Annotated in this window: 48 protein-coding genes and 1 CRISPR repeat array (1 of these 49 running past the window's edge); of the genes, 23 read left to right on the forward strand and 25 right to left on the reverse strand. The window is 44.6% G+C overall.

Going from position 1 to position 57,671, the window contains the following annotated elements; translation table 11 throughout:
- Window positions 1-23 precede the first annotated feature (23 nt).
- The 4 genes from HUJ19_RS03600 to HUJ19_RS03615 all read left to right on the forward strand — a co-directional run bounded on the left by HUJ19_RS03600 (window position 24) and on the right by HUJ19_RS03615 (window position 2,081).
- The gene (locus tag HUJ19_RS03600; protein ID WP_290622304.1) at window positions 24-929 is read left to right on the forward strand and encodes a transcriptional regulator GcvA; all 906 of its coding nucleotides are present in this window, start codon (window positions 24-26) and stop codon (window positions 927-929) included.
- A 122-nt stretch (window positions 930-1,051) separates the two neighbouring features.
- Window positions 1,052-1,432 carry a MerR family transcriptional regulator gene (locus HUJ19_RS03605; RefSeq protein WP_290622305.1) on the forward strand — a complete coding sequence of 127 codons (381 nt, stop codon included), beginning with the start codon at window positions 1,052-1,054 and terminating at the stop codon, window positions 1,430-1,432.
- Between the two features lie 59 nt (window positions 1,433-1,491).
- Entirely contained in the window at window positions 1,492-1,881 is a 390-nt protein-coding gene (merC, locus tag HUJ19_RS03610; RefSeq protein WP_290622306.1) for an organomercurial transporter MerC, read from the forward strand.
- A complete protein-coding gene (locus HUJ19_RS03615) occupies window positions 1,869-2,081 on the forward strand; it encodes a GDCCVxC domain-containing (seleno)protein (RefSeq protein ID WP_290622307.1) in 213 nt (70 codons plus the stop codon). The genes merC and HUJ19_RS03615 overlap by 13 nt, the downstream gene beginning before the upstream one ends.
- A gap of 115 nt (window positions 2,082-2,196) precedes the next feature.
- On the opposite strand, the gene HUJ19_RS03620 is transcribed toward HUJ19_RS03615, so the two are convergent.
- A complete protein-coding gene (locus HUJ19_RS03620; RefSeq protein WP_290622308.1) occupies window positions 2,197-3,486 on the reverse strand; it encodes a Glu/Leu/Phe/Val dehydrogenase in 1,290 nt (429 codons plus the stop codon).
- Window positions 3,487-3,646: 160 nt separating this feature from the next.
- On the opposite strand from HUJ19_RS03620, the gene HUJ19_RS03625 reads away from it, so the two are divergent.
- Window positions 3,647-4,456: an SDR family oxidoreductase gene (locus HUJ19_RS03625; RefSeq protein WP_290622309.1), complete on the forward strand. Its 810-nt coding sequence runs from the start codon at window positions 3,647-3,649 to the stop codon at window positions 4,454-4,456.
- A 23-nt stretch (window positions 4,457-4,479) separates the two neighbouring features.
- Here HUJ19_RS03625 and HUJ19_RS03630 read toward each other — a convergent pair whose 3' ends face one another.
- Together HUJ19_RS03630 and HUJ19_RS03635 are read right to left on the reverse strand one after the other, a co-directional pair.
- Window positions 4,480-6,177: a GGDEF domain-containing protein gene (locus tag HUJ19_RS03630; RefSeq protein WP_290622310.1), complete on the reverse strand. Its 1,698-nt coding sequence runs from the start codon at window positions 6,175-6,177 to the stop codon at window positions 4,480-4,482.
- Window positions 6,178-6,407: 230 nt separating this feature from the next.
- Window positions 6,408-8,141 (reverse strand): M28 family metallopeptidase, encoded by a 1,734-nt coding sequence (locus HUJ19_RS03635; protein ID WP_290622311.1) that lies wholly within the window; start codon window positions 8,139-8,141, stop codon window positions 6,408-6,410.
- 192 nt (window positions 8,142-8,333) lie between these two features.
- Here HUJ19_RS03635 and HUJ19_RS03640 point away from each other — a divergent pair, with 192 nt between their 5' ends.
- Window positions 8,334-10,757 carry a prolyl oligopeptidase family serine peptidase gene (locus tag HUJ19_RS03640; RefSeq protein WP_290622312.1) on the forward strand — a complete coding sequence of 808 codons (2,424 nt, stop codon included), beginning with the start codon at window positions 8,334-8,336 and terminating at the stop codon, window positions 10,755-10,757.
- Between the two features lie 101 nt (window positions 10,758-10,858).
- Here the strand turns inward: HUJ19_RS03640 and HUJ19_RS03645 are convergent, their stop codons facing one another.
- Window positions 10,859-11,746: a BPSS1780 family membrane protein gene (locus HUJ19_RS03645; RefSeq protein ID WP_290622313.1), complete on the reverse strand. Its 888-nt coding sequence runs from the start codon at window positions 11,744-11,746 to the stop codon at window positions 10,859-10,861.
- Window positions 11,747-11,779: 33 nt separating this feature from the next.
- Window positions 11,780-12,382 carry a malonic semialdehyde reductase gene (locus HUJ19_RS03650; RefSeq protein WP_290622314.1) on the reverse strand — a complete coding sequence of 201 codons (603 nt, stop codon included), beginning with the start codon at window positions 12,380-12,382 and terminating at the stop codon, window positions 11,780-11,782.
- Window positions 12,383-12,543: 161 nt separating this feature from the next.
- On the opposite strand from HUJ19_RS03650, the gene HUJ19_RS03655 reads away from it, so the two are divergent.
- Together HUJ19_RS03655 and HUJ19_RS03660 are read left to right on the forward strand one after the other, a co-directional pair.
- A complete protein-coding gene (locus HUJ19_RS03655; protein WP_290622315.1) occupies window positions 12,544-13,365 on the forward strand; it encodes a tetratricopeptide repeat protein in 822 nt (273 codons plus the stop codon).
- A gap of 117 nt (window positions 13,366-13,482) precedes the next feature.
- Entirely contained in the window at window positions 13,483-14,169 is a 687-nt protein-coding gene (locus HUJ19_RS03660; protein WP_290622316.1) for an SPOR domain-containing protein, read from the forward strand.
- Here HUJ19_RS03660 and HUJ19_RS03665 read toward each other — a convergent pair.
- Window positions 14,166-14,675 carry a thioredoxin family protein gene (locus HUJ19_RS03665; protein ID WP_290622317.1) on the reverse strand — a complete coding sequence of 170 codons (510 nt, stop codon included), beginning with the start codon at window positions 14,673-14,675 and terminating at the stop codon, window positions 14,166-14,168. The genes HUJ19_RS03660 and HUJ19_RS03665 overlap by 4 nt on opposite strands.
- Before the next feature lie 24 nt (window positions 14,676-14,699).
- Window positions 14,700-15,974, reverse strand: coding sequence for a peptide-methionine (R)-S-oxide reductase MsrB (msrB, locus tag HUJ19_RS03670; RefSeq protein ID WP_290622318.1), 1,275 nt, complete (start codon window positions 15,972-15,974; stop codon window positions 14,700-14,702).
- Window positions 15,975-16,011: 37 nt separating this feature from the next.
- Here msrB and HUJ19_RS03675 point away from each other — a divergent pair, with 37 nt between their 5' ends.
- Window positions 16,012-17,406 carry an MFS transporter gene (locus tag HUJ19_RS03675; RefSeq protein WP_290622319.1) on the forward strand — a complete coding sequence of 465 codons (1,395 nt, stop codon included), beginning with the start codon at window positions 16,012-16,014 and terminating at the stop codon, window positions 17,404-17,406.
- 431 nt (window positions 17,407-17,837) lie between these two features.
- Here the strand turns inward: HUJ19_RS03675 and HUJ19_RS03680 are convergent, their stop codons facing one another.
- Window positions 17,838-18,596, reverse strand: coding sequence for a TIGR04219 family outer membrane beta-barrel protein (locus tag HUJ19_RS03680; protein WP_290622320.1), 759 nt, complete (start codon window positions 18,594-18,596; stop codon window positions 17,838-17,840).
- 85 nt (window positions 18,597-18,681) lie between these two features.
- Between HUJ19_RS03680 and tcdA the strand changes: the two genes are divergently transcribed.
- The 3 genes from tcdA (at window position 18,682) to HUJ19_RS03695 (ending at window position 22,322) form a co-directional block, all read left to right on the forward strand.
- On the forward strand, window positions 18,682-19,518 hold the full coding sequence (gene tcdA / locus HUJ19_RS03685; protein ID WP_367273960.1) for a tRNA cyclic N6-threonylcarbamoyladenosine(37) synthase TcdA: 837 nt from the start codon (window positions 18,682-18,684) through the stop codon (window positions 19,516-19,518).
- A gap of 177 nt (window positions 19,519-19,695) precedes the next feature.
- Window positions 19,696-21,663 carry a prolyl oligopeptidase family serine peptidase gene (locus tag HUJ19_RS03690; RefSeq protein ID WP_290622322.1) on the forward strand — a complete coding sequence of 656 codons (1,968 nt, stop codon included), beginning with the start codon at window positions 19,696-19,698 and terminating at the stop codon, window positions 21,661-21,663.
- Between the two features lie 179 nt (window positions 21,664-21,842).
- Window positions 21,843-22,322: an Hsp20 family protein gene (locus HUJ19_RS03695; protein WP_290622323.1), complete on the forward strand. Its 480-nt coding sequence runs from the start codon at window positions 21,843-21,845 to the stop codon at window positions 22,320-22,322.
- Window positions 22,323-22,440: 118 nt separating this feature from the next.
- Here the strand turns inward: HUJ19_RS03695 and HUJ19_RS03700 are convergent, their stop codons facing one another.
- The 7 genes from HUJ19_RS03700 to HUJ19_RS03730 all read right to left on the reverse strand — a co-directional run bounded on the left by HUJ19_RS03700 (window position 22,441) and on the right by HUJ19_RS03730 (window position 29,789).
- The gene (locus HUJ19_RS03700; RefSeq protein ID WP_290622324.1) at window positions 22,441-23,670 is read right to left on the reverse strand and encodes a HupE/UreJ family protein; all 1,230 of its coding nucleotides are present in this window, start codon (window positions 23,668-23,670) and stop codon (window positions 22,441-22,443) included.
- The gene (locus HUJ19_RS03705) at window positions 23,663-24,814 is read right to left on the reverse strand and encodes a hypothetical protein (RefSeq protein WP_290622325.1); all 1,152 of its coding nucleotides are present in this window, start codon (window positions 24,812-24,814) and stop codon (window positions 23,663-23,665) included. Before HUJ19_RS03705 ends, HUJ19_RS03700 begins: the two co-directional genes overlap by 8 nt.
- 3 nt (window positions 24,815-24,817) lie before the next feature.
- Window positions 24,818-25,351, reverse strand: coding sequence for an Ig-like domain-containing protein (locus tag HUJ19_RS03710; protein WP_290622326.1), 534 nt, complete (start codon window positions 25,349-25,351; stop codon window positions 24,818-24,820).
- Window positions 25,352-25,361: 10 nt separating this feature from the next.
- Window positions 25,362-26,903 (reverse strand): DUF4331 domain-containing protein, encoded by a 1,542-nt coding sequence (locus HUJ19_RS03715; RefSeq protein ID WP_367273963.1) that lies wholly within the window; start codon window positions 26,901-26,903, stop codon window positions 25,362-25,364.
- Window positions 26,904-27,069: 166 nt separating this feature from the next.
- Entirely contained in the window at window positions 27,070-27,765 is a 696-nt protein-coding gene (locus HUJ19_RS03720) for an anti-sigma factor (protein WP_290622328.1), read from the reverse strand.
- The gene (locus HUJ19_RS03725) at window positions 27,762-28,310 is read right to left on the reverse strand and encodes a sigma-70 family RNA polymerase sigma factor (protein WP_290622329.1); all 549 of its coding nucleotides are present in this window, start codon (window positions 28,308-28,310) and stop codon (window positions 27,762-27,764) included. The genes HUJ19_RS03720 and HUJ19_RS03725 overlap by 4 nt, the downstream gene beginning before the upstream one ends.
- 228 nt (window positions 28,311-28,538) lie before the next feature.
- On the reverse strand, window positions 28,539-29,789 hold the full coding sequence (locus HUJ19_RS03730) for a Zn-dependent hydrolase (RefSeq protein WP_367273964.1): 1,251 nt from the start codon (window positions 29,787-29,789) through the stop codon (window positions 28,539-28,541).
- 144 nt (window positions 29,790-29,933) lie between these two features.
- Between HUJ19_RS03730 and HUJ19_RS03735 the strand changes: the two genes are divergently transcribed.
- The 5 genes from HUJ19_RS03735 to HUJ19_RS03755 all read left to right on the forward strand — a co-directional run bounded on the left by HUJ19_RS03735 (window position 29,934) and on the right by HUJ19_RS03755 (window position 35,974).
- Window positions 29,934-30,437: a hypothetical protein gene (locus HUJ19_RS03735; protein WP_290622330.1), complete on the forward strand. Its 504-nt coding sequence runs from the start codon at window positions 29,934-29,936 to the stop codon at window positions 30,435-30,437.
- A 3-nt stretch (window positions 30,438-30,440) separates the two neighbouring features.
- Window positions 30,441-31,862, forward strand: coding sequence for a sodium:solute symporter family protein (locus HUJ19_RS03740; protein ID WP_290622331.1), 1,422 nt, complete (start codon window positions 30,441-30,443; stop codon window positions 31,860-31,862).
- Between the two features lie 117 nt (window positions 31,863-31,979).
- A complete protein-coding gene (locus HUJ19_RS03745) occupies window positions 31,980-33,050 on the forward strand; it encodes an aspartate carbamoyltransferase (protein WP_290622332.1) in 1,071 nt (356 codons plus the stop codon).
- 130 nt (window positions 33,051-33,180) lie between these two features.
- Window positions 33,181-35,193, forward strand: a complete 2,013-nt coding sequence (asnB, locus tag HUJ19_RS03750) for an asparagine synthase (glutamine-hydrolyzing) (protein ID WP_290622333.1) — start codon at window positions 33,181-33,183, stop codon at window positions 35,191-35,193.
- Window positions 35,194-35,407: 214 nt separating this feature from the next.
- A complete protein-coding gene (locus HUJ19_RS03755; protein WP_290622334.1) occupies window positions 35,408-35,974 on the forward strand; it encodes a hypothetical protein in 567 nt (188 codons plus the stop codon).
- Window positions 35,975-36,021: 47 nt separating this feature from the next.
- Here the strand turns inward: HUJ19_RS03755 and HUJ19_RS03760 are convergent, their stop codons facing one another.
- Window positions 36,022-36,477, reverse strand: a complete 456-nt coding sequence (locus HUJ19_RS03760; protein ID WP_290622335.1) for a MarR family winged helix-turn-helix transcriptional regulator — start codon at window positions 36,475-36,477, stop codon at window positions 36,022-36,024.
- A gap of 235 nt (window positions 36,478-36,712) precedes the next feature.
- Here HUJ19_RS03760 and HUJ19_RS03765 point away from each other — a divergent pair, with 235 nt between their 5' ends.
- Together HUJ19_RS03765 and fghA are read left to right on the forward strand one after the other, a co-directional pair.
- Window positions 36,713-37,837: an S-(hydroxymethyl)glutathione dehydrogenase/class III alcohol dehydrogenase gene (locus tag HUJ19_RS03765; RefSeq protein ID WP_367273961.1), complete on the forward strand. Its 1,125-nt coding sequence runs from the start codon at window positions 36,713-36,715 to the stop codon at window positions 37,835-37,837.
- Between the two features lie 10 nt (window positions 37,838-37,847).
- Entirely contained in the window at window positions 37,848-38,684 is an 837-nt protein-coding gene (gene fghA, locus HUJ19_RS03770; RefSeq protein WP_290622336.1) for an S-formylglutathione hydrolase, read from the forward strand.
- A gap of 221 nt (window positions 38,685-38,905) precedes the next feature.
- Here the strand turns inward: fghA and HUJ19_RS03775 are convergent, their stop codons facing one another.
- The 8 genes from HUJ19_RS03775 to HUJ19_RS03810 form a co-directional block, all read right to left on the reverse strand.
- Window positions 38,906-39,484, reverse strand: a complete 579-nt coding sequence (locus HUJ19_RS03775) for a hypothetical protein (RefSeq protein WP_290622337.1) — start codon at window positions 39,482-39,484, stop codon at window positions 38,906-38,908.
- Window positions 39,481-40,536, reverse strand: coding sequence for a hypothetical protein (locus HUJ19_RS03780; protein WP_290622338.1), 1,056 nt, complete (start codon window positions 40,534-40,536; stop codon window positions 39,481-39,483). Before HUJ19_RS03780 ends, HUJ19_RS03775 begins: the two co-directional genes overlap by 4 nt.
- Before the next feature lie 170 nt (window positions 40,537-40,706).
- A CRISPR array of direct repeats spans window positions 40,707-42,458; the repeat unit is 36 nt; unit sequence GTTGCGGTTTAAGCACAATTTCCTATCTGATAAACT.
- 62 nt (window positions 42,459-42,520) lie between these two features.
- On the reverse strand, window positions 42,521-42,850 hold the full coding sequence (gene cas2, locus HUJ19_RS03785; RefSeq protein WP_290622339.1) for a CRISPR-associated endonuclease Cas2: 330 nt from the start codon (window positions 42,848-42,850) through the stop codon (window positions 42,521-42,523).
- Window positions 42,843-43,760, reverse strand: a complete 918-nt coding sequence (gene cas1, locus HUJ19_RS03790) for a type II CRISPR-associated endonuclease Cas1 (protein ID WP_290622340.1) — start codon at window positions 43,758-43,760, stop codon at window positions 42,843-42,845. The genes cas2 and cas1 overlap by 8 nt, the downstream gene beginning before the upstream one ends.
- A 2-nt stretch (window positions 43,761-43,762) precedes the next feature.
- The gene (gene cas9, locus HUJ19_RS03795) at window positions 43,763-46,921 is read right to left on the reverse strand and encodes a type II CRISPR RNA-guided endonuclease Cas9 (RefSeq protein ID WP_290622341.1); all 3,159 of its coding nucleotides are present in this window, start codon (window positions 46,919-46,921) and stop codon (window positions 43,763-43,765) included.
- Window positions 46,922-47,321: 400 nt separating this feature from the next.
- Window positions 47,322-49,604 (reverse strand): nitric-oxide reductase large subunit, encoded by a 2,283-nt coding sequence (locus HUJ19_RS03800; protein WP_290622342.1) that lies wholly within the window; start codon window positions 49,602-49,604, stop codon window positions 47,322-47,324.
- Between the two features lie 2 nt (window positions 49,605-49,606).
- On the reverse strand, window positions 49,607-50,296 hold the full coding sequence (ytfE, locus tag HUJ19_RS03805; RefSeq protein WP_290622343.1) for an iron-sulfur cluster repair protein YtfE: 690 nt from the start codon (window positions 50,294-50,296) through the stop codon (window positions 49,607-49,609).
- Entirely contained in the window at window positions 50,283-51,512 is a 1,230-nt protein-coding gene (locus HUJ19_RS03810; RefSeq protein ID WP_290622344.1) for an NnrS family protein, read from the reverse strand. Before HUJ19_RS03810 ends, ytfE begins: the two co-directional genes overlap by 14 nt.
- 235 nt (window positions 51,513-51,747) lie before the next feature.
- Here HUJ19_RS03810 and HUJ19_RS03815 point away from each other — a divergent pair, with 235 nt between their 5' ends.
- The gene (locus HUJ19_RS03815; protein WP_290622345.1) at window positions 51,748-52,182 is read left to right on the forward strand and encodes a YbaN family protein; all 435 of its coding nucleotides are present in this window, start codon (window positions 51,748-51,750) and stop codon (window positions 52,180-52,182) included.
- A 47-nt stretch (window positions 52,183-52,229) separates the two neighbouring features.
- Window positions 52,230-52,676: an Rrf2 family transcriptional regulator gene (locus HUJ19_RS03820; RefSeq protein WP_290622346.1), complete on the forward strand. Its 447-nt coding sequence runs from the start codon at window positions 52,230-52,232 to the stop codon at window positions 52,674-52,676.
- A gap of 81 nt (window positions 52,677-52,757) precedes the next feature.
- Here the strand turns inward: HUJ19_RS03820 and HUJ19_RS03825 are convergent, their stop codons facing one another.
- Window positions 52,758-53,726: a calcium/sodium antiporter gene (locus HUJ19_RS03825; protein WP_290622347.1), complete on the reverse strand. Its 969-nt coding sequence runs from the start codon at window positions 53,724-53,726 to the stop codon at window positions 52,758-52,760.
- A 282-nt stretch (window positions 53,727-54,008) separates the two neighbouring features.
- On the opposite strand from HUJ19_RS03825, the gene HUJ19_RS03830 reads away from it, so the two are divergent.
- Complete coding sequence (locus tag HUJ19_RS03830) at window positions 54,009-55,415, forward strand: sensor domain-containing diguanylate cyclase (protein WP_290622348.1); 1,407 nt, start codon at window positions 54,009-54,011, stop codon at window positions 55,413-55,415.
- A 1-nt stretch (window position 55,416) separates the two neighbouring features.
- Window positions 55,417-57,671 carry the 5' portion of an EAL domain-containing protein gene (locus HUJ19_RS03835; RefSeq protein ID WP_290622349.1) on the forward strand. It continues 322 nt past the right edge of the window, so the window shows 2,255 of its 2,577 coding nt (coding positions 1-2,255); its start codon is at window positions 55,417-55,419; its stop codon lies beyond the right edge, outside the window.

Here is a 57,671-nt window from a genome sequence, read left to right on the forward strand (position 1 = left end):
AAAAACTAATGCAAGGAGAGGCGATGTCTAGACGTTTACCACCGCTCAACAGTTTGCGTGCATTTGAAGCGGCTGCGCGACACCTGAGTTTTACCAAAGCTGCTGAAGAGTTATTTGTAACTCAGGCGGCAATTAGTCACCAAATCAAGGCCTTAGAAGACTTTTTGGGTGTGCAGTTATTTATTCGCAGAAACCGTAAGTTACTGCTAACTGACGAAGGGCAGCTCTATTGGCCGAAGATCCGCGATATTTTTGAGAAATTGGTTAATGCTACTGAGCAGGTTAAAGCTCAGGGTGCGACTGGATCCTTGACGGTTTGTGTTATTCCAACCTTTGCTACTTTATGGTTAATTCCTCGATTAGCCGAGTTTGGCGAGCTTCATCCTGAGATTGAGGTTCGTATCAAGGCATCTGATGTAGAAGTGGATTTTGTGCGAGAAGATATTGATATCGCCATTTATTACGGTAAAGGCGAATATGACGGTTTATGTTGCGATGTCCTGTTTGAAGAGCATTTGACACCGGTTTGTTCGCCAGACTTCCCGCAGAAGAAGAATTTAAAGACTCCAGAAGACTTAAAAAACGTCACATTACTGCATGATGCGAGCACAGAAGAATGGCGCACCTGGCTGAAAAGTGCAGAAGTGACAGGGGTTAACCTCGATCACGGCCCAGTGTTCAGCCACTCAGGCATGGTCTTGCAGGCAGCCCGCCACGGTCAGGGTATCGCCATGGGTCACAGCGTCTTGTCACAGATGGATATTGAAACCGGCCGCCTGATTGCCCCATTCGATATCGTGGTCGACAGTGGCTACTCATACGATCTTGTGTGCCCTGAAAACTCTTATGACCGCCCTAAAGTCGTTGCTTTCCGTGAGTGGTTACTCTCGAAGGTGAACGAAGATATGGATGATGATGTGATATTTTAACATTGCCAACTAGTACGCATTATTTAATGCCAATAGTCTTCAAACACAAAGTCCTGCAATTTGCAGGGCTTTGTGTTTATGTGATTACATAAAACCAGTATTAAACTAGTTTGGGCAAAGCTATGAGTACCATCGGTAAACTTGCAAACGAGCTGAATATTAACGTTGAAACAATACGTTATTACGAAAGACAGGGCTTAATTGAACAGCCAGTTAAACCAAAAACTGGTTATCGGGACTATACCGATGCTCATAAGAAACAACTGACATTTATTATCAACGCGAAAGCTCTGGGTTTTACACTTAACGAAATCCAAAGTTTACTTTTATTGAGTAATGATTGTGTCAAAGTAAGATCGCTGGGATTAAAAAAGCTTGCTGTGATCCGCCATAAAATCAAACGGTTACAGAAATTAGAAAAAGTCATTGTCGAGTTGACAAACTATTGCGAGCTCAATGAAGCTGTGAAACCTTGTCCTATTATTGATGCACTAAGTGATTGACTCCGTACTATACTACGGGCTGTAAACTGTCCATATCTCTTAACAAAGGTATGGTTGAAATGATTGGTAGATTTTTTGAAAAGTTTGGCTCGGCGGGTGTTTGGCTATCGGCTTTAAGCTGTCCTGCTTGTTTTCCCGCGCTTGGGGCTTTAGGGGCGGTACTTGGACTTGGTTTTCTGTCAGTATTTGAAGGCATTGCAATCAATTTCCTATTACCTATATTCGCTGGTTTAGCTCTATTAGCCAATAGTTATAACTGGTATCAGCATAAGCGAGTTTTTCGCGGAATTTTAAGCATCATAGGCCCAGTTTTAATTCTACTTACTCTTTATCCCTGGTGGCAGTATGGGTGGAGCACTTATGTTTTTTATAGCGCAATTGTTTTAATGATGATGGTGTCAATTTATGACTGGGTAAAACCGGCAGGGAGAGCAGTATGTCGAGTGTGATTCTGGAGTCGACAATTACCTGCCCTGAATGTGGTGGGAAAACTCAAGAAGTGATGCCAACCAATATGTGCCAGTGGTTTTATGAATGCCCCCACTGCAAAGCACTGCTAAAGCCATTAAAAGGGGATTGCTGTGTGTTTTGCTCATATGGCACCGTAAAGTGTCCACCGGTACAACAGGGTAGTTCTTGCTGTAAATAAGGAAGTTAAGTCAGCGTGATGGGGTATTGTGGTGAGAAAGTATGAATTAGATAGTGCCCCGGTCATTTTTGATGAATGACAGGGGCTTCAAGTAGATCTCGCTTACTTCCGGCTATTAGTCGCGGATAGAGAAATAATCCTGAGTACCGTGGGCTTCAATGGCTTCGCCTATTTTGCGCATGGCGTGTGTGTAGGCTGCATTTCTCATGCTGCGACCTTCGGACTGAGCCAGATCCCAGATTCGGTTGAAGCTTTCGGACATGATTTTTTCAAGTCTTTCGTGAACGGTGGTCAGATCCCAGGCGTATCCAGAGCGGTTCTGTACCCATTCAAAATAGGACACTGTGACACCGCCAGCGTTGGCCAGTACGTCCGGAATAACGTGAATACCTCGTTCGTGTAGTATGTCATCAACATCACTTAGGACTGGGCCGTTGGCTACTTCAACGATGTATTTTGCTTTAATGTTATCGATATTGTGGCCACCAATAACACCATCCAGCGCTGCTGGAATGAGAATATCCACATCAAGCTCCAGCAGCTCTTCATTGCTGATGGCTGTGTGTTCAACCTGTTCACATACCGAGTGAGTACAGTAAACCGCTTTAACCTGCTTGGTGGCCTGTTTTTCTTTGTAGATACTGGGCACGTCAAAGCCGTTACTGGAGAAGATGCCACCACGCGAATCGCTGATGGCAACAATCTTATAGCCCCGCTCGTGCAGTAGGCGAGCGGCATGGTATCCGCCATTACCAAAGCCTTGCACTGCTACGGTTATCTCTTCCGGCTTCCAGTTATGTTTTTTCTCAAGTTCCAGAATACACAGGTAGGCGCCACGACCAGTCGCATCATCACGGCCAACACTTCCGCCAAGACTTAAAGGCTTGCCAGTGATGACACCTGGTGCTTTTTTACGGGTGATGTATTCGTACTCATCCATCATCCAGCCCATGATGCGTTCATTGGTATAGACATCGGGAGCCGGGATATCCCGATCAGGGCTGATAACGTCAGCCATCTGGCGGACATAGGAGCGCGACAGGCGTTCAAGCTCCATGCGCGATAGCTTTTTCGGGTCAACCGTAACGCCACCTTTTCCGCCACCATAAGGCAGGCCAACCACCGCACATTTGATGGTCATCCATAAAGCCAATGCCTGAACTTCTTGTAAATTCACATCGGGGTGATAGCGAATACCGCCTTTGGTTGGGCCAAGCGCATTGTTATAACGGCAACGATAGGCAGTGAAATATTGGGTGGAACCGTCATCCATACGAACGGGCAAAGATGCGACCATGGTGCGCATGGGGTGCATAAGAGCTTCGATTACTTCATGATTGACACCGGCGCTTTCGCCGATTCGACGGACACGCGTAATCGCATCCTGATAGACCTGATCAGACATTGAAGATCCTATATTGGTTAAGTTATAGCTTAGAATTCCGTAAGTCAGGAGGTTATAGCACGTCAGAAAAGTGATGTGAAATTAGCCGCTCAAAAATCAGGAGTGGTCGGAGCTATCGTTTTTCGTTATAAAGAGTTATCAGTTTTCATTAGAGGTGGTTATGAGCAATAGCAGTAACTCTTCATTTCAGCACAAAACGGTCTGGGTAACGGGTGCTTCTTCTGGGATAGGCGAGGGACTGGCTTATGCGCTTGCCAAAAATGGTGCGCGTCTGATTTTATCGGCACGTCGTATGGATGAGCTGGAGAGAGTCAAAGCTAGTTGTGAACATTCTGATAGACATCACTGTGTTGAACTGGATCTGGCGCAGAGTGAACAGTTTGAATCGCTGGTATCGCAGGTCATTAATGAGTATGGCCCGATAGATATTCTGATCAATAATGCAGGCCTGAGCCAGCGTTCCAAAGTGTTGGAAACGGATCTGGCGGTGCATCGTCGCCTCATGGAAGTTAACTATTTTGGAACCGTGAAGCTGACTCAAAGTTTACTGCCTCATCTATTGGAGCGTAAGCAGGGTGGTGTGATTACCGTAAGCTCATTGGTTGGTAAGTTTACAACACCATTACGCTCGGCCTATGCCGCATCGAAACATGCCATCACCGCCTATATGGACAGCTTGCGGGCAGAGCTGCATGGTCTGGGCGTACAGTTCACCACTATCTATCCCGGCTTTATCAAAACCAATCTGACTTACAGGGCATTGCTGGCGGATGGCTCTGAGCAGAACAAAATGGATGATGCGCAGGAGCACGGCATGAGCCCTGAGGTCTGCGCCGAGAAGATTTTACAGGCCTGGCAAAAGGGCAAGGCCGAAGCTTTTATTGGCGGCAAGGAAACTTATGCGGTTTATATCAAACGCTTTTTTCCGAAACTGTTTGCGCGCATGGTGCGAACCGCAAAAGTCACCTGAACAGTAATACAAACAGGCCATGCTCAGATATGAATATGGCCTTTCTGTTTTACTTTGCCATGGACCAATATATCATCAGCCTGCTCGATCATTTGTAAAGCCGTGACCAGGTCGGATGCTTCCGCAACCATAGCCCCAATAGTAATACTGACCTCAATGGGTTCCTCATTCTTATCCATGACTGGTTGCGAAGTAATATTTTTATGGATTCTTTTGAGTAGTTGCGTGGCATCTTTTTTATCGGAAACTTCTGCCGCGACTATAAACTCATCTCCTCCATAACGCCCCAATAAGTCAAAGTCGCGCAAAGAAGCTCGGGTTCGACTTACGACTTCCTGTAATACCTGGTCGCCAACCAGATGATTATGCGCATCATTGATCTGCTTGAAATTATCAATATCAATCAGTGCGACTACAATTGACTGACCAGTGCGATGAATACGGTGAATTTCCTCAGCCAGCCGTTGCTCAAATGACGAACGGCGCAGGCAGTTGGTCAGATAGTCATAAGTGGCATGTCGATAATATAGCCAGTGCTTATGGATCAGAATAAAGGTGATGGCTATGAAGACGGTGATTAAGAATATCGGTGACAGTAAACCCGCGATGCCAGTTATGAATAATGGAACCAGCTGCTGGTCTATCGCGAAGTCAATGAGTACCGTAACGATATAGAGCGCCAAAACCTTGGTCATTAAACTGGCGTAGGGTAGTTTCTGTCGATTAGCCTGGTAGAAAATATAGAAGTAATAAGGCACCAGAATACAGACGCTGATCAGTTGGAGTATCAGTAACACATGATAAATCCAGTCAATCGGTAAAATAGTTACACAGATAATGCCTAGCAATAAAATAAGGCCTAGCACCCCTTTAATGAACCAGGGGATGCTTTGTTTAAAAAAACTGGAAACGAACAGGAAGAAGTTTACGGTCAAGAGAGCAAACAACAGCATATTAATGCGGAAGATACTGGTTAAGTTGATTCCGGAATCCAGCGCTGCCTGCGAGTAGGTCAGAAGGTAAACCGATTCAAACACACACAATACTGCAAACAACAAATTCTCTTTATGTTCCGGCTGAGCGAGATAGTAAAAAATTTGCACCGCTGAAATCAGCAGAATCATACCAATGAAAATCATTAGTAGCGACTCTTGGGTGGCTGTCTCTCGATAGATATTGTTTACAGTATCCAGTACAGGAGCTGCCACAACCATGCCACCGGGGCGTGCGTGGTTGTAAACTTTGATGACCAGCTCATTAGTTTGATCAAACCTGATAATACTTGAAGGAATGGCATAAAGGCGCTGGTAAAGCGTAGCTTTTTCAAAGTTAGGGGCGAACTGACCCGTTTCGCCAATCAGGTGTCCATTGATATAGGCTTTATCGGCATCGCGAATTTGCCGAATATAGACTGCCAGGGCCTGATGCTCTAACTTTTTCGAAATCGTAAACTGGGCACGGTAAAACACAAACCCATCAAGGCTGGGGAAAACATCCTCGATGGAACCTGGAGCATTTACAGTACGACAGTCAGACCGATTATTTTGCTCGGGAGAATAGCGACAGACCTGCCACTCACCTTCAAGAGTAAAAGGCGTTTGCTTGATGTTAAACGGAGTTGAGGGTGATCTTTTTGCAGAAGACAGCTCATCAGTAGCGCGCACCTGCGTTGGCAACACACTGAACAATAAAGCAAAAAGTATAAATAAAAAGCGAATCAAAAGCTCCTCCTTCATGAGCCGCAATGGTCAACAGACCCAATATTCCTTCAAACTAAAATCAGTAATAATGCTCGTTCTTTATACTTATGCAGTCACTATACCAGTTTATAGGTGCAGTGCTAGAGGTATGTGTAAGTTGAGAGAAAGGAGCAAGGAAAAGCCCTAAGCAAAAGACCTAAGAAAAAGCCCAGAGCATGTCTGGGCTTTTAGTGAGGGATATTGAATAGTGATTACTTTTTCATGCTTTCGTCACGAATGGCTTTGAATTCGGTGCCTTCGTTCCAGTTTGGATAGTCGTCACTGTTGCTAAGCAGGTAGCCTGCTTCGAAGAAAACTTTGACATCATCCAAAGCGGCTTCCCAGACCCAGTTTTCCTGGTATTCGTCACAGGCCTGGTGATAGCACTCGCCACGTTTAGCGTTGTGTTTTTCAATCAGTGCCATGTCCTGGTCTTCGCGGTATTCAGTGCCACCACCTGCGTAGATCGCTGGAACACCTAGTTTAGCTAAACTGAAATGATCGGAACGATAGTAACCGCCTCGTTCTGGGCTGGCTTCAGCGACCAGTGCACGCCCCTGACGTTCGGCAGCTTTGGCAACATAGTTTTCCATTTCGGATTTACCGAAACCGACAACTGTTAAGTCTTTAACACGCCCACTGATGTTCATGCTGTCGATGTTGAAGGCACCTACAATCTTATTCATGGGCACGGTTGGGTTGGCAGCGTAATATTTAGAACCAAGCAGGCCTTGTTCTTCGGCGGTGACCGCAATAAAGGTTACGCTGCGCTCAGGTCTTTCAGGAAGTGCCATGAAAGCTTGAGCAATGCTGATGATACCTGCAGTACCTGTCGCGTTATCTACTGCACCATTGAAGACTTGGTCGCCTTCAAGGTGTGGATTCATACCCAGGTGATCCCAGTGCGCCATGTAGACTACATGCTCATCTGGCTTACTTTTACCGGGAATGGTGGCAATCACGTTTGGTGATTCAGACTTAGAAATGGTGTTACGGACAGTGACAGATGCTGTCGCGTTAATTGGCATTGGTTTGAAGTCAGGTTTGAGTGCCGCTTCCTGCAGTTCCGCAAGATTGAGTCCAGCCTGGCTGAACAGATTTTGCGCCTGGTCATAGGTAATCCACATTTCTACATCAAGCTTTGGTTCGTCGCCAGCATCGGCCAAGTGGTACTGTGGGCCTGACCAGCTGTTGGATACCACGTTCCAGCCATAAGAAGCGGGTGCTGTGTCGTGAATAACAATAGCGCCAGCGGCTCCCTGACGAGCTGCTTCTTCGTATTTGTAGGTCCAACGACCATAATAGGTCATGGCCTTACCTTCAAAAACTTCAGGATCCTGAGTGTGGAAGCCCGGGTCATTAACCAGAATCACAGCTGTTTTGCCTTCCATATCAAGGCCTTCATAGTCATTCCAGTTATATTCTGGAGCGACAATTCCGAAGCCAACAAATACCAGCTCCGACTTGTCCAGGCTGATGGTGTCGACCAATTTGCTGCTATTGGCAACAAAGTCTTCTGGGAATTTCAGGGTGTTGTCGCCCAGTTGCAGTTCCATATTGGCATCGGCTTCGATGCTGGTTAATGGAACTTGCTGTAGATAGCTGTCACCGTTGCCTGGCTCCAGGCCCAGCTTTTTAAATTCACTGGCAAGAAACTCAACGGTTTTACGGCCACCTTCTGTTGCAGGGCTACGACCTTGGAAATCGTCGGTGGACATGAATTTTACGCGCTCTTTATATTGCTCGAGGTCAATATTGTCATAAGCGGTTAAGAAGCTGTTTTTTGGCTTGCTACTGCTTTGTGCCTGTTCGGTTTTAGGGCTATCAGAAGCGACCTGAGCTTTTGCCTGCTCAGCGACTTCGGGCTGTGCTGATTCCTGTTGCTTGTCATCGCAAGCAGTCAGAAACAAAGCAGCTAAAGATAGAGTGATTAGGGATTTTTTCATTATCTGGTCCTACTCTTCGAGCTGTTATCGGTTTAAAAGTGCGCTTCATATTACCCATGCTGTTCGATTAACTCAACTTGAAGCCGTATAGGTGCTGGTAAATTAACGCTCCGTTACACTCGAAAACTTGACTGGCTGGCGCGGCTCGGTAAGCTAGTTGCACTTGTATTTGTAGTCCAGAGAGTCATTTCAATGAAAAAAAACCTTTTGAGCCAACGGCTTATCAAGCCATTTCTTGTCAAATCAATGTTAGGTTGCGCATTAGCATTCACTGCCGCCATTCAGGCGCAACCCTTAACCCTGAATAAAGTTATGTCCGATCCGGACTGGATTGGTAATGCTCCCGAGAATGCTTACTGGCATTCAGATGGTCAGAGTATTTATTACCAGCAGAAAATTGTTGGCAATAAGGAAAAGGCCTGGTATCAGCTGGATCTGGCCAGCAAAGAAGCCAGGAAATTAAGCGACAAGGAGCTAGTTGAGCGTGATGGTGACAATGGTGTTTTAAGTCCGAACAAGTTGCTGAAAGCTTATAATCTTCAAGGCGACCTCTATGTTCGTTATATGGAAACCGGCGAGGTTCGCCAGTTAACCAAAACTCTGGCCAATGAGGGTCAGCCAATATTTATTGGTAATCAAAGTGTCGCTTATCGTGAAGGCAACAGTTTTTATAGTATTAATCTAAACGATGGCTTGATCAGTCATATCGTGGATGTTCGTCTGGAAGATGATCCTGATGAGGAAGAAGATAAAAGTTATCTGGAAGAACAACAGGCACGTTATTTTGACTATATTCGCCAACAGCAGGAGCAGCGCGAACATGACAAAAAGCGTAAGCAGCAGATTGCACAAAGCTCTGACAGAGATGCGCCGCAACCCTGGTATCTTGGAAAGGACAAAGAAATTCATACTCTGAGCCTGTCGCCGAATGGTCGTTATGTGATTGTTGGAACTTATGATTCGTCAGACGAAAAAGGTAAAGCCGACAATATGCCGCGCTTTGTGACAGAGGATGGTTACGTTAAAAATGAAGAGGTCAGGGCGTTAGTGGGTACTGATGAACCTCGTCACGAAACACTTCACCTACTTGATTTACAAACAGGAAAGCAGACCGAGCTAAGCTACCGAGGTCTACCTTATATCGAAGATGACCCACTGGCAGATATCAAACGCGATACCGCACGCAAGCTTGATAAAGACTATGAGCCACATGAGGGTATTCGCAGCGTGTCTTTGTTTGATTGGATTCCAAGCCGTGGCATTCAATGGTCTCCAGACGGTAGTAATGCGTTAATCATGTTGTATTCAGCAGATAACAAGGATCGCTGGATTGCGACTATCGACTTTGAGGATAAAGAGTTAGATAACCAGCACTACATGCGTGATAAGGCATGGGTTAACGACTGGAACTTTAATGACTTCGGCTGGATTGATAATAAAACGATTTATTACACCTCTGAAGAAACTGGATTTAGCCACCTGTATACCAAGGCTCTTAATCGAGGTGATGATGCGTTGACTCGCGGTCGCTATGTCGTGGACTCGGTAACTTTGTCGCCCGATAAGAAATACTTCTACTATCGTGCCAATAAAAAACATCCGGGCATTTTTGAGGTTTATCGAGTAGCCATTGATGGTGGTGATTCACAGCCAGTCACCAATCTGGGCGGCTTGAATGATTATGTGTTATCGCCAGATGGCTCTCAGTTGATTATTGAGCATTCGGAAGCCTTAAAACCAAAAGATTTGTATCTAACGGCAGCGACCGGTGGAGAGGTTGTTCAGTTGACCGATACGGTTTCTGATGAGTTTAAGTCAATTAACTGGACACAGCCTGAGTATGTTGAGATTCCTTCGCGTGAAGCAGATATGCCAATCCATGCGCGCCTCTATAAACCAGCTGATTTTGATGCGGAACGTGAGCAGCCATACCCCGCCGTAATTTTCATTCATGGCGCTGGTTATTTACAGAATGCCCATCAGGGTTGGTCAAACTACTTCCGTGAATTCATGTTTCACAGCTTCTTGAACCAGCAGGGCTATGTGGTGTTGGATATTGATTATCGCGGTTCAGCCAATTACGGACGCGACTGGCGTACCGCCATTTACCGCCAGATGGGCAACCCGGAAGTTGTGGACTTACAGGATGGGGCTAACTGGATGGCCAATAACGTCAATGTCGATCGCAGCAAGGTGGGTATCTATGGTGGCTCTTATGGCGGCTTCCTGACTTTCATGGCTCTGTTCACAGCTCCAGACGAGTTTGCTGCTGGTGCTTCGCTACGTCCAGTAACTGACTGGGCTCACTATAATCATCCCTATACCTCAAATATTTTGAATACTCCAGAGGTGGATCCGGTTGCTTATGAGCGTAGCTCTCCGATTGAATTTGCAGAGGGTTTGAATAAACCACTGTTGATTGCACATGGCATGGTGGACGATAACGTATTCTTCAAAGACACTGTTCGCCTGGTACAGCGTTTGATTGAACTGGAAAAGACCGAATATTTCGAAACAGCGATTTATCCGATCGAGCCGCATGGTTTTACCGAGCCATCCAGCTGGCTGGATGAATACAAACGGATTTACTTCCTGTTTGAGCGTCACTTGAAATAAAAATGTGCTGTATAAAAAGAAGGCTTCCGATTGGAAGCCTTCTTTTATGGTTCGTTGACTAGTGCAACTCGCCCCTCAATTAGGAACATTCAACTTTGAAACTATAAAGTGTTCTGCGATTTCTTAACATCACCTAAATAGATTTCACGGTAAGACATATAGCCAATACCTACCATTACGGGCATCAGCACTGCGGTTAGCAATGTGCTGAGCAATAATTCTGCAGCAACTGGTGGCAGGATAGCTGATAAAAGTGCGCCAGCTATCATTGCAATCAAACCTACAGCGATACCCAGGCCTATCAATACCAGTACCAGAACGATCATGGGTAGCAAGTTTTTGATACCACCAATAAAGCTATTTAACAGTGCTGACATTGGATTTTGTTGCTGGAACAAAATCAGGTTGGGTGCAAACCAGTTGGCCAGGGAGAGAGCAATAAAAGCCAGGAAAATCCATAGTAGATAGGGGCCAATCAGTTCAGCAAAGGCTTTCATTTCAGCTTCCATTGCAGCCTGATCTGTACCTGCCTGTAGTGTTGCCCAGTCAATCGCCGTCAGGCTTTCTGTGCCGATGGAGCTGATAAATAGATAAACCACAACTGCGCCAAGAACTGCAAATATGCCGCAATAAATTAACAACCCAAATTTACGGGCGTGGTTAAAACCCTCAAAAAACTGCAGTGGAGTAATCTCTCCTGTTTTTTGCTGAACCTTGCTTGCTCCGAGGTAGCCTCCGGCCAGAAAGAGTGGGTTCAGGATCAATATCAGCATCGCAATGGCTGCGCCCAAAAGGGGCAAAATGGTGGTGATGATGCTGTATATCAGACCAGCTAGGAACCACTTGCCAAAATGCGGGACAAAAATTTCAGATAGTGAGCGTTCAACCCAGTGATAACCGCGGCCAGGCGATACAACCTGAGCCTGGCCATTGTGTGGTTGTGGTGTCTGTTCTTCATCTACATGAATAAACTCGTCGTTCTTATCCATTGTATTTCCTTGTTATATCAGATGATTGAGTCATTATAGGATGGTATTGGCTTCATCAAAGTCCAGGCGTGGACTGCGTGGGAACAGGTTTTCCTCAGTGCCGTAGCCTAAGTTGCATAGGAAGTTTACTTTGATACTGCTATCAGCAAAGAAGGTTTCATTAACCATTTTCTGATTGAAGCCAGACATTGGACCGCAGTCCAAACCTAGTGCACGCGCAGCCAGAATGAAGTAACCACCTTGCAGTGAGCTGTTACGGAATGCTGTGGACTCAATAAATTTCTCTTTGCCGACAAACCAGCTTTTCGCATCAGTGTGCGGGAATAGTTTAGGAAGTTTTTCGTAGAATTCCATATCCATACCGATGATGGCGCAAACTGGCGCTGACATGGTTTTTTCTAGATTACCTTCGCTCAGACAAGGTTTTAATTTCTCTTTAGCTTCTTTGCTTTTTACGAAAACAACACGCATTGGACAGCAGTTTGCCGAAGTTGGCCCCATTTTCACAAGGTCATGCAATTTATGCAGAAGCTCATCGGGCACCTCTTTATCTTGCCAGGCGTTGTAGGTGCGCGCTTCTAAAAACAATGTATCTAAAGCTTGCTGAGAAAGTGGCTCGGTAATATTTCGTGACATAAAATCCTCTTGATTTGCTGTGTTTAGGGTGCATTTTACGCATAGTTTAACCATAATACAGTCCCTATCGGCTTTTCGGAGCTGTTTTGGCGCTAATTAACGTTATGTGTTTTGTTAATACTGCTGCTTTGAGCAACTGCTGTGCATTGTAAATGACCTTAATGAAAAAACTGTCAAACTCTTATCATTTCATCCTGTTCGGGCTGATGGCTTTATTGCTGACGGCATGCGGTGCATCGCCTGAAGATCTTAAGCGATGTGAGCAGCATTATCAGGCGAAAAGTTACAAGGTTGCCGAGCAGTATTGCAAAAAAGGTGCTAAGTCGGGCGATGAAACTGCGCAATACTTGTATGCCATGATGCTTTATCGTGGGCTGGGTGTTGAAGTAGATACTGACGAAGCTTCTAAGTGGATGAAGCGCTCGGCGGAACAGGGCTATCAGAAAGCGGTATTCCATAAAGCAATTTACTACCTGACTACCAAAGACAAAGATGTCAGCATGGAGCAGAAAGAAACGGCGCTACAAACCATGCAGGGCTTCGCTGAGCAGGGTGACAAAGTTGCTCAGTATTGGATGGGTAATACTTTTTATTTTGGCTATATTGATGGTCGTAAAAGCTATAATGAAGCTGTTTACTGGTATCAGCAGGCTGCTGAGCAGGGTAGCTATCAGGCGATGAATAATCTGGCCTGGCTTAAGGTCGTGAGCCAGGGCTCTGAATTATTTGATCCGGAACAGGGGCTTGAACTTTCTTTAAGGGTCATAAAAAAATATCCCGAAAACCATGGTTACCTGGATACCTTGGCAGCAGCTTATGCAGCTAACCAGCAATTCGAACAGGCTGTCGCCACCCAATTAAAAGTCATAGAGCTTGCGTCCCATGATGACTGTGAGAAGTGTGACAAGCTGGTTGATTATTATCAGGGTCGTTTACAGCTGTATCTCAATAAAAAGCCAGTAGTCAAAACTCTCGAAAACTAAATTGGGTCAGTGATTTTAGATTTCCCGAAATATACTGCTTTGAAGTTTGTGTGGTCTGGGGTAGTCTAAAGTTATTATCAATTTAATGAGTACAGCAAGGATTCTGGCGATACCATTATGACTTTTAAAGCATTTCAAACGAGGGCAGTTGTAGTTACCAGTTTGGCACTGCTGCTCCTTTCCTGTGCAACTTCTCCAAATATAACGAATAGTTCCTCTGAGGATGCTGCTGATTACTGGTATTGTGCGCCAGGTGATAATAGAAGCTGGCGTTGCGCGGAAGATAAACAGGCATTGGGGTTAAGTTACTATCGCTTCTGGAAAACGACGCTGGATCCTGTGGCGGAAGGTTTAGAAGAAGAGTTCATTGAAGAGGATATGACCGTACAGGAAGAGAGTGAGCCTGCCTCAGAAGAGCCAGCTTCCGAAGATACAGTGCTGGTAAAAGGAGCGAGTCTGAAAGAGCTTGAAGGGGCAGTGGTTGTTGAAGATGAATCAGCAATAGAAACAGTTGAGGAGGCAGTAGAGTCTGATGCCCTTCATTCAAAAGTACTTCAGTTGGCAGCCTATAATTCGCAGGAGCAGGCACAATCCTTTGCTGAATCTGTTGAGCAGACTCTGTCCGAAAAACCAAGCGTTATTCAGACCAGAGTTAAAGGGCAGCTTTATTACGTTGTGGTTTATGATCGGTTAGCATCGCAAGCAGAAGCAGAACAGTTGATGCAGCAAGTTGAGCAATCCTTTCCTGCCATCTCCCCCTGGTTAAGAAGCCGCTCCGGCTTTGAAGCATTGCGTGTTGATTAATCTTTTACAGTAGTTAAAATTTTGGCTAGGTCAGTAGCCAGATCCTGCTCGGGCTTTTCAATAATTCGTCCCAGCTCCTTACCCGCCTGATTAACCACAATGGTTGGTGTATAGAGAATGCCATTGGCTTTTGCTCTACCCTGAGGCTCCTGCTTTTTCATGTCCAAAGAAATTAATTGATAACTGATGTTGGGGTTGTTGACTGTATCCAACAAAGCGATCAACTCCGGTACTTCGCGCACGCTATCATGGCACCAGACGCCAAAGTAAACAGTTAAATGAGTTGCCTCGGAAACTGCTTTCAGCTGCTTGATAGCATCAGCGGGTTGGGCGACAGTTTTGCCGGGACTCTGGAAGTAAGGATAGGTCTTCTGAACTTCCTGATAACTGATATCACCAACAAGAATAGTCGGCTTCTGATGGGAATCAGTGAAATGAGTTTGACAACCGCTGAGTACCAGTAATGGTAAGAAACAAAAAACTGATATTAGAATGATACGTTTCATAGTGTTCTCTTAAATGAAGTTTAATTATTTATTGGTAGGCTCAAAATTAAGGCTGACCGAATTAACGCAAAACCGTTGGCCAGTCTCGGTCGGTCCATCCTCAAAAACATGCCCGAGGTGTGAGCCGCACTGCGCACAGAGAATTTCAATTCGATGCATATTATGGCTGTTATCTACTCGGTAGGCGATGGCTTTATTATTCTGGGCTCGATCGAAACTTGGCCAGCCGCAGCCGGAGTCAAACTTTCCGCTGTCATCAAACAAAACCGAGTTGCAACAGATACATCGATAAACCCCTTTTTCCTGATGCATATTGTACTGGCCGGTAAATGGCCGCTCGGTACCATGCTGTTGTGTGACATGATAAGTCAATTCATCAAAGTTCCTTGCCTTGGCTTCGGCCTGCTCTTTCAACGGTGGATAGAGAATATGGAACTGGTTCCATAAAGCCCAGTGATGGGGTGCATGGAAGCTACTTGCTTGCATCTGATCCAGCAGATAACCATTGATGGCATCAATTTCGGTAACGTGTTCTGCCATTACATCTTGATACATGGATGAGTAGTTATCGGCAGTCTGTTCAATGACATCGAAGATGATCGCTTTAAGATCTTCTGCAAACTGAAAGCCCATGCTTTGCGCAAATTGGCGGCTTTCATTGATTAAAGCCAAAAGTTGAGGCCTGTGTTCTTCTTTGAGAAGTGCACCATTTTTACAGCGATGAATGGCGGTTAATGGATTAACGACCGCATTGATCAGCAGTTTTCGCCACAGAATGGGCTGGATATTGTCAATCCACTCAAAAGCTAGAGCAGGGGTGGACTGAAGCTGACTGAACCATTCTGGAGCTGATTGATGCTCCAGCGCACCTACCACGATCTTGCCCGCGCCAGCGTAGACCAGCTTTTGAGGTGACTCCCGATAAGCGCCATGAGTATTGCTGGCAAAGAAGATATTGTGTTCCGCCACATACTGACTGGCTTCTTTTTCATGACCCATGCCATTTTGAAACAGCACTAATTGGCTTTGGTCATGCAAACGGTGCTTAATTGATTCGAGGGCGTCGCTCAGCTGCGATGCCTTAACGCAGACCAACACCAGCTCCAGCGGTGATGAGTCTTGCAGGCAGGTGGTTTGCAAATGCTTCGAGCTGACTTTTTGGTCGAGGTCGCGAAACTGCCAGTCCGGTGAGGCGTATTTATCAGAATCGCTGACAATAAGCTGGCATTCAACCGAGGCATCAGTTAGTTTATGGGCTAGCAGCTGGCCGATTGCGCCAGCGCCGAGTATAGAAATCATGCTGAAAATTCGTTAACCAAATAAAAACCATCTTATAGTGAAAAATAGCGCAATTAAACTTCAATCTTATGCAAAAGGCTTTGTTTACTTCCATCCTGAAGTGATCCGCATGTTGTTGCTCGGCTTTTCAGCTGGCTTGCCTTACTTGTTGGTGATGGGAACATTTTCCTGGTTGTTAAAAGACGCGGGAATTTCTAGAACTGATATTGGCTTTGCATCCTGGATTGGCCTGGCTTATTCAATCAAGGTGTTGTGGTCACCGCTGGTCGATAACTTAAAAATCCCACTGCTTCATAAATGGTTTGGTAAGCGCCGAAGCTGGCTATTTGTGGCGCAGGTTGGCATTACATTGTGTCTGCTGGCCATTGCCACCACCGATGCAGGAACTCACACCGCAAGAATCATCGGTTTTGCATTGGCGACCGCTTTTTTGGCAGCAACTCAGGATATTGTGGTCGATGCCTTTCGGGTAGAAAGTGTCGATGAGAAGAAGCAGGGTGCAGCTTCTGCCATGTATATCATGGGTTATCGATTAGCCATGATCGCCGCCGGTGCCGGAGCCTTGATGCTGGCCAACGAAGAAACTGGCGGTAGCTGGGAATTCAGCTATATGGTGATGGCGCTCTTGATGAGTGTCGGTCTGATTGGCTGGTTGTTGTCGCCTGAACCGCCTCATGTGGAGAAGGAAATCGGCACTTCAGAGCTGGATCACAGGGTTACCAATCGTCTGCTCAAAGCAGTGCCAAACACTCAGGAAAAATTGCGTAGTTTTATTCAGACCAGCTCAATTTCACAACATATTGTTCGTGCCATCATTTCGCCTTTCGTGGATTTCATCATCCGCTACCGTTGGTGGGGGCTTGTGGTTATTGCCTTCATCATGGCCTTTCGGGTCAGTGATCTGGTGCTGGGCGTCATGACCAATGTTTTTTATGACGACATGGGTTTCAGCAAGGACGAAGTAGCCAAAATCTCCAAAATCTATGGACTGATTATGACCATTGTAGGGGCTTTTCTTGGCGGTATAGCAGTCAACCGGGTTAATATTCTTAAGTGTCTTTTCACCGGTTCCTTGCTGGTCATGTTGACTAATTTATTGTTTGCCTATATGGCCAGTCAACCAAAAAGTAATGAGCTTTTAATTGGAGTGATCAGCATAGACAACCTTGCAGGCGGCTTTGCTCAAGGGGTCCTGATGGCTTATTTCGCCACTCTGGTCAATAAAGAGTTTACTGCTACCCAATACGCGCTTTATACGTCGTTGATGACTTTGCCGGGTAAATTCCTCGGTGGATTTAGTGGCGCTGATATTGATCGCTGGGGTTACGAATTCTTCTTTATCTATACTGCTTTTCTAGGAATTCCAGCAGTAATTCTGGTAATGGCGTTGATGTATCGGGATAAGCAGTTGAAGTTAACGGGAAAAGAGTAAGGGTTTATACTTGCTACTTAGATTGTGTCCATTATCCCCTTTGATTGAGCTGAGTAGTAGGCAAGACATAGCAATTCAAAACAGGACGTTTTGAATAGTAAAATTCGGGCAGGTGACCGAAGGAAATCCCTTTAGGGAGAAGGAACGTATTTTACGGTACCCAAGGGGGCAGACCCTGCGTTAAGTGGCTTGGCGGATACGAAGGAAGTAGAGCGAAGCGAAACCTCAATCACGGGGTGGTCTTCTTTTGGTTACTTTTCTTGACCACTCAAGAAAAGTAACTCGCTGAGTGGCGAAACGAGTTACAGCAGGAATGCTTTTTTAGCTAAAGTTGGATTCCCGCTTTCGCGGGAATGAACTAGATGGCTGGCTTTCTCTATTTGTTAAGAGAAAGCCTTATTACAGTTTTGTTATTCGGCAAACAATAACAGTTAAAAATGGAAATTCAAGCTGGCGTAGTAGCCGTCGAAAGTAAAGTCTGTTGATAAATCATCAAAGCTATCAAATTCCACTGTGAAGTTGCGGTAACCTACTTCAAAACCAAAGCCTGTTTCGCCTTCATAGCCGAAATACAAAGTGTAGTCATTGATTTTATCATCGGTAGTTTGACCTATATTCATGGTACTGCCTACATTAAAACCGGTTAATGGAAGGTCAAACTGGGCTTTACCATAAAGCATTGGTACCGTGCCTTTGAAATCGACTCTTTCATACAGCAAATCACCAATGGTAGCCTGCACAGCAACGTCAACATAACCGTCAAATTGTTTTCCGGTTAAACCTAAATCAAGGTTGACCCAGTTATCGAGAATTTCATAATAAAGCGTGTAATCAATGTGGCTAAAGTCGAAGGACGATGCCGTTGGTGTACCTTCAGGAAAGGTGGTTGAGCCAAAGGTATATGTTTGGCTTGCTTCGCCGAGGCCATTTGCTTCTAAATTATTTTGCTGAATTTTAATGTTTGGCAAAACCGGAATTGGATGCTCCAACGCGACAAAATAGCTGTTGTCGTCACTATCGTCATAGCCTAAGTCGTCGTTGAAATCGATATTTTCAGAGCCTGTGCTGACATAGCCGTCAATATCATAGTTCCATTTCTGGGCACCAGCATAGACGCCAATGACATCGGCAGAAGCCATGCTTGAAGCAGTTAAAATGGTGGTTGCCACGAATAATTTATTTAATTTCATAGTTTGCCCTCTAAACCTGGATCTTTATTAGTCCGCGCTATTCTAAGCATTTTATTACTGAAAGCCCATAGATAAGGCTATCAGTGTGTTAACTAATCGACTCATCAGTTGCTATAATCGTGACATCTTTCTTAAAGCAAACCTTCTTGTGAATAATCGATTTGGTGGAATAGCCCGACTTTACGGGCAAAAAGCATTGGAAAACTTTCAACAGTCACACGTTTGTGTCATTGGCGTTGGAGGCGTTGGCTCCTGGGTGGTTGAGTCGTTAGCGCGTTCGGGTATCGGAAAAATCACCATGATCGATCCAGATGAAGTCAGCGAGTCGAATATCAATCGTCAGCTGGTGGCGCTGGAAAACACCATCGGGCAGGGTAAAGCGGAAGTCCTCAAAGAGCGTATTGTTCAAATTAACCCGGGTTGTCAGGTCACCATCATTGAAGATTTGCTTAAGCCGGAGAATGTTCGAGACTACATTTCTACCGATTTTGACTATGTTATCGACGCCATCGATAGCGCGCGTAGTAAAGCAGCGCTGATCCGATTCTGTAAACGCAACAAGATCCGTATTGTCTGCGTCGGCGGTGCTGGGGGACAAATCGATCCAACCCAAATTACTATCGCCGATCTGACGCGAACCCATAACGATCCCTTACTTGCCAAAACTCGCTCAATTCTGCGTTATGACTATGGATTTTCCAGTAACCCTAAGCGCAAATATCAGGTTCCCTGTGTTTACTCTACAGAACAGCTATCCTATCCATTACCGGATGGCGGCATCACTCAGGCTAAGCCTGATTCAGAAAGGGCCCTGAGAATGGCCTGTGATGTAGGGATGGGATCTGCTACTCACATCACAGCCACCTTCGGCAACTTTGCGGTAGGTTTAGTGTTGCAAAAACTTGCAGAAAAGAAAAAGTAAAAATCACACTGGCAAAGAAATATCTCAGATTTCCAGTTTGGATAAATTTACCGGTGCGTTACAACAATAATCGATATAAACCTGCTTGATTTGATACAAAACCAAGCTATACAAATACATTGATTCACTTTATTGTAGGCAGGTTTTTATAATTCGAACAATGACCAGAGGAACGTCATGAAACAGATTTTTAAGCTACTATTTACTTTGGCAATTGCGCTCTTAATATCTGGCGCTGCTCAATCAAAAGTTATTCCCATCGAAGACTTTGCAAAAAAGTCTCAATTCAAAAGCGCAAAAGTGTCACCTGATGGTGAACATATTGCATTCACCTATGAAGATGGCTCAGAAGTTAAATTGGCGGTAATGAATATTGCCGACAATAAAATCCTCACATCATTTGAAGTAGGAGATGAGCGTGAGGTTGTTTATTTCCATTGGGTTAATAATGAGCGAGTGCTCATGTTGGCGGGAAATATCACCGGTTGGTTAGATGGTGCAGATAAAGACTACCGTTTAGTTGCTGGTAACATAGACGGAACCAAACGTATTCAACTATGGGATTTCCAACGTTCTGGCATTAGATATATTAGCCGTTTAAAAGATGATGATGACAAAATCTTGGTTGGTAAGTCTCATTGGACTGAAAAAGGTGGCATGAAACTGCATAGAATGGATGTTTATACTGGCCAATTACTTTATAACAGTGACTCGCCTAAGCCAGTAGGTGGCTCCGATGCAGTTATCCGCTCTATTGATGTGGATCTAAATGAAGTGCCAAGAGTTGCTGTTGAGTATGATCCTGTAAACAAAGATGATATTACCGATGACGTATCAAGACTCCATATTAAGGATTTACAGGGTAACTGGACAACCTTGAAGCTACCAGTAAAGCATGAGGGTATTCCTGTTGTAGGTGGTATTGGTTTTAACCTGACAAACGATAAATTTTACTTTGTTTCCAACCATGATCTTGACCATGAAGGCGTCACAGGCTTGTTTGAACTTGATTTAAAATCACGCAAGATTAAGTTTCTACATCGTCATCCTGATGTGGATATCAACGGTGGGTTATATGGTGCACAAGGTGAAGTTATCGGTGTCACTTATGAGCCAGGCTATCCCGAGTATTTTTACTTAAGCGATGATTCTGTTGCCAAGGAAGTAGCTTTTCATAAGTCGCTTAGAGCGAGCTTCCAAGGGCAGGATATTATTATGACTGCCTACAGCGATGATAATAAGTTAGCCATGGTGAGAACATACAGTGACAAAAGCCCTGGTGATTTCTTCCTGTTTAATCGAGAAAACAATAAAGCAAAATATATCGCCAGCTCATTGCCGCACATCAAACCAGAGTTAATGGCTTCGGTTGAGCCATTTATCATGACCGCTCGCGATGGACTGAAAATGTATGGTCAGTTAACGATTCCGAATGGTGTTAAACCCAAGAATTTGCCCATGGTAGTGTTCCCGCATGGGGGCCCTTATGGTGCGAAAGATGATTGGGGCTTTGATTGGAGAGCACAGTTATTAGCTAACCGCGGCTATTTGGTATTACAGCTGAACTACCGCGGTTCTGGTGGTTATGGTAAGGACTTTGAAGACGCAGGATCTGGTGAGTGGGGCGCAAAGATGCAGGATGATCTTACCGATGCTACTTTGTGGGCCATTGAAAAAGGCCTGGCCGATAAAGATCGTGTCTGTATTCATGGCATCAGCTATGGTGGCTACGCTTCTATGCAGGCCGTCGTTAAAGAGCCAGATTTGTACAAGTGCTCGATTCCAGAAGCTGGTCCTTATGAGATTGATTTACAATGGAAAAAAGCCGATAGTTTTAGAAACAATTACAAACTAGGAGAGAATTATAAGAAATACTCCTTTGGTTCTGAAGAGGGCGTCATCAAAGAGCGCTCCCCTGTGTATCATGTTGACAAGTTGAAAGCGGCTTTATTGATTGTGCATGGTGAGAAAGATGTTCGTGTGCCAATTGACAACGCCTACCTGCTTGAAGAAAAACTGAAGGAAGCTGGTAAAGAGTATGATACTTTCTATCGCGAAGACGGTCATGGTTTCCAGAAAGTTGAATACCGTATTGAATCTTTTGAGAAAATTCTAGATTTTCTGGAAGAGCATATTGGCGAGTAGTTCAAACAGTGAGTTAATTGATAGCCACCTTCGGGTGGCTATTTTTTTGTCTAAATATTTTCGTTTGGAATCTTGAATTAATTAGAAGCTATCCCCAAATAGGATCGTGAGCACTAAGTCTCTGAGAGATTAGAGCTCATAACATTAACAATATATTGCTTCTATTGGAGGATATGATTATGAATAGAATTGACTTAAGTCCACTATACCGTAGTAGTGTTGGTTTCGACCGTTTGGCATCCCTGCTGGATAGCTCATTACGCGGCGAACAATCTTCTAACGGTTACCCGCCTTATGACATCGAAGTTCTTGATGAAAATAAATATGCCGTAACCATCGCGGTTGCCGGTTTTGGTCGCCATGAGTTGGATATCCAGGTTGAAAAGGGTGTGCTAACGGTTCGTGGCCGTAAAGAGAAAACCGATGAAGACCGTAAGTACTTGCATCAGGGCATTGCTTATCGTGCCTTTGAGCGTAAATTTAATTTAGCTGATCATGTTGAAGTTGTATCAGCTAATTTGAATAACGGTTTATTGACCATTAACCTGAAGCAGGAAATACCTGAAGCCATGAAGCCTCGTACTATCGAGATTGACACTTCAGAGAAACCCGCTGAAAAAGTCTTAGAGCACAAGAATAAAGCAGAAGAAGCTGCTTAACTCTTATTACAAATCTTGGGCACTGTATTGGTAAGCGGTGCTAAAGACTTGCTCTCAAGACAAAACCGTTAGTCATGAAAAAGCAGTAGCCATTAGCTACTGCTTTTTTTTATTGAGTTTAGATGCGTTCAATAATCCAGTATCCACCCATTAACGTAATGAGAACTGCAAGTGTCGGCACTAACCTGTATTGCAACGTTTGGGTTTTACGCAACCGGGTCAATAGCGGATAAAGTAGAAAGATGATGGCAACCTGCCCAATTTCCACACCAAGATTAAAAGCTACTATGCTTGAAATTTTATAGGTCTGACTTAGCCCTAACTCAGACAGTGCACCTGCAAAGCCCATTCCGTGAAGTAGCCCGAACAAGAAAGTAATAATGCCAAGCTTGTTAACCCATTGAGTAATGATATTAATCGCGGTAAAAGCCACCGAGATGGCAATTCCAATCTCGGCCCACTGAGAAGGTATAGAGAGTAGATTCAGTGCGGTAAGCGTTAGTGTTATCGAGTGCGCGAGCGTGAAGCTGGTGATTAGAACAATCAGGTCTTTGAGAACTAAACTCTGTGTGGATGAGAAACGACCACGTCTGAATCTCAACCAGGCAAAGGGGAGTATCAGGGCCAGCACAAAGAGTACGTGATCCAGGCCTAACCAGATATGGATAACACCCTGATAAAGATAGAATGAAATGGTATCCAGCACGCCCGTACTGACAAATTCCAGAACAATTTTATTCTGGCTGCTGTCAATAATGAAGTAACTTTCATTATCATTGTAGCGCCAGGTCAGCAGTAATTTATGGTCGTTAAGAGCGTCAAAAAATGCGCCATACTGTAAAGATAGCCCAGATATGGTTTCGTTAGTTGTAGGACAGCTTATGGCTACAGAAATGTGTAGTAGGCGTTCACCATATAACTCAGATAGTTCAGGAGAGTCTGACCAGTCAAGGAGGCAGGCTATGATAGGGTAGCTTTCAATTGTTGAAAAATTTCCTTCACTAACTGTATTGCCAGAGCGTTGCCAGAAGGTAATATGGTTTGTTAGATAGGCCTGAATAATTGGCATGCTATCTATAACTTCTTGCCATTTAAGTCTTCCGTCATTATCAGGATCAATGGACAGTGCCTGTTGAAGATCTTGTAAGGAGACTGCAATGTAGCCAAGATATTGATTATCACCATTGGGTTCGAGTTTTGCGTGAGCGGTACTAAACTGATGGGCGTGGCTGATTGATGAATAAAAAAGCGCCGAACATGTCAATACTAATATGAGTATCAAAGACAATGGCTTAAAAAACAGCTGCTCGAAAAACAGTCGCTCGCTGGGAGGGTTAATTTTATTCATTTACGCCCCCTGAGCTGTCCATAGATTGAGCCCTAATCAATAACTCTTTGTCCGATGGTTCCTTTACTTTTTCCCAGTTCTGCTCTGCCCAGTAAAGTGCTTGCTCGGCATCAGGCGAAACATATATAAAATAATAAGCTATGTCTGCAGCATGAAGTTGATCATTTCGTTTCATTCTTAATTCGATCTTTTCTTTCGCTAATTCCTGATAATGACTATCAAGTTCAAGCCATTTCTCAGCTCTGGCGAGACGAACAATCAGACCATCCTCCAGTTTGTTATTACCATCATCAAATTGCTTCAGGAGCTTATAGGATTGTTGAAAGTTGCCATTTTTCATGGCCATGTCAGCCCATTGATACCACTGGCTGACCGGTGCGATATCTAATTTAAATGCAAAATGCTGCTCGGCACTGCTTGTTTCTTTTAAAATTCTGGCAATGCTTCCTGCGACCTGGTGATACCAAATAAGAACGTCATCAGAACTTCGTTCATACTGCTTTCTAAAGTTAATTAATAGCTGATAGGATTTTTCTGGCTGACCGGATAAGGCCTCAGTTTCAATAAGGCACAGTTGGGCAAAGAGTGGTAAACCATGTGACAATAACTCACTACAAGATTGCCGGGCAGCATCATAATGTCCTTCTATATGATGAATGCGTGATTTAATTAATACTGCTTGTGCATAGAGCTTATTGCTTTTCGGTATTTTTTGTAATTCCTCCAGAGCCTCTTTGAAGCGATGCTTTTTTTGTAGCAGCTGAGCATTTATCAGCTTCAGCTTTATTTGATCATTTTCAGTAAATTTTTGAGCTTTGATTTTAAATTGCCGAGTCCAGTGATGTGCAAGTAATTGAGCTTGTTGTTCGAGATAACTCTGGCCAGGACGGCTTGACTGTGACAGTAGGCTTTGTAGCTGAGCATATGCGTCTTTCCAGGTTGTATTAACTTGATTATTTGGATTCTGTGCGCTTTCTGAAACAACAGGTGAAGTAGATTCATATTCTAAAACCACCTCTTCTTTTTTAGTGGGAACCCAAGTCTTGTTCTGTCCATAAACTGAGTTTGAGGTTAAAAGTACTGGCAGGGCAAAAAGCCCTGTCAGTACTGCGCTTAGCGAGGTTTTATGAACTAAGACCTTCATTGATCACTGTTCTCCTTCAATGATTAAGTCTTGATAGTAGTCAGTACTGTTAACATCAAAAATGAACTCTCGACCATTAACACCAGTTGGCTCATCCGTTTCAGACTTGGAATATGAAGCTCGGCTATAGGAGCCGAACATCTCCTGTTTGACATTAATAGTAATATCAACCACAGCTGGGTCCGATGTGGCACTGCCATCGCTGACAACAAAGCTGAACTGATCGGTTCCGGTGTAACCGTTATCAGGAGTGTAGCTAAAACTACCATCAGTATTGACAGTCAAGACACCGTATGTGACATCCTCTGAAACACTGAATGTCAAAGCATCACCATCGGCATCAGTGCCTTCCAGTTGACCGGTTACTGTAGTATCAGTCTCGGTGATTACACTTTGACTAACGGCTTCCGGTTTTGTATTAACTGGTGGCTCAAAGATTGAAGATGGCCCGTCATCACCACAGGCGCTCAATAAAAGAACACTCAGGATTAAAAAACCTATTAACGGCATGGGCGACATATATTTTGCAGTATTCATGAGTTCCTCCTTAGTTTGGTGAGCCAGCTAATGGCGTACGCAAGTAAGGAAACTGCTCATCAATATCTGCCGCTGATAAAGGTGCGCCATCAGTAAATGGTGCGGTACCGACATTAGCATCTTCTGGTTGGCATAGTCCCAGGTTTGTTGGTGTGCCGCCTACCGGAATATCGTGACATAAACGGCCCATGACTACTCGCAGTGCAATATCGACTACGTCATCACCAGGGCGTCGTCCATTAGGGAATCCCGCCAGGTCATCACCAATAACACCTAGAGGAGATTGATTGGCAGCTGGTGTTGCTGGAATAGCTGTATTCAAACGAAGCATTTCTGAAGGAGTCACAGTTGCCTGTTGATTGACACCTGCAAAGCCAGTTAAGAAGGCAGCGACCAGATCATTACGCGGAAAGTTAGTTGGAGCAATCGTTTCAAAGTTAGTCCCTAACGTCGCATTAACTGCATCACGGAATAATAGATCCAGTAGTGCCGGGAAGCTTGGATGAGTTACATAATCAGCAAACTGAATATCCGTTGTTGGCGCTGCTGTAGAGAAGGTGTCTTTATCAGGCAGACCAATCACAACTTCGTTGACCAGTGGAGCACTTAAGCGTGAAACTTGCACCATTGCACCGCCATTAACTTCTGGCTTATCGAATGTAGCATTTGGGTTTTGGATGCGAGCTTGCGGTAAACTTGCTGTAGTCCATGCTCCAATCACGCCATTACCGTCGCCTACGAGGCAGCTGGCTGGTAATTCTAATGCCAGAGTTGTGACATTCTTATCTCTTAAATCATCGTTAGCGACATCCTGAGTAATACCACCGGGGAAACCACCACCATCACCAGCACCAGGTTCACTATCTCCCTCGACAGGAACATAGTTCACCAGGTCAAAACTTTCGCCAAGGTTCACTGCGAAGGGATCTTTGCGCTGTCCAACAAACACTCGGCCGGGCTGGGCGCAGTTTGGCAAAGCAACGTTGTAAACATACTGATCCGCATAAGTTTGATAATCGGCAGCAGAAGAGAAGGTTTTATCGCCAATGTAGTCCCAGGGTTTAGTGAAGGTTGAGCTGCCCATATCATTGCTTAGTGCAGTACGACTCCCAGAGCGAACGGGACCTTCAATCTGAGTCAGGCTATAGCTTTCGATAAAATTTAAAGCCGAGTTATCACCAGCAACAATTCCTCCAGCATTCTTTAGGGGAATGGCAACTTGTCTCTGGTTACCGTCAGGCCCGATGGTCAGTTTGATGCCTTCACCATTAGCTGCCAACGTATTGCTAAATTTGAATTGATAGGTGAGGTCTTCTATCGCATCGCCATCGCTGTCGATATGAATGTTGTAAGCAGCAGCCGGGTCCATCGCAAAGTAGTTTGGGCCGCCGTAAGCATCCTGCAAAGGAATATAGTTGGCAAGGATGGTTACGTATCCAGTTCGATCGGTTTCATAGCTGTTGAACAGATAAAAGTCCGTGGAGTCAACCGTTGGATAACGTGTGATATTTGGAGCTTCACGGTGGCTGGATGCCTCCGCAGCTTGGTACATGAGTGTGCTGGCTAGCGTGAAGCAAACAGCACTGGTTATTAATTGTCTTTTCATAACGAGTTACCTACCTTTTTGTGTATGTAACTCGTATACGGGTGAAAGATTTAATTGGATGCAAAAAAAATATAAAAATTTACATCCAATTGATTAAATTAACTTTTTAGTTCTATCCACTAATCTCAATCCACTGTGCAGTCAGAATAACCGGGCCAGTGGGGGCTCCGGTCGTTGAACCATTCTCAGGCTCAATACTGACCGCCAGTCCTGACTGGACTAAGCCCTTGAGCTGCGCAGGAATGGATAAGACCTTACTGCCTGATTCTGGTAATAGTCCCAGAGAAGTAGGAGCCTGGCCATTGGCTGGTAGCATCCACAATTCAAAGTCCTGATCAGCCTGAATGTTTGGAAGCCCTTTAACCGTAACTGATAATCTATTATCAATTTTTTGGACGACCCAGGCTGGCTGGTTAGGTTCAACTTGAAGAATTGCCAAAGCTTCGGGAGTTTGTGTAGTGGTAATGGGTTGTACCGTCCACAAGTAGGCAACAAGCAGTAAGCTTGCAGCGGTGGCTAACCAGCCTGATATTGTCCACCACGAGACTGCCCACCATGGGGATGATTTGGATTTGCTGTTCCAACCAAGTCTTGCAGTGATGTTTTGCCATACATGCTGATCAGGATCTATGGGCGCAAGCTCCTCAGCCATTGGGTTCAGAATCTGTTCCCAGTGCCATACGGCCTGCTGAAGGTGGCTATGCCTGACCATCAGTTTTTTAAAGCGTCGACGTGCGAGTGGGCTCATAGTCCCTATCACATAGTGTTTGGCTAATTCGTTTGAGAGGTCTTCGTTGTGATATCTCATGACTTAAGACACCTTTTCAGAGCCTCAAGACCGCGTCTGATCCAGCTCTTGATTGAGCCGAGAGGTGCGCTTAAATGACGAGTGATTTCCTGATGAGTGTAACCATACAGAAAAGCTAGCTGAATGGTGTGTCTTTGCTCACCCTGTAAAAGTCGCATGCACTCATCAAGCTTTTGATTTGAAGCACTCATGTCCAGATCAAGCTGGGGATTGATATCGGCCGGTTCAGGCAGCTTGTGCTGATGCTTGCGCTTAACCTGAGAATGGCGCAGTTGATCAATGCATTGATTGCGTAGAATGCTGATCAACCAGGTCATCACACTACCGCGCTCCGAGTGGTACACTTCTGGGTTGTGCCAAACTTTGATATAAACTTCTTGCAAAACTTCTTCCGCCAAATCTTTACGCCCGAGCAACTTGGTTGCTATGGCCAGTAACTTTCCCGAGGAGTGCTCGTACAAACTTTGGAAAGCTTGCCGACTACCCATCGATATATCATTCAACCAGGCAAGTTGTTGCTGGTCATCGGAGTGTTGCTCAGACATGTCTACCCCACTTGTTTGAGTAACATTACTGTTACGTCTATGTCAGTTTTTTGGATGCAGTTCTACTTTTATTAAACTGAACCTACTCTCAGTTGCGTGAATTTTTTGTGCAAATTTTGGACTGACCAGTTACAGACGTCACAGTTAAGGTCATAAAAATGAAGGGGAGTGTCTCAGGCAACGAACGGGTATAGCGCCAGTCGGCTACCTGAGAATCATGCAAGAAGTTTATTGATCAATAGAAACCTTGTCCTGAGCAATTTCCAACAGAGTGGCGAGCAACAAATTAGAACCTTGCTCCACATCCTGCCAATGCGACCACTCATCAGGTGCGTGACTGACGCCGCCAACGCTGGGGATAAAAATCAGCCCGGTTGGAGTAATGTCAGTAAAGAATTGAATATCATGGCCAGCGCCACTGGGCATTCGCATATAGCTGTAGCCCAACTCTTTTGCTTGCTGCTCGATCAGATCGACTAACTTAGGACTAAAAAATTTAGGTTCCAGCCAGCTCATCTGCTCATATTCAAAGCGCAATTTATGCTTGCGTGCAATGGAGGAAAGAACCTTGCCGCAGCTGTTGGCAATTTGCTGCATAACTTCTTCATTCATGTCACGCCCAACCAGGGTGAAGTGTGCTTCGCCTGGAATGGTGTGAGCATAACCGGGTTTTAAGTCAACTCGCCCAATGGTCAGTCGGCTTTTGTCGGTGCCTTCTTCATCAATGATACGGCTGATTTCATGAGCAAAATCCGCAACGCCCATGAAAGCATCACTTCGCATATCCATCGGTGCAGTACCAGCATGATCCGCTTTACCTTTGAGTTTGACCAGCCATTTGAAAACACCGGAGATTCCATCAACGACACCAATAGTTTTCTGTTGCTTCTCCAGCACCGGACCCTGCTCAATATGCAGTTCCAGGACAGCTTTCAGGCTGGCAGGATCGCGGCGACAATGCAGCGCATCATGAATATCCAGGCCACATTTTTGCATGGCATCCTTGAGATACTCACCTTTCGGGTCGCGAGCGCTTTCCAGCCATTGAAAATTTAGATTACCACTTAGGGCCTGAGCACCAAGCATACCGCCAAAACGACCTTCTTCTTCACTGGTGCCAATGATTTCAATCGGATGCTTGGGTTCGATGTTATTCTCACGAAGTACACGAATACACTCTAGCCCAGCCATAACACCGAGTGTGCCATCGAACATACCACCAGCTGGAACCGAGTCTAAGTGTGAAGCGATAATGATAGCCGGTTTATCGGGATTACCGAGTCGACCACAGACATTGCCGACACCATCCATATGGGTTTTCAGACCATTGGCCTCAAACTGTTGCATGACCCATCTGCGAGCCTGCATATCGATATCGGTCAGGCCTTGGCGGTAAATCCCTTTGTCTTTTGGATTAAAGCCAAAGTTGGCCAGTTCGTATAAATCTTTTTCGATTCGTTCAATATTTACGGAATAAATAAGCCATCCTCCTTTTGAGTTATTGCTTATACCCTAGCAAATTACTATAGGTTATTCTAAGTGATTAATCTTTAGTCAGCTAATTTGATTTGAATACAAAGCTTTGCTAAAGTGGCTTGTCTTTGCAAAGACAGCATAAATTTTATGACCTTACACGTGATTGCGGTCATTTTTTCCATTGCAACATTCAGTAGCGCAGCAAAATCTTCAGATTGCGAAGGGGGGGACTGCGAGTTTGAACTAACGCCACATGAGCAAAGTTCGAACGCTGGTTACTTTAGTGTCGAATGGAATAGTTTGACTACAAATCAAAGTGAAGACGAGCAGGTCTTACTCGACTCTGCTTATGAAGCTCCCAAATATCTTCAATTGGCTACCAATGAAGGCTTCTCGCCTGAGTTGCAGCTATTGGATATCGGCTATCAGGACAAGATTCACCTGACCGGTTACGATGATGGGACCTATTTCCTCCGTCTGCTGGATGAACAGCAGAACGTCTTAAGTAATGTAGCCAGTGTAACCGTCGCCCACCATTCCTATAAACGCGTGTGGTTAGTGTTTGGAATTGGCGCTGTTATGTTTGTCATTCTCATTGGTTACATGATTTCTAGAGCTTTTCGATCGAAAGAAACCTCAACAGAAGACTAAATCATGGACTTTAATCCTATTTCTTTAACGATGGCGGCAAGCCTGTTGGTGGCTTTTGGCGTGATCTGGATCTTCTTCGGCTGGTGGTTAGGCCGTAAAAACAAGGATCTGGATGACTTCATGCTGGCCGGACGTAAAGTGGGCTTTGCCTTTGCTTCAGCAACGGCAATGGCTACCTGGATCACCAGTAACACGACTTTGGTTGCTCCTCAGTTAACTTATCAGTTTGGCATCTGGGGTATGGTCGGTTACTCAATGGCCGCGCTGGGACTTGTACTGTTTGCGCCAATGGCTAAGCGCATTAAAGAGCTAATGCCGCAAGGCTATACCTGCGGTGACTTTATTCGTGTGCGTTATGGTAAGGCTGCCTGGATCATTTTCCTCATCGTATCTTTTTGCTACGCACTTGGCTGGCTGGTGAGTCTTGGCATGGCCGGTGGTGTTCTACTATCTACTTTAAGCGGACTCAGTTATCACCTGGGCATGACGGCGATATTAATTATCTGTGTGGGCTATACCTTGCTCGGTGGACTCAGAGCGGTGATTGCCACCGACTATGTGCAGACCCTAATCATCATTGTTGGTGTTTTAATCATTGGTTTTGTCTGCTACCAAACGGTAGGACTTGATACGGTTTACGAGTCGGCGAAAGCAGAACATCCACAACTTCTTAATTTATTATTCCCAGCGGCGATTATGTTTCTGTTTAACAATATCTTTTTTGGTATTGGAGAAATTTTCCATTCCAACGTCTGGTGGTCGCGCGCTCTGGCCTTTCGCCAAGGGATCGGTAAGAGGGCTTATCTTTTAGCTGGTCTGTTATGGTTACCGATCCCTATCGTAACCGGTTTTATCGCGCTGGCGGCTCCGGCTCTAGGTATTTATCCAGCGGAAGCGGATATGGTTGGGCCAATGGTTGCCGCGAAATTGCTCGGCTCAGTCGGTGCCATTTTTGTTTTCGTGGTGGTCTTTTCAGCATTGGCATCGAGTCTGGACTCGCTATTGGCAGCGACCAGTGACTTGATCACTAAAGATATCTACAAAGGTTTTATCGACAAAGAAGCGGATAATAAAAAGCTCGAAAAAATCAGCCGTCACGTTATTTTGATGCTTGGTTTTGCAACATGGCTCATCTGCTTGCCAAGAGTCGGTACTTTAGGCGAAGTGTTGAACCTGGCCGGTGCATTTGTTGCCAGTGCAATATGGCCTATTGTATTAGGACTTTATCAGCAAAGGTTGTCAGGAATTTATGCTGGCGCAGCGATGGCGTTAGGCACAATTTGTGGACTGATTGGGTATTTCGAAATCGGTTTCTATGTTGGTGCATTAATCAGTTGCTGTGTGTCATTTATTGTTTGTATGCTAGGACTGATGCTCAAAGACGATCAGTTTGACTGGAACCGATTAGCGAATATGGAGAAGTAATATGCTAATGTCTTTTGATGCGCTCCAATTTTTAATTCTCGCGGCGATGGCAGTGACCTGCCTGTCGCCAATCATCCTCATAGTGTTGCTCGTAAGAGACTGGTTAAAGGACCAATTATGGTAGACCAATTGAAAGATGAAGATCTGGTATTTTCCAGAGTAAAACCTGATGTATTCGGTGATGCTCATCCCAAAGCATTATTGAAAACGATCCAAGAAGATGGCGATGCGCTGGTAAAGTTAGCGAATCAGCACATCATTAGTTGCGATCAATTTGACCGTCAGACGATATTGCAGTTATTCCGTCTGGCCAGTAAGTATGAAAGTAACCCCAAGCGTTACAATACGCCTTTGCAGGGAAAGATTTTGATCAGTGCCTTTTATGAGCCGAGCACGCGCACGCGTTTGTCTTTTGAAAGCGCATGGCATCGCCTCGGTGGCGACATCATGTCGATTACTGATCGTTCAACGACAGGAATCGCCAAAGGCGAATCGTTGGCAGACATTGGTGAAATGTTTAACAACTATGGCGACTGTGTGGTCTTGCGTGAGTCGAACGAAGACTCGGTTAAGGAAATGACATCGACGCTACGGATTCCAATCATCAATGCCGGTAATGGAACTGATGAACATCCGACTCAGGCAATGGCGGATCTGTATACTATTTTTAAATGGCGTCCCGAGTTATTAAAGGACAACCCTAAAAAAATTCGTGTAGGCGTGGTTGGTTTGCCCAGCTATATGCGTACCGTTCGCAGCTTGCTAAAAATCTTTGCACACTTCCCTGAGATCTTTGAGGAAGTTGTCATTGTTCATGATAAGACTGACGATGATATTTTCACCGAAGGGCAAAGAGAACAACTGGAAAAAGCAGGGTTAAAACTTCGCCTGACCAATCGACTCAATAAAGAGCTTCCTGAGTTGGATGTAGTTTATATTAACGCGATTGCCTGGGTCGGCGATGACTTTGAATCGCATGGTGATAAGTTTGTCCTGAATGCTAATTCACCTTTAAAAGAGGACGCCATTATTTTGCATCCGCTGGCGCGAGGTGATGAGCTATCCACTGATTTAGATGAAACTCCTCACAACTGGTACTTTTCACAGGCGCGTGGTGCGGTATTTTTACGCATGGCCCTGCTAACCTGCATGGTGGAAAGAACCGAAATGGTGATGGATGTTATATAGTTTACAAATAGGTAATAAATAGTCTCTGGCCACAACTTCAATGTTGAGTAAATTAAGGTTGTCCCACCAGAGGAAGCGTTTAAACCTGATTTCAAAATTTTATAGATAAGATTCCAAGGAGAATTTTTATATGTGCGGTATTGCCGGTGTAATTCATCGTGACAAAGATCGAACCATTGATGCACAAACGCTCGTCAACATGGCGGCCATTCAATATCACCGAGGGCCTGATAACTTCGGTTATTACAACCCCGAAGGTGTTGGCGTTGGCATGAGCCATGCGCGGCTGACCATTATCGATCTGGATGAAGAACGCGGGCGACAGCCACTTGTCAGTGATGACCAGCGTTACATGATGGTACATAACGGCGAGTTTTATGACTTCCAGCGCATTCGTGCTGATATGACGGCGCAAGGCGCTCGGTATCAGACCAAAAGTGACTCCGAAATTGTGCTGCAAATGTACCCGCACTATGGCATTGAAAAAACCGTTGAAAACCTGCGCGGTGAGTTCGCCTTTTCTATCTATGATCGTGAAGAAGAAACCATGTATCTGGTACGCGATCGTTTTGGCATCAAACCCTTGTACTGGACTGAAACTGAGCATGGCGTTGTCTTCGGTTCGGAACTCAAAGTGTTGTTCGCGCATCCTGAAGTCAAACGCGAAATTGATTCAGAAGGTTTATATCATCAGCTGATTCAGGTGATGATTCCTGGTTCAACAGCATTTAAGGGCGTTAATCAGGTTCCGCCGGGACACTGGATTAAAATCCAACGCCGAAATGGAAAGTTGGAAATTTCTGAGCACAAATACTGGGACATCGACTTCCCACAGGCTGAAGCGCATCTGAATGTGAAAGATGAGCAGGAATACATCGATGGTGTTCGCGAAAATCTTCTTGAGGCAGTTCAACATCGTCTCAATGCCGACGTTCCCGTTGGCGCCTATCTTTCAGGTGGTATCGACTCCTGTTCGATTCTTGGCTTGTCTGCATCAGTGCGTCAGGATCCGGTTAAAGCTTTCACTATTGGCTTTGATGATGCCGATTATGATGAAACACCGATTGCCCGCGAAATGGCGGAGATGACAGGTGCAGAACAAATCATTCTGCCGTTATCGGCTGAACATCTTTATGACCATTTCGAACGCACCATCTGGCACACAGAAAGAACCATCTACAACACGCTGGGAGTTGCTAAATTATTAATGAGTCAGAAAGTTCGTGAGCAGGGCTATAAAGTGGTTTTAACCGGCGAGGGTAGTGATGAGCTATTTGCTGGCTATCCTGCATTCCGTAACGACATGTTCCTGTATGGATTAGATGACTTGCCAGAAAACCTGCGCAAAGAGATGCAATCAACCCTGGCCGAATCAAACAAACTGTTTAAGGGCGCCATGCTGCCGCGTGAAGCATTCCGCTCCGATGCAATTGATGCCAAAGTAGGTTTCACACCAACCTGTATCCAAAACTGGATGGGCTGTGATGGTTTCGCGCGTCAGTTAATGAGTAAAGACCATCAAGCTAATATCAGTGATTATGATCCGGGGACAGCAATGGCCGAGCAATTTGATGAAACTCAACTGGAAGGGCGTCACCCTCTGGACAAGGCACAGTATGTCTGGATTAAAACCATGCTCGAGGGTCAGATTCTAACCTGGGGCGGTGACCGCGTGGATATGGCTAACTCAATGGAAGCTCGTCCACCATTCCTTGATCATCACCTTGCGGCATACGCGGTGAATATTCCGCCACAGATGCGTATTAAAGGCCCAGTTGAGAAATATGTGCTAAAAGAAGCGATGAAAGGCTTGTTGCCTGAAACGCTATACAAACGTCAGAAGTTCGCCTTCATGGCACCACCAGCGCATACCGATAAAAAGAAATGGAATGCACTGATGGAGCTAATGGAAGAGTTTGCCAGCGAAGAAAAAGTGGCTCAAGCTGGCCTGATTGATTATGGTGCATTGCAGGATATGATTAAGAAAAATGATGACCCAACTGTACCGCGCGAAGATAAAGTACAAATGGACGCCATCCTCAACCACGTTCTAGGTGTACAGTTACTGCATCACCACTTCATCGAAAATGACGTGCCTAAAATGGCCGCCGCAAAAGCCCATGAGCTGGGCTGGGTTGCTTAAAAACGCAAAGTAACTGGAAAATGTAAAAACGGTAGCTATTGAGCTGCCGTTTTTATATTGGTAATGAAATTTTTAAATGTGATCCAAATATTCAACAAAAATTATAGTTAAATAGAAATATCTGATAACCTTATTCAGAAATTTGTAGGCATCCAGTATTTGAGTATGGGTTAGGACAATTTTAAGCAATTGATTCAATAGGCAAAATAATATTATGTTGGATGAAGAAGAATTATTAAAACTAGATAAGGCGGCTCAGCTAATACTCGCTGGGGAAAGAAGAGAAGCTTGTGAAATTTTGGAGGCGCTAACTTATCGTAATGATCCTAGAGTATATAGGATGCTAGGTAGAACTTACTTGCTAAGTAATGACTCATCAAACAATATACAAAATCCGGAGTTAGGATTCGAGTATTTACATAAGGCAATAGCTCTTGGTGACTTGTATTCTTCATTGTATGTGGGAAGAGCTTTGTTTCATGGGGATTTGGTACATAAAGACTATGAGCTAGCGTTCAAATATTTAAACAATTTAAAAAACTCTAACATAGGTGAGGGGCACCTTTACTTAGCTGCTTGTTACATAAAAGGATTGGGAGTTGAAAAGTCAGATAATGATGCGGAGCGTCATTTACGTTTAGTTATTGCTAACATGGATAATAACACGAAGGATACATTGAGTATCATAAAGCGAAATAATCTGGTCAAATATTATTTGAGTCTTATAAAAGTTTATTTAACAAGAAATAAATATGGTGAAAAGAGATTTAGACGGAGTTAAGAACTTAATGGACGTAGTGTAAATAGACTGCTATTCAGGAAATGCAACTACTGCTCTACATTCGTCTGTTGATCAATTTCCTGTGCATTCATCATGCTTGCGACTCTTTGAAAGGCGGCCAGTAGTTGAGTTTGTTCCCAGTCTTCCAGTCGATTAAATCGTTCAATGAAATAATCCTGCATCGGTGGTGGTGCCGATTCTAATAATGCCTGTCCTTTTTCAGTCAGAGATAAATTAAAGCGGCGCTTGTCGGTTTGGCTTCTTATGCGTGTGACCAGTTCGCGATCCTGCATTCGATCGATGATGCTGGTAATAGTGCCCTGACTTAAATTCAGTGTCTCTGCCAGCTCTTTGGGCGAGATGCCATTGGTGCGGCTGATTTGTTTGAGGATCAGAAGTTGCGGGCCTGTTACGCCAGCTTTCTTGGCAAGCTCTTTGGAATAGAGATCATTGGAGCGAATGATTTTACGCAGGGAGACGAGCAGGTCTTCGTATTTTTCCATAGAGTTTTTATCGGATTGTGCTGACTTAGAATAATGTCAACTGTAACCAAATCTGGCCATAAATTCCATGCCATTGCCTACGAGGCATCAATTACGACAGAAGATTCACGCCATGCTGTTAGAGTAGCTCTTGATCAATAGTTGTTATGTATCACGTCAAATCAAAGCTTCGATTGCAATTATTGGGTACTGTTGTAAGGTTTGTTAATCGAAGTGATTCATCAAGGAAACTGTTATGTCGAACCAAGTGATTAAGTGTAAAGCCGCTGTGGCCTGGGAAGCAGGTAAGCCGCTGTCTATTGAAGAAGTTGAAGTTCAGCCGCCACAGAAAGGCGAGGTGCGGGTCAAAATTGTGGCAACTGGCGTATGCCATACCGATGCCTTTACTTTGTCAGGTGATGACCCTGAAGGTGTATTCCCAAGTATTCTGGGGCATGAAGGCGGTGGCATTGTTGAGTCGGTCGGTGAAGGCGTGACCAGCGTTAAGCCGGGCGATCATGTGATTCCGTTGTACACCCCTGAATGTGGCGAGTGTAAGTTCTGCTTGTCTGGCAAAACCAATCTGTGCCAGAAAATTCGCGAAACTCAGGGCAAAGGTTTGATGCCGGATGGCACCACGCGTTTTTCAATTAACGGCAAGCCCATTTATCATTACATGGGCACATCGACTTTCTCCGAGTACACGGTTCTGCCAGAAATTTCGCTGGCCAAAGTCAATCCGAAAGCGCCGCTTGAAGAAGTCTGCCTGTTGGGTTGTGGCGTGACCACTGGCATGGGCGCAGTGATGAATACCGCTAAAGTCGAAGAGGGCGCGACAGTTGCTATTTTTGGTTTGGGCGGCATTGGTCTGTCGGCAGTGATTGGTTCGGTGATGGCTAAGGCCAGCCGCATTATTGCGATTGATATTAATGAGTCAAAATTTGAACTGGCCAGAAAGCTCGGCGCTACCGATTGCGTTAATCCAAAAGATTATGACAAGCCGATTCAGGAAGTGATTGTCGAGATGACGGATGGTGGCGTAGATTATTCCTTTGAGTGTATCGGTAATGTCAATGTGATGCGCTCGGCGCTGGAGTGTTGCCATAAAGGCTGGGGCGAGTCGGTCATCATCGGTGTCGCGGGTGCTGGTCAGGAGATCTGTACTCGACCATTTCAGCTAGTGACTGGACGGGTATGGAAAGGTACTGCCTTTGGTGGTGTCAAAGGTCGCTCAGAATTACCGGATTACGTTGAGCGTTATCTGGCAGGTGAATTTAAGCTGGATGACTTTATTACTCATACTATGCCGCTTGAAGATATTAATAAAGCTTTTGACCTGATGCACGAAGGCAAAAGTATTCGTAGCGTAATTCACTACTAAGGGAGTAGTTATGAGTATTAATGAATTATCAGCAAGTAAAAGTTTCGGTGGTTGGCATAAGCAATTCAGCCACTCTTCAAAGGTGCTCAACTGCGATATGCGTTTTGCGGTGTATTTGCCGCCTCAAGCTGAGCTGGGTAAAAAGCTGCCAGTGTTGTACTGGTTGTCGGGGCTGACCTGCACCGATGAAAACTTTATGCAGAAAGCTGGTGCGCATCGTGTAGCAGCTGAACTGGGTATTATCATTGTAGCTCCGGACACTAGTCCGCGAGGCGATGATGTGGCGGATGATGATGGTTATGACCTCGGTAAAGGTGCGGGCTTTTATGTCAACGCCACGCAGGAACCGTGGAAAAAGCATTACCAGATGTATGATTACATCGTGAAAGAATTGCCCGCTCTTATTCAGGACAATTTTTCCGTCAGTGAAAAAGCGGCCATCAGCGGTCATTCCATGGGCGGACATGGCGCATTGATGATTGCCTTGCGTAATCCGGATATGTTTGTATCAGTATCGGCGTTCAGTCCGATAGTGAATCCGATGAATTGTCCCTGGGGACAAAAAGCCTTTACTGCCTATTTAGGTGATGACAAAGAGGAGTGGCAACAATACGATAGCTGTTACCTTTTGCAGCAAGCCGAACAGCAAACTCCTATGCTGGTATCACAAGGCGAAGCGGATCAGTTTTTAGTGGAGCAACTTAAAACAGAAACTCTGGAAGCGATTGTCGAAGAAAAGTCCGCTCCGGTGACTATCGAAAGACATGATGGTTATGACCATAGCTATTACTTTATCGCCAGCTTTATTGAGCAGCACTTAAGGTTTCATGCCAAGCATTTGGCTTAACCATTTTTTCTAAATATTAAGCAAAAAAAAGAGGTGCTAATTGGCACCTCAAGTTTTGTGAAGAGTGTTGTTATTGATTTAACATCTATGCGCCTTCTTCAATCGGCTTACCAACAGGCGAAGCGCCATCCAACAATTCTTGTGTAGGGGCGAGTGGCGCTCGTCCGATTGAATGTCGGATGACGCCATGTATGACTTATCCGAACTACGTGTGAATACTATCAATACCCGCTAATCGCTTTAAGCTCATCGACTTTTTGTTGGACATCTTTAGCGGTCAAGCGAACCCCAGCCGCTTCCTGCTCATCAAACCAGGCCAGTATTTCATTAATATTCTGACGAGGAGTAGCTATGCAGTGATCGGGATTTTTAACGTACACAGGGGGGCTGGCGATATTACTGCCTGAATAGAAAAAGCAGTAGTGGTAGCTATGTCTATCCAGCTGGTTATTAAGAACCGGCCATACAGCAAGGCTGGATATTATGCCCAGCAAAATAATGGTTGAAAGGACTTTCGAGGTTTTATTCACTTTTTGGAAAGTTAATTTTTTTAATATCCTTAAAACTATCAGATAAATTAGACAAAAAGCTGCTAAGGCAGCACTGATAAGGAAAAGCCCCATTTTTGTTGCTTTAACGTAATAGCTGTTTGCATTAATCCTTTCGAATATGCCAAGTGATAATTCATAGCTGTTTATGAGAGCGTATAACGCACAACCCAATATTACCGTCCCACTTATTACGCCTAAGATTACTTCCTTAATGGTGAGTTCTTCTAATAAAGCATTATCTTTATTCATCGATATATATTTCTCGTATCTGGAATATTAAATAATCTATGCAAAAAACCTTCAGGGTCTCGTTGGGAAAGAGATATAGAATTTGATGTGCTTTTTGAAAGTTGCTTAATATTATCAGTTAGCTTTTCAAGGGCATAATCAATGCTCGGAGCAACAACTACTTTTGAAATCAACGTAAATGTATTGAGTTGTGTTACTTTGATTTTCAAGTGTTTCTCCATAGACTTAAGAGTCTCAACAAAATACTTTGTTAGTTTCTCGCCAAATAAGTTTGAGAGCCCGTAAGATATTAACCCACAAACTGCAAATACTGCTAATAATGGTCCTATAGCTAAACCTGTAACCGCTATGCCAGTGAGCGTAAGGCCTGTCCAAATTATTCCTGCTCCTGCAGCTGCAATAACTACATCTGCAGCCAGGCCACCCACAAAATGATGCCAGGTAAGCTCATCCCTCATCAACTGATCCATACCATGAAACCAGACTGAAAAGATAACGGTTACGATGCCGCCGCCGCGAATAGCATTGCCAGCGCCAGCTTTGCCTAAGCCCATGCTAACAACTTTAGGGTTATTGGCTAAATAGCGTGTTCCGGTCAGGTGAGTTCTTAAGGCAGGGTTGCCCTTCAATATGATATAGCTTGCACCAGCATAATTCTGAATACGAAACTTGCTAAACAAGTTACCGCCTCGTTTCATTTCGGCTGCAAGAACGACTAAGGCCTTAGCATCAACAAAGGAGGGTATAAAGCCACCCGCACTCTTGATCATGGTTCGATTCTCTTCCCACTCCAGCTTTGCGGTTTCTGTTATCAGTCCTTTTTTGACTAACTGCTGCAAGGCCAGTTGAATCGTATCGTCTTCCGAATAACCTTTTCGCTGATAATACTTTTTCATAAAATCCCAGAACTCATCAGGGCTCATAACAACCAGTGTATGACTGTTCTTTTTTAATAAAGCGTCAAGAGGAAGGGGGGAATCATTAGACTGTTGTTTATTACGGTTTAGGTAGGCTTTAATTCTGGCGTTTTGTTGAATTTCGAATCCTGTCATTGCTCTTTCCTTGGTTTCCTTTGCAAGCGGGCAATATTACTGGATGTCGCAGTTTCAATTCAATGAACCAGTCGAGAGGTTATAGCTTTAGGTTATATTGATGGAATGATGCTTAGTAGGCTGGGATGAGTTTACGAATCCCAGCAATCAAATTTTTCCTTTAAGAAACTCGGGGGGGGGGGGGACAATTTCCTATCTGATAAACTGCGAGGGCTGCGACATCACCATTCACGCCGGTTGCGGTTTAAGCACAATTTCCTATCTGATAAACTGAGTCGGCAACGGAAGCGCCTATCACTTCGGTTGCGGTTTAAGCACAATTTCCTATCTGATAAACTTCTATAGGTCAAACTGTTACCAAGTGGCGTGTTGCGGTTTAAGCACAATTTCCTATCTGATAAACTGGAAGTGTATTTCCTAAAGCTATGGCTAAAGTTGCGGTTTAAGCACAATTTCCTATCTGATAAACTTCACCTATTCAGCACGCGCCAAACGATCTTGTTGCGGTTTAAGCACAATTTCCTATCTGATAAACTATTTCCTGCCTGTTGGTGTGATGATTTTGTGTTGCGGTTTAAGCACAATTTCCTATCTGATAAACTGAAGTTAAAAGGAGTGGGTATGCGTAACAAGTTGCGGTTTAAGCACAATTTCCTATCTGATAAACTCATTCAAACCGAAATATGGTGTAGTGATACGTTGCGGTTTAAGCACAATTTCCTATCTGATAAACTAACAGCGTTTCGAGATAGTTCGTAATACTTGTTGCGGTTTAAGCACAATTTCCTATCTGATAAACTCTCAGCCCCTTTCTTAAAGCCGGAGTAATAGTTGCGGTTTAAGCACAATTTCCTATCTGATAAACTATGAAAACACCGTAACCGTTGCTGAGTATTGTTGCGGTTTAAGCACAATTTCCTATCTGATAAACTTTTTGCGTAGGTTGATATTTCTCCAGCTAGGTTGCGGTTTAAGCACAATTTCCTATCTGATAAACTAGTTATTATCTGGTATGATGATGACAAAGGGTTGCGGTTTAAGCACAATTTCCTATCTGATAAACTGTGTGTCCCATAGCATACCTCCACGTTTAAGTTGCGGTTTAAGCACAATTTCCTATCTGATAAACTCGAAAGCGCAACATAAGGCAATCCATGAGCGTTGCGGTTTAAGCACAATTTCCTATCTGATAAACTGACAGGCGCTTATTCATGCCCGAACCGGCAGTTGCGGTTTAAGCACAATTTCCTATCTGATAAACTTGAAACAGTTAGTAAAACTAAGCGCATCAGGTTGCGGTTTAAGCACAATTTCCTATCTGATAAACTAGCAGGCTTCCGGCATTGCCGACGAGGACAGTTGCGGTTTAAGCACAATTTCCTATCTGATAAACTTTTTGAAACCAAAATTGGAAGGGAGCAGATGTTGCGGTTTAAGCACAATTTCCTATCTGATAAACTCCATCCTCTGCACGAATAACAATAGGCTTTGTTGCGGTTTAAGCACAATTTCCTATCTGATAAACTGTATGCTTTGTTCATAAAGCGTCCTTCGTTGTTGCGGTTTAAGCACAATTTCCTATCTGATAAACTTACCTCGATGTTATAAAGTTGATGTCGAAAGTTGCGGTTTAAGCACAATTTCCTATCTGATAAACTACTGACCACGCGAAAGAGCGGATGCTCCAAGTTGCGGTTTAAGCACAATTTCCTATCTGATAAACTTCAGGCAATGCGAACCCTAACTAACGAAATGTTGCGGTTTAAGCACAATTTCCTATCTGATAAACTTGATTGACTTTCTCATGGTAGTAACCTTTTGTTGCGGTTTAAGCACAATTTCCTATCTGATAAACTGCGTGGTTATGAAATGCCATTAAGCATCTTGTTGCGGTTTAAGCACAATTTCCTATCTGATAAACTCTATGAGTCGATAAGCCCCTGATTTCAGGGGCTTTTTCGTTATTGGAGCGGCTGTAAAGTGGTTAAAAGAGGGCAAGCTGATCAGGGATTTCGGCATTTTCTACTAGGGTTCTATCGTGAAAATACAGAATATCACTGAATTGTTTGTCGGTGAAAAAGAGAATGCTAACCTTGCCATTGGCGGGTAAAGCCTCTTTTATTCTCTTAACAATCGGTATACTTCGTTCTTTTTCGCCAATAAACCGGAAGTAAACTGAAAACTGGGACATTTCAAAACCTTCATCCAGCAAAAAGTTACGAAACTGTGTCGCAGACCGTCTTTCTGCTTTTTCCGTTACCGGTAGATCGAACATTACCATGAGCCACATAAGTCTAAATTTACTCTTATCCATTGAGAATCGCTTGCAGGTTTAACAGGCTTGGGTTGGGGTATTGCAACATGACTTTCTTGTCTTCGTAGCTTTTGTTGAGTGAGCGCACGAGTAATTGAATATGGTTTAGCAAGGAGCTAGTGAAATCATTAGATTCCAACTCAACAGACAATATAGACACCAGCCGTGATTTTATTTCAGGAGTGAGTTCATCTACACCTTCCTGTAAATGTAGCTTCCAAACCAGTAGATCAATAAAGGGGCGGAAGGGCTCCATCAGGTCATCGACCAGTCGAAAAGGATTATTCTTATTGCGGTGAAATAGTCCGATGGCTGGATGGAGGCCGCCAGCAACAACCGCTCTTGCTGTAGCTGACCGTAAAACAATATAGCCATAATTGAGTAAATTGTTAGGTGCTGGACCATTGCGATAGCGCTTGAAATTTTCACCGAGGAGTATAGGCCAATAACGCTTTGCTGCCTGTCCTTCTAGATTCTCTTTGTCGCCTGAGCTGACTTTTTTGCTGAGCTGGTAAAAAGCGCCTGCGGGTAAACTTAATGCTTCTAGCGTTTGTCCCTGACGATAAATTTTCTGGCTTACCAGCGATTTCCACAGTTGTTTCTTGAGGGGGAGGCTGACATCCAGCTGATTATCAATTTTTGCGGATTGGTTGTAATGGCCATCTAGGGGCCAAAGTACAGAAACAGGGATGAAGGCTTGATTGCATACTACCAGAGGAATGTTTCTCTTGGAGAGTTCCATTAAAAGGCTTTGACTGTATATCAGGCCGTGTGCGGAGCCAATAATACTGTTGATATCGTCTATGGGGACCTTCCCGATTAGATCCCCTGACTCCTTGATTTCGATAAAGCCTCTGTGGATAGAGAGGTAGCGATTATCTTGACTGATTTCTAACATCCTTGTGGACATAACTACTCCTTTTTAATCTTATGAGCTTTCCGAGCATGACCGGGGTCTTTTACCTTGCCTAGCGGGTCTACGAATACTTTACGTGCATTTTTCTCTTGTAGCTGCTTTGCTGATGCGGCCCAGCTAGATTTGTCTTTTTCTTCTTTAGCGATTAAGTGACTTCTTAGATAAACTAGGCCATTTGTAATTTTTTTAACTCGCCTTATTTCAGTATTATCTTTGTTGTCAAAAGCAACCATATCATTGATCTGTAATCGCATAATGCGCCAGGCAGTCGGATTATCTTTGCGCCACTGAGGGGTAAAGTCAGACTGGTGTGCATCAAACATGGATATAATCTCTGATTGCCACTTGCCTGCCTTTTTACCTTTGTCGGTACACCAGATATCGGCACAATAATTGCTACCGCCTTGAACGTATCGGTAGGGTTTCCCAGTTTTGTCTTTGATGGGAATCATTACATCATCGGACTTTTCAATATGTACTCGAACCCGGCGAATATTATGTTGCTTTGCATATTGAGCTAAAAAGTCCTGCCATTGCTTTTTAGTGGGCTTGGTCGCTAACTGCTCCAATAAATCTTCCCTAATGCTGGTGTTAGCTATTTCCAATATTTTTTTCTCTTTGTCTTCAATATTTAGGAAAGGCTTGCGTGTAGCATAAATGCCAGTGTTCTTTTTGGTGCCATCACAGATGCGCCCATAATAGGTTTCTTCATGCAAAGAGCCTATCGTGGTAGAGCCGTTTGGCTTACCGTGATCTGGTTTATAGGAGATGACGATATCATCAACCAGCTCCTGAATTTTTGAGCGCTCGAAACCTTCAAATGGGTATTCGAGTTTTTCTAAGAGTTTGTCAGTGTCATGAGCACGCTTTGATGCTTTGGATACTTTGTTGAGCGTGTTGCGGCTGGTACAGGCAACTACTAAGGCATCAATGGCATGATGCCTATGATCAGAACGATCTTTTGAGTCATCATCGCTGATCAGGCTGTTTAAGCCCCAATGATGCCTAAGCATTGATGTTAGCTGACCAGTTACAGCAACCACCTTGTCCTTGTGACAGGCATAAGTCATGTATTCTCTGGCCACTCGGGTCATATAGCGGGTGTCATTAAGCATTCTTGCTAATAAATCGCCATTATCGCCTTTCCATTTTTCCCAAGCGTTAGGTTCAAACCGCCAACGTTTATTTTTATTCGCAAAATTTTCTACCCGGGCAATAATAGCCTCCCAATCATAACCTTCTGGGCTATGTCCGAAGGCTTCAAAAGGCGATTGGTTACCTTTGAGTCTGTTGGCATCTCTATGAGACAGCACCTTGTTTGCCCTTGAGTCGTCATAACTTAACGAGAAGGGCAATAAGTGCTCTACTTCGTACGCTGAATTGAAAATATCGTGTGCTGAAATGATGTCTCCTGTAAATGGACAACAACGCTCATTAGGCGATTCAGCGAGGTCTTCCCAAAGTTTATATTTCATTCGGTTTTGATAGTTCTTGGCGATCCCAAGTTTTTCTAGCTCTTCGTTGATACGTTCATTATCATCTCGCCCTTTTCTTAAGTCTCGCTCGAGCTTTGAGTATTGGTCAGCACCGAGTGGAAGTTCTCTTGCAAGCTCCAGGTGTATTTCTTCGGGAGCAGACTTTAATCGCTTTATCAACGCATTAACAACAGTTTTTAACTGATTCAGGGCTATGTGAACAGTAGGGTTGTTGATCTTTCCATAATATTGCTCGGGAGTAGCTTCCTCACCTAATGAACGATCTCCACCTAATACATAGCGCTGCAGGAGTTGTCCATAGTATGGAAGGTTCCCTTCATTATAAACTTCACCTGTATGGAATTGACTGTGGTCTATGCCTTCTTCTTTACAGGCTTTATCGTAAGTTAAACCATTTTCCATATGAGGATTTATTTTGATGGCTGCCTTGAGACTGATGCTTGCGTACCCCGGCGGGAGTTTAGCAGATGCAATAGAGCTGAGCTGAGATTCGCTTAAATCGAAGTTATCCGATAACCAGCTTTTTAAATCTTCTTTGTTGGTAACAGTAACAATTTTATCAACAATCTGGTTTTGTGTATCGAGATCAAGATCTAACCATTCGGTTCCAAAGGCTTCGTCATCAGAAAGTCTAAAGCTTGTCAGATCGCAGTTTAATCCTTTTCGGCCAAGCTCTTCGAGGTTAAATGAAGATGCTCGGTTAAGATTGGTGAGTTTTTTTATTTTTGCCCAGGTCAGCAATCCATTTTTGTTTACTTCTGTAAAATTGGTTGTCAGCTCTTTTAGAATAATATCCTTCTGCTGCTTTGTAAGGTCAGGATCGTCGGGAGTATACTTTTTCAATTGCAAGTTTGCGACTTCCTGAAAAATTCTGAACCTTTGTATTTCTGGATAACCCAAGCGACCTCTTTTTTCCCCTTCAATCAAGGTACACCAGCCTGGTTCAGGAATTTGTAATGGTCGTTGCTCTATGATGATATCCATTAGCTCTTGTTGAATATCAGGTGTAAGGTTTTCTGGATAGTACTTCGTTTGGTGCGAAAGAATGGTTTTAACCTCCTGTTCCATCATTTCTCGTGAAATATAAAAGTCCCATTCATTCTTACCCTTCACTGAGTTAGGTCTAAGTCTTACCGTATTTTTATTCTTATGCTTCTCATATAAAAACTGACCTACTGTTTTGCAATTTAGCTGTTCTTGAAGTTCCTGTATTCCTCCTTTCATCCCTGTTAATTCAGAATCAGAGGTATCATCGAGTATTCTATTGCTCTTAAACCCACGACGCTGGTTGATATGAAATAGTGCGCGGCCTAACTCAAAAAGAGGAACCTGTTTTGTCGCTGATTCTGCGCGAGCTTTCCAAGGGTCAATTTCTTCAACTTTTTTTCGCTCTGCCTTATCTTTTGGCATAAAGCCATATTTGATAAGCGCATTTAGAAGTTTGTTGCGTCTTTCTATATACCGATCCCTTCTTCGACGCGCTGACCGTTTTTCCCGTCTTGTTACTGAAAGGGGTTGCTTGCTTTTGGCGTCACGGCCGTCAGGAAAAATCCTAACACCCATATCAATGATATCGCAGGGTTGATTGTTATCATCTAGCTTTACTGCACACCAGCCAAGCGAGGTTGATCCCATGTCTATTCCAAGTCTATATTTCATTCTTAGATCCTTTTTATTAGTTAATGTTTAAGTAATACCGCAAAACTTGACAAGTTTCAATTTCTGGCTTAAGTTAATCGGACAGATAGGAAATTGTGGTTTTTCCGTTAACAAGGAATTTCCAACAAATTAAAAAGCAGGCTCCGGCCTGCTTTTCTGTTTCTACTGTCTGATAATCTTCTTAATTGCTTCAATAATTTTACTAGTCCAACCGACACACCATGTCGCGCATCTTTGCTATAACCATATTCTTAAATTAGGTGGCCAAATTTAGTTTGCCACTACATAAACGGTATTTTGTTGGAAGGCGACGCGTTCCGAGTCTTTTCCAGCCTACAAATTAGAGGCAAAAAAAGAGGTGCCAATTGGCACCTCAAATGTTTCCTATAGCTTGTAATTCTTACGCACCTTCTTCAACTGGTTTACCAACAGGCTGATGAGCGCCTTCTGCTGGCTCGCGTAAGCCTTTAATCACCTGCCAGGTTACTGCTAGTGCACCGACGATGAAGACGACGTCACCAATGGTTCTGATCCAGCGTAGGGTGTAAAGGATGTCACTTTGCATGACAGCTTCGCTACGTGCATACCAGAAGCCTTCGCTGACGCTGGCGTAAAATTGAATCAGGCCAACAGGTAGCAAGCTGGTTAACAACATCATCATCAAACCAATGTTTAACCACCAGAAACCTGTTTTCATCAGTCTTTCATCAAACACCATGTGTGGACGGATGTAGCGTAGGATAAGTAACACAAAGCCTATCGCAAGGAATCCGTACACCCCGAACAGTGCTGCATGGGCGTGAGTAGGAGTCATGTTCAAACCTTGCACATAGTATAGCGATACTGGTGGATTGATCATGAAGCCGAGTACACCTGCACCGAACATGTTCCAGAAGGCAACAGCGACGAAGCACATTAATGGCCAGCGGATATTATCCATCCAGGTGGCGCGGCTTTTCAGGCGATAGTTTTCCCATGCTTCATAGCCCAGCACAATCAATGGCACCACTTCCAGTGCAGAGAAGGTTGCGCCCACTGCCATCACAGGAGTTGTAGTTCCTGAGAAGTATAAGTGGTGGAAAGTACCCGGAACACCGCCAAGCAGGAACAATGAAGCTGATGCTAAGCTGGCTGCTGTTGCTGTTGAGCGATTAACCAAGCCCATGCTGTGGAAAATAAAGGCTAGTGATACGGTAGCGAATACTTCGAAGAAACCTTCTACCCACAGGTGAACGATCCACCAGCGCCAATATTCCATCACAGAGATGTGAGTTCTTTCGCCGTAGAAGAAGCCTGCGCCGTAGAACAAACCGATGGCAACTACTGAAGCGGTTAACAGTACTAACAGGTTTTTATCACCGGCTTTTTTCAGTGCCGGGGCAATACCGCGCAACATCAGGAATAGCCAGAAGACAATACCGAGGAACTTACCCCATTGCCACAGACGACCCATATCGACGTACTCATAACCTTGGTGACCTAACCAGAAGTTAAGGTTTTCAGGCATGATTTGTGCAATCGCCAGGTAGTTACCGATGAAGGTGCCGCCAACAACCGCTACCAATGCCCAGAACAGAACATTGACGCCCAGTTTCTGGTGTTTCGGATCTTTGCCGCCGTTGATGATTGGTACTAGGAATAGACCAGCAGCGAGGAAGCCAGTAGCAATCCAGAACATGGCTGCCTGAATGTGCCAGGTACGCGCCAATGAGTATGGAATCCACTTAGAAATTTCCAGACCGTAGAAACCTTGTCCCTCAACCGTGTAGTGCGCAGTAAGACCACCCATCATGACCTGCAAGGTAAATAGCGCAACCACCACAAATAAGTATTTACCCAATGCTTTTTGCGAAGGAGTCAGCTTGAATGTAGTAATCGGATCTTTAGCCGGAGCAGCAGGCTCTTCTTCATCGTGTTTACGCATGAAGGCCCAACCCCAGACCAGACCGCCAATACCGGCAACCAATAGAATCACACTGATGATAGACCAGACAATATTTTCAGAAGTCGGTACGTTGTCGATCAATGGCTCATGTGGCCAGTTGTTGGTGTAGGTTGCTTCGCCACCGGGACGATTGGTTGCAGCAGCCCAGGCAGTCCAGAAGAAGAACTGGTTCATGACTTCGCGACGCTCTTCTTTAGGAAGAGTGTTTTCTTTCATCGCATAGTTATCACGACGCTGACGATATTTTGGATCGTCACTGAACAACTGGTGATAGTAGGCATTAACTTCCGCCATCGCTTTAGCACGACGCTCTGATACTGTTACTGTATCTGTCGCCTTGTCATAAGTGTTGGTGCGATAGTCCTGCTTTAAGCGATACTGCAAGGTTTGTTGCTGTTCGCCATTAAGCTCAGCGTAAGGCACGCCAAACTCTTCTTGCGCAGCCAATTCTAACCAGGCTTCCAATTCACGGTGTAGCCAGTCAGCAGTCCAGTCAGGTGCCTGATACGCACCGTGACCCCAAATCGAGCCTAATTGCATACCGCCAATAGACTGCCAGGCAGTTTGACCGTCAAGAATCGAGTCATGGGTCATCAAGACGCGCCCATCAGTCGTTACAACTTTCTCTGGGATAGGGGGCGCTTCGCGATACACTTCACGACCAAAATAGCCGAGGATAGTGAAGGTAACCGCTAAGATACCTATCAGGGTAAACCAGAGTTTGCGATATTTACCCATAGTTAGTGTCCTCCAAGGTAGTTATCAATTCGTTCAAATAAAATATTGTTTTCGAGGTGAATATGGTTCATCAGATCTTCCTTGAAGGCGGCAAGACCAGTGTAAAGCGCCTGCCAGGTATTGCATGCTTCCGCTGGTAGCTGGAAGTGGTGTGCAAGTTGTTCCAGACGAGCTAACGACTCGCCATGATCATCATGTTCCATGCGCATCACAGCGACCGGGCTTTTCGCCAGGCCACCCATACCGCGCTGAATCATTGGGAATAAAATCTGTTCTTCTTTCTGCATGTGCGCTTCCATTTCCTGCTCAACATCGCTTAAGAAGCTGGCAAGGCCGGTCGGGCACTCAGGATGGCGGCCATGAACGGTTTCTACGCGCTGCGCCAGACGAATCAGTTCAGGCAGCTGCTCGCGATGCACTTCATGGTAGCGCTCAAGAATGTGATTAATCAGTTCTTCATTCGGCACATATTTCAGGCTGTGCTCTTCGGCTTGTGGCGAACTTAATTGATTGAGCTGACCCAGCACCTCATCCAGATCCAGGTTTTTCTCCTGAATACTGGTTGCCAGTGGCTGATGACCACCGCAACAGAAATCCAGCCCATGTTTAAAGAAGACCGCGCTGGCGCCGGGGATATCGCGGGCAATTTCGCCGAGCGATTTATCCAGTAAATTCATATCAAATGCTGTCATGGCATTGACCTCGTTTGCTTTGTGTAACCACTGAAGTCGCATTAACTATTTTGGGCGCAGCTTTGACTGCGGATGCTTTTTTCAGTGACGCTTGTTTTTGTGTAGACTTTCTCTGTGTAGAAAATAGGAAGATTGCCAGGGCAAAATATGCCGCTGACCAAGAAAGGGCCGAGAGCCACAACAAGTGAGGTCCTGTTAGACCAGGAGAGGAGTCAACTATGGCTCCGGCCAAAACTCTAAATAGGGTTGCTAAACACAGCAGGCCTAAAATATTGACGATCATGACTTTGGGCTGAGGAAGGTGTTTAAACTGGTGCAGGTTATTCTTCATCATGACTGAGGCAGATAAAGTGCCAAGAGCACCAACAGTAATGAAATGCAGTAATACATAAGTTGCCAGCTCAAAGAAGATGGCAAAGCCGAGGGCAAAGGTTCCAATCGCCAGCCAGCCGTAGCCAATGCCAAGACCGATAAGATCGGCGCGGTCGCCGCAACGCCAGATTTTCCAGCGAATAAGACGAACTGCAATCACGATTGCAACGGTAATAGATAATACTCCTGCTACCTGCGAAGCGCCTGGGATCAGGGCAGATATGGCACCCGCAGGTAAAAGCAGAAGTATTAAAGCTTCAAGCTGTGGTTGAACACGAGCTTGTTGAGTGATGCCACGTTTTTGCATTTCACCGGCAACTGCTGGAGCAATTATCCGCCCTCCGATGAATGCCATTAACATGACCAATAAAAGAATCATGGCTTGTGATAACTGGCCTGGTGCAACTGGCCAGCCCATTTCGCGCAAAATTAACCAGCCCAAAGGAACGCTACAGATAGCCATTAACAGTGGGCTAATCATCCGGTTACGCCATTTTTTTGCCGCAAAAAAGCGAGGAACGATTTTCCAGGCCAGCGCCAATGCGAATAGCGGGCTCGACCACTGGCCGATAGCACCTGCCGGGTCAACCCAGTAACCGATACGTGCAAACAACCATAAACCGAATAGTATCCACAACCAGCGCGCTTCAATCTGGCCGAGGGTGTAGCCTGCGATTAACGCCAGGGCAAAGCCAAATAGCATTTCGTGAGCATGACCTAATCCAACAAATGCCATTAACCATTCGGAGCTGAACTGATAGGCAAGCACAGTTAAAACCGCGGTTATCGCTGCATGAATGCAGGCCGCGGGAAAGAATAGATTCTGTGCGCTAACTTTGTTCACTGATTTGCCCTGATCGTGATTATTCTTAAAGATGTATTTCAAGTACATATTAAGATTTAAAAAATAAGACGTCAACCTAAAAATATATTATAAATGCATCTTTTGATGGCTTAGACGTCTTTCTTGTCGGCCATATTACGACAAAATGGCAATAAAACCATGATCTAGATCAATAGACTTGATCTTTATCAAAAGATGTATGACAAATGTATATTAATTGATCTAGAATAAGCCTATGGCAAAATCGAATGACAAGGGTAAAGGCATGAGAGTCGTACTTTCAAATGCAAAACCAACAGTGACACGCTTACTCAATCGTCAACTGGCCTATCGCACTTTGGCAATTGTAGCGACCGGGCTTGGCATGATTGGTGTGGTGCTACCCTTGTTGCCGACTACCCCATTTTTGATTGTGGCGGTCTGGGCGGCAGGCAAAAGCTCACCGCGATTGGAGCTATGGCTACTTGAGCACCGTCAGTTTGGACCCTTGCTTAAAGGTTGGCGCGAGCGAGGTGCGATTCCACTTTTTGCCAAATACCTGGCCGGCTTTATGCTGACAAGCAGTTGGCTGGTCTTATGGCTGCTGAATATGAAAACCGGGGTATTAATCTTCCTCGCAGTGTTTTTCTCGGCACTATTGACCTATATAATCAGCCGACCTAATGCTTAGAGCCTGATTTAATGATTAGAGCTTTAGGCATTTTACGGAGACGATAGATGCATATTACCCGTTATACCGACTATTCATTACGCGTTTTATTATTCCTGGCACTGGAAAAGGATCGGCTGTGCACCATTCAGGAAATTTCCGACAGTTACCAGATTTCCAGTAACCACCTGATGAAAGTGGTACACGCATTGAACAAAAAAGGCTATATCGAAACCGTACGTGGCAAGAACGGTGGCATGCGCTTGCGGATGGATCCTGACGAAATCCGTATTGGAGTGCTGGTCAGAGAGATGGAACCGGACATGAGCCTGGTGGAATGTTTCTCGCCCGATAATAAGTGCGTGATCACTCCCGTCTGTGGTCTTAAATCGGTGCTTGGCGAAGCCTTGAAGAACTTCCTCGCAACCCTGGATAAGTACACGCTCGGTGATATGTTGCCGCAGGAATATAAGCCCCAGTTAGCTCGATTGTTGAAAATCGCTGAGGTTAGCTAGAGTAAATCAATAATAATGGTTGATTGAATGTCAAAAGGGCTCTTGTTTGAGCCCTTTTCTTTTACATAAGAGTTGTAAACTTTATAAAAACACTGAGCGAATCAGGTAGGCGGTGTAACCGACATAGGCAGCTAGCAATATTGCGCCTTCGAATCGATTAATCCGGCCTTCACCCCTGAAGCCATAACCAATGACAAACAACGACAGGGTTAGAATGCCCATGAACATGGCGTCACGCCATAGCACCTCAGACTCAACTGCCAGAGGATGAATGGCACCAGCGATACCGACTACTGCCAGCGTATTAAATAGGTTTGAGCCGATAACATTGCCGAGCGCAAGATCATGCTCATTCTTACGAATGGCGATAATAGAGGAGGCCAGTTCAGGCAGCGAAGTACCGACTGCAATAATGGTCAGGCCGATAATGATATCGCTAACGCCAAAGGCCTGAGCAATTTCAACAGCGCCCCAGACCAGCATTCTCGAACTGGCCACTAGCACAATCAGTCCCAGCACCAGCCAGAATATTGCAGTCTTGAGCGGCATTGTGTGCTGGCTGACTTCCTGCTCGACTTCTTTGGCCAAGGTGTCGGATTTCTTCTGCATGCCTTGCCAGATGGACCAGCCCATAAAACCGGCAAAACCAATTAGCAGGATGATGGCGTCTACTCGTGAAATATCGAGATTCCATAATAGGCCAATTACCAGCAAGGTAACTAGCATAAGGATAGGCATTTCTTTGCGCAGAATTTTAGAGTGAACGGCAATCGGGCTGATCACGGCGGTTAGGCCAAGAATGAGTGCAATATTGGTAATGTTCGAACCAAAGGCGTTACCAAGGGCTATGCCAGGATTGCCCTGACCTGCGGCCAGTGCCGATACCACCATCTCCGGGGCCGAGGTGCCAAAGCCGACAATAACCATACCAATAAGCAACGAAGGCATACCAAAATGACGAGCAGTTGAAGCTGCTCCATCAACAAATTTATCTGCGCTCCAGACCAATAAAGCTAAACCTGCGATAACAGCGAGAATGGCAACAAGCATAATTTTCCTATGAAAGTATTTTTATCTGCTCTGTGAATATGAGCCTTTGAATGTGGCCTATTGTAGCGATTCCATTAAAAAAGTCACAAAAGTTATTGTAAGTGGTTGTATTTTGGGAGATGCTTAACACGTCACAGCTATAAAAAACAATGACTTTGCGCAACCTATCCCCAGTGCTAGTATTTAACAGTGTCTCAGTTTGCAGAAACGCCTGGGCAAAAAAGCAAGGACATACGTTCAATGTAATGGTTGCAAATAGCCCAAAAGTAGAAGGGAACGCGATTGGAACGTGAGCAGATAAAAAATACGACAGTAAAATTAATGGCGGTCTGGTATAACAGGCTGTTAGTGATTTTCTTAGCCCTTCTACCCTTATGGTTCATTCTTTACATAGAATCTGAAATATCTCCTGATAAAAAGTTTATTGCCCATACCTTTCATGTCATTGTTATCTCCTTTGCTGTCCTTTTTAGCGGTTTTCTAAGCTACATCACCTGGCGTTGTTATCGAGCGACAGGGGAAGAGCTTCTACGCTGGCTGGTTTATGGTTTTCTGGGTTTTACCATTGTTTATGCACCGCATGGATTCCTGACTCATTATTCAATGAGCAATGTATGGATATTTTCACTCTATGGCCCAGCCTCAAGATTAGTGATGTCATTTTGTTTTTTGGTTGCCATGTTGAAGTATGGCGAAGTTATCGAGCTTGAGAAGGCTGGTCAAAAAAGGCTGACTGTTCCAGTTATACTCTTTTTGGTTATCAATATCTTAGTGTTTGGGGCCGCGCATCTGACCACGGTTGATCTCAACTGGTGGCGCTTATTAGCAGAATATGTGTCTATCAGTATGTTCCTTAGTAGCGTGATATGGATGCTGATCCAAAAAACACGCGGTTATATGGCGCTGTTATATGGGCTGGCAATGATTTGGTTCGCGCTTTCCTGTCTGTCTTTCACCATTGGAGTCGTCTGGGATCATCAATGGTGGTTTGCCCATATTATTTTCGCTGCCGGTTTTCTATTGCTTAGTTATGGCGTGGTGCAGGCATTTTTAACCACTGGTTCATTCAAAAATATCTACTCGCAGACCGAATTGTTAGATCAAATTCTGGCTGAAAAGAAAAAGTCGGAACAGGCTTTAATTGAGCTAAAAGAAGTCAACCAGAAGCTTGAGGAGCTGGCTGCTACCGACTCTCTGACAGGGGTTGCTAATCGTCGTGAATTTATGAGTCGCTCCGAAGAAGAAATGTCTCGCGCCTATCGAAACGGCACTGAACTATGCATGATGGTGGTCGATTTTGATCATTTTAAAGAAGTGAATGATGAGTATGGGCATCAGGCTGGCGACAAGGTTTTAAAAAACTTTGTGAAATTAACCAGCGAAATTATGCGTCCTTCCGACTTGTTGGCCAGAATTGGTGGTGAGGAATTTGCTCTACTACTGCCCGAGACCAGCCTTTCTTCGGCGGCTAAGGTGGCAGAAAGATTGCGTCAGTATATTGAGGAAAATCCAATTGCGATTGGTAAAAAGAATATAAAACTTACCATCAGTATTGGGCTGGCTCAGTATCAGCCTAAAGTCGACACAGTAAAAAAGTGGTTACACCGTGCCGATGAGTTGCTGTACCAGGCTAAGGATAAGGGAAGAAATCGAGTCGAGGTTGAAGACTCTAAGGATGTAGGTGACTAGCATGGTTTATAAAGTCACTATTAGCGCTATTTTAGTCACCCTGTTAACGCTCGCTCTGATCTGGAACTTTCAGGGTGAGGGTTCTGATAATGCTCGCGAAATTCGAGTAGGTCTCTATCAAAATTCTCCTAAAATCTACCGCAATGCGCAGGGAGAGCCCGCCGGTCTTTTTATTAAACTGATTGAGGCCATTGCTGCAGAAGAGTCTTGGCAGTTAACCTATGTTGATTGCGAATGGAGTAATTGTTTAAACCTGTTATCGAACAGGGCTATTGACCTGATGCCGGATGTGGCCATTACCGATGAGCGGGATCGTAAGTTTGATTTTCATTCCATTGCCGTAACTCACAGCTGGTCAGAAGTCTGGGCGCGCAAGGATATCAACATCATGGGGCTGCCCGATTTACAGGGTGTCCGAATTGCAGTTCTACGTGATTCAGTACAGGAAGTGGCTTTACAAAAGATGATGATGGGCTACGGCGTTGGTTTTAAGCCTATTCCTGTTGATACCTACAGTGAAGGTTTCCAGGCAGTTAATAATGGTAAAGCTGATGCTGTGATTACCAATGTGCACTTTGCAGATATACATGGAACAAAGTTTGGGCTACGTGAAACGCCGATCATGCTTAATCCCGCGAGTCTTTATTATGTGACAGCAATAGGCGAAAACCCCGATTTGTTAAGAGCGATTGATAAGCATATAGAAGTGTGGCGTACCGATCCTGATTCTGTCTATTTTGAGGCGCTGAAAAGTACCATGGTTCCGATACAGGAACCGATCATTCCTAAATTATTGCTGTGGATACTGGTTATCGGCGGCGCCATGATACTGGTTATGTTTGGCGTGACCGGCTTGTTGCGCTGGCAGGTTCAGAAGCGTACTAAAGCTTTAAGTCGCACCAATGTACGCTTTAATCACCTATTAAAAGCCAGCCCGGTAGTTTTATATCAACTGCTGCTGGAAGAGGGCGGCTTTAGGCCAGTCTGGGTTAGTGCCAATTTGAAGCGGCTTTTTGGTTATGAGCCAGAGGAGTTGTACGATATTAATTGGTGGAAAAGTGTTTTGTACGAGGAAGATCGCTCTAAAACCATAGAGCAGTTTGGTGGCATCTTTGAAAAAGGTCATGTGGTTTATGAGTATCGAATTCTGGATAAAGAAGGCAAGATTCGCTATATCCGTGATGAACTGCAGCTACTGGCAAATAGCGGTGATGGTCATGTAGAAATTGTCGGCTCATGGAGTGATCTGACCGATATATATGAGAAAGAAGATCGGCTGGTCTTTCTGTCACAATATGATCCTTTCACGCATTTACCCAATCGCCAGAAGTTGCAGGAGCGCGTTGAAGAAGCTATCGAACGCAGCAAACAGTTTAATGAAAACTTTGCAATTTTAAGCATTGATATCGACCACTTTAAAAAGATCAATGAAACGCTTAGTTATCAGGTGGGTGATGCGGTTATTTTACGTGTTGCGGAACGGCTAAAACATATTTTAAAAGTAGATGACACTCTGGCTCGTATTGGTGGTGATGACTTTGTACTGGTCATTAATGAACAGATTGATGTTAACAGGGTTTCCAAAATTGCTCGCAAAGTTCTAAAACGTTTCGCTGCACCCTTAAGAGTCGATGATCATGAGCTGATGATTACAGCCAGCATCGGTATTGCCATTTATCCCGAAGATGGTCGTGATCCTGATACCTTACTCAAAAATGCAGAAATCGCACGCTATTCAGCGAAAAAAGCAGGTCGCAATCGATTTGAGTTTTTCAATGATCGACTGGCGGAAGGTATGCATGAAAACCTCATGTTGGAAAGTGCCTTGAGAGTTGCTGTCGAGCGTAATGAGCTGGTGCTACATTATCAACCACTGGTTTGTTTTTCAGATGTGGGTATGGTCGGGGTTGAAGCTCTGGTCAGGTGGCAGCATCCAACTCAGGGATTGATTCCGCCTTATAAGTTTATTCCGCTGGCAGAGGAAACCGGCCTGATTGGTGATATTGGCTTATGGGTTCTGCGCGAAGCCTGCCGTCAAATGATCGAGTGGGATAAAGCCGGTATTGGTGTCGATTGTATCTCAGTCAATATTTCGGTGCAGCAGATAGAGACAGGTCTTTTGCCCAAGCAGGTTAAAGAAGTCTTGCAGGATACCGGGTTGACCGCAAATCGACTCTTCCTCGAACTGACAGAGTCGACCATTATGCAGGATCCGGAGCAGGCGGCTACAGCCATGGCGGAGTTTAAACGGATGGG

Source organism: Kangiella sp. (genome assembly GCF_014762745.1).
In the GTDB taxonomy this organism is placed as follows: Bacteria; Pseudomonadota; Gammaproteobacteria; order Enterobacterales; family Kangiellaceae; genus Kangiella.

Bases quoted from the DNA above. Each gene is read 5' to 3' on its own strand.
- HUJ19_RS03720 (WP_290622328.1), bottom strand. From the start codon at position 27,765: ATGAGATATCACAACGAAGACCTCTCAAACGAATTAGCCAAACACTAT.
- asnB (WP_290622333.1), top strand. From the start codon at position 33,181: ATGTGCGGTATTGCCGGTGTAATTCATCGTGACAAAGATCGAACCATT.
- HUJ19_RS03625 (WP_290622309.1), top strand. From the start codon at position 3,647: ATGAGCAATAGCAGTAACTCTTCATTTCAGCACAAAACGGTCTGGGTA.
- HUJ19_RS03665 (WP_290622317.1), bottom strand. From the start codon at position 14,675: ATGAAACGTATCATTCTAATATCAGTTTTTTGTTTCTTACCATTACTG.
- HUJ19_RS03780 (WP_290622338.1), bottom strand. From the start codon at position 40,536: ATGACAGGATTCGAAATTCAACAAAACGCCAGAATTAAAGCCTACCTA.
- HUJ19_RS03620 (WP_290622308.1), bottom strand. From the start codon at position 3,486: ATGTCTGATCAGGTCTATCAGGATGCGATTACGCGTGTCCGTCGAATC.
- HUJ19_RS03735 (WP_290622330.1), top strand. From the start codon at position 29,934: ATGACCTTACACGTGATTGCGGTCATTTTTTCCATTGCAACATTCAGT.
- HUJ19_RS03740 (WP_290622331.1), top strand. From the start codon at position 30,441: ATGGACTTTAATCCTATTTCTTTAACGATGGCGGCAAGCCTGTTGGTG.
- merC (WP_290622306.1), top strand. From the start codon at position 1,492: ATGATTGGTAGATTTTTTGAAAAGTTTGGCTCGGCGGGTGTTTGGCTA.
- HUJ19_RS03705 (WP_290622325.1), bottom strand. From the start codon at position 24,814: ATGAAGGTCTTAGTTCATAAAACCTCGCTAAGCGCAGTACTGACAGGG.
- HUJ19_RS03690 (WP_290622322.1), top strand. From the start codon at position 19,696: ATGAAACAGATTTTTAAGCTACTATTTACTTTGGCAATTGCGCTCTTA.
- HUJ19_RS03680 (WP_290622320.1), bottom strand. From the start codon at position 18,596: ATGAAATTAAATAAATTATTCGTGGCAACCACCATTTTAACTGCTTCA.
- HUJ19_RS03710 (WP_290622326.1), bottom strand. From the start codon at position 25,351: ATGAATACTGCAAAATATATGTCGCCCATGCCGTTAATAGGTTTTTTA.
- HUJ19_RS03605 (WP_290622305.1), top strand. From the start codon at position 1,052: ATGAGTACCATCGGTAAACTTGCAAACGAGCTGAATATTAACGTTGAA.
- HUJ19_RS03650 (WP_290622314.1), bottom strand. From the start codon at position 12,382: ATGTCACGAAATATTACCGAGCCACTTTCTCAGCAAGCTTTAGATACA.
- HUJ19_RS03825 (WP_290622347.1), bottom strand. From the start codon at position 53,726: ATGCTTGTTGCCATTCTCGCTGTTATCGCAGGTTTAGCTTTATTGGTC.
- HUJ19_RS03660 (WP_290622316.1), top strand. From the start codon at position 13,483: ATGACTTTTAAAGCATTTCAAACGAGGGCAGTTGTAGTTACCAGTTTG.
- HUJ19_RS03800 (WP_290622342.1), bottom strand. From the start codon at position 49,604: ATGGGTAAATATCGCAAACTCTGGTTTACCCTGATAGGTATCTTAGCG.
- HUJ19_RS03755 (WP_290622334.1), top strand. From the start codon at position 35,408: ATGTTGGATGAAGAAGAATTATTAAAACTAGATAAGGCGGCTCAGCTA.
- HUJ19_RS03700 (WP_290622324.1), bottom strand. From the start codon at position 23,670: ATGAATAAAATTAACCCTCCCAGCGAGCGACTGTTTTTCGAGCAGCTG.
- HUJ19_RS03655 (WP_290622315.1), top strand. From the start codon at position 12,544: ATGAAAAAACTGTCAAACTCTTATCATTTCATCCTGTTCGGGCTGATG.
- HUJ19_RS03725 (WP_290622329.1), bottom strand. From the start codon at position 28,310: ATGTCTGAGCAACACTCCGATGACCAGCAACAACTTGCCTGGTTGAAT.
- fghA (WP_290622336.1), top strand. From the start codon at position 37,848: ATGAGTATTAATGAATTATCAGCAAGTAAAAGTTTCGGTGGTTGGCAT.
- HUJ19_RS03745 (WP_290622332.1), top strand. From the start codon at position 31,980: ATGGTAGACCAATTGAAAGATGAAGATCTGGTATTTTCCAGAGTAAAA.
- HUJ19_RS03715 (WP_367273963.1), bottom strand. From the start codon at position 26,903: ATGTACCAAGCTGCGGAGGCATCCAGCCACCGTGAAGCTCCAAATATC.
- HUJ19_RS03645 (WP_290622313.1), bottom strand. From the start codon at position 11,746: ATGGATAAGAACGACGAGTTTATTCATGTAGATGAAGAACAGACACCA.
- HUJ19_RS03615 (WP_290622307.1), top strand. From the start codon at position 1,869: ATGTCGAGTGTGATTCTGGAGTCGACAATTACCTGCCCTGAATGTGGT.
- HUJ19_RS03760 (WP_290622335.1), bottom strand. From the start codon at position 36,477: ATGGAAAAATACGAAGACCTGCTCGTCTCCCTGCGTAAAATCATTCGC.
- cas2 (WP_290622339.1), bottom strand. From the start codon at position 42,850: ATGGATAAGAGTAAATTTAGACTTATGTGGCTCATGGTAATGTTCGAT.
- HUJ19_RS03695 (WP_290622323.1), top strand. From the start codon at position 21,843: ATGAATAGAATTGACTTAAGTCCACTATACCGTAGTAGTGTTGGTTTC.
- cas1 (WP_290622340.1), bottom strand. From the start codon at position 43,760: ATGTCCACAAGGATGTTAGAAATCAGTCAAGATAATCGCTACCTCTCT.
- HUJ19_RS03765 (WP_367273961.1), top strand. From the start codon at position 36,713: ATGTCGAACCAAGTGATTAAGTGTAAAGCCGCTGTGGCCTGGGAAGCA.
- HUJ19_RS03600 (WP_290622304.1), top strand. From the start codon at position 24: ATGTCTAGACGTTTACCACCGCTCAACAGTTTGCGTGCATTTGAAGCG.
- ytfE (WP_290622343.1), bottom strand. From the start codon at position 50,296: ATGACAGCATTTGATATGAATTTACTGGATAAATCGCTCGGCGAAATT.
- HUJ19_RS03775 (WP_290622337.1), bottom strand. From the start codon at position 39,484: ATGAATAAAGATAATGCTTTATTAGAAGAACTCACCATTAAGGAAGTA.
- HUJ19_RS03635 (WP_290622311.1), bottom strand. From the start codon at position 8,141: ATGAAAAAATCCCTAATCACTCTATCTTTAGCTGCTTTGTTTCTGACT.
- cas9 (WP_290622341.1), bottom strand. From the start codon at position 46,921: ATGAAATATAGACTTGGAATAGACATGGGATCAACCTCGCTTGGCTGG.
- HUJ19_RS03820 (WP_290622346.1), top strand. From the start codon at position 52,230: ATGCATATTACCCGTTATACCGACTATTCATTACGCGTTTTATTATTC.
- HUJ19_RS03640 (WP_290622312.1), top strand. From the start codon at position 8,334: ATGAAAAAAAACCTTTTGAGCCAACGGCTTATCAAGCCATTTCTTGTC.
- msrB (WP_290622318.1), bottom strand. From the start codon at position 15,974: ATGATTTCTATACTCGGCGCTGGCGCAATCGGCCAGCTGCTAGCCCAT.
- HUJ19_RS03815 (WP_290622345.1), top strand. From the start codon at position 51,748: ATGGCAAAATCGAATGACAAGGGTAAAGGCATGAGAGTCGTACTTTCA.